Source organism: Lysinibacillus zambalensis (genome assembly GCF_040183165.1).
Lineage (GTDB): Bacteria > Bacillota > Bacilli > Bacillales_A > Planococcaceae > Lysinibacillus > Lysinibacillus zambalensis.
Window position 1 is genome coordinate 1 of record NZ_JBEGDG010000024.1, and the last position, 57,671, is coordinate 57,671.

Consider the following 57,671-nt stretch of genomic DNA (forward strand, 5'->3'; position numbering starts at 1 on the left):
GAATCGGCTTTGTGCTTGCACAAAGCCGATTCCGTGACATCCGCCGGAGGCTTTAACTTCTTTCAGCGGCTATTGGGACACCCACTGAAAAGTATCTTAATCAACATTCATCTCAACATCTAAAGAGGTAGGAGACCATTGCTGAAAGAAGTTAAAGGCTTGTCTTATAAGCTTGTCTTATTCTGCAATCATTTCATCGTATTGCTCAGCTGTCATAAGCTTTTCAACTTCTGATGCATCAGCAGGCTCAACAACGATCATCCATGCTTTTTCATATGGTGATTCATTAACGAATTCTGGGCTATCTTCTAAATCTGCATTTACTTCAACTACTGTACCTGAGATTGGTGCATATAATTCAGAAACTGTTTTTACAGATTCTACGCTACCAAATGGATCATCTGTTTTGATTTCGTCACCAACTTGTGGAAGTTCAACGAAAACGATATCTCCAAGTTCAGATTGTGCGAAATGAGAAATACCGATACGTACTTTTCCATCTTCTACTTTAACCCATTCGTGCTCTTCAGAGTAACGTAAGTCTTTAGGTGTGTTCATGCAAAAACCCCTCCATAAATATGTAATATATTCACTTTCAGTGTGCCATACTTCTTCCATAAAAACAAGAATCAATTATGCCTCGGCATAATTGTGTCTGGGATCGGCTTTTTACTAGCACAAAGAACTCTTTTCCGATTTCCGTGACATCCGCCGGAGGCATTAACTTCTTTCAAAGAAGTTAAAAGCGTTATTTCCAAGTTTGCTCAAAATCTGATTCTTTAAACCCTAACGTAACTTTTTTTCCATCAGTTACGATTGGACGTTTAATTAACATACCATCTGAAGCAAGCAGTTCAAGTTGCTCCTCTTCAGTCATTTCAGCAAGCTTATCTTTCAAGCCAAGCTCACGATATTTCATACCAGAAGTATTAAAAAATTTCTTTAAAGGTAGTCCACTTACTTGCCATAAGTTTGATAGTTCGTCCTTTGTTGGCGGTTGTTCGACAATGTGTACATCTTCATATGAAACTCCATTGTCATTTAGCCATTTTTGTGCTTTTTTACAAGTAGTACATTTCGGATATTGAATAAATTGAATCGTCATTTAAAGGCTCCTCTACTATCATTTTTAGGAACTACATTTTCAGTGTATCCCTCATTTTCTGTAGTATACCATCATAACCGTTACGAACCAAAATGAAACAATTATTAACTTATTCCTTCCATAGCGTGGGGTTGATTTCCGTTCCGGCTGTGCGCTTTCCTGGGGGCGTCCGATGAGTCGCTTCGCTTCGCTGCAGGGTCTCGGGCCATCAGGATGTTGGTCACGAAGGCGTTATCACAGGACGTGATGCTCTTAGCCTTCGTTCCTCTATATCGCTGATCCCCAAGGAGTCGCCCAGCCTCCACTCCAATCAACCAATTCATATAGCGTGTGTTTCTTGCATATTTATCCGATTTATGTAATAAAACCAAGCTTTAGCTACCGGTGTTTTTTCGTGCGAAAGCGAAGTGTTATCGTAGCAGAATCAACAACATATGTACAATCGCCCTTACTATTCTGATTGATTATGATGTGTAGCCTTAGCGTTCTCATTTGCCATTCATAAAATTTATTAAAGTTCTATGATATTGTTGATTGAAGTGAAAGGCTACTCGACTCCCGTGGGAAAGCGAGACAGTCGAGACCCTGAGGCCAACATGATGTTGGTCACGGAGGCATTGTCACAGGACGTGACGCATTTAGCCTTCGTTCCTTTAGCGAAGGAAGCGGCTCGACGCTCGCCCACAGGAAGCTTTGCTCTGCGCGAAAGCGAAGCGGCAGCGACAAAGCGAGTAGCCTGGAACGGAAATTACCCCTCGTTTTGCAGCGCTATACTTTATTTCCAACAAAAAAACCTAGCTATCACATCTCTGTGGATAGCTAGGTTAAACCTGCCATATTAAACTACGAATTTTTCTGCTTCAATTAATTTAACAGAAGCTTCACGTTTCTTCGAGATTAAGTTATATGGGTTATTGCGAGTTAATTTACGTAGTGCAGACAATGTCATGCGTGCAGCGTCGCCATCTGCTGAAGCAAGAATCGTATCTTTTGCTTCTTTTTCAATTTCTGCAAATGCTTCTTGGCAGAAGATTTGAGTGTACAGTAATTTTTGATGAGCTTTTTCAGCACCGTCACGAGCAATCGCTTTTTCTGTACGCAATACAGCAGATTCCATAGCGAATAGTTGGTTTGCGATATTTGCAATCTTCACTAATACTTCTTGCTCTTGATCAAGCTTCGCACCGAAGCGTTGTGCTGCTAAACCTGATGCTAATACAGCAATTTTCTTCGCATTTTTCACAAGATATTTTTCCTGTGCTAACGGCTCTGTGCCTACATCTTCAGGCATTAACATGAGAAGCTCTTGTTGTAAATTTTGAGCAACTTGTAGTAATGGCAATTCACCTTTTATTGCCTTTTTCATAAATGTACCTGGTACAATCATGCGGTTAATTTCATTTGTACCTTCAAAAATACGATTAATACGAGAATCACGATAAATACGCTCTACTTCGTATTCAGCCATAAAGCCGTAACCACCATGTAATTGAACCGCTTCATCCGCAATGTAATCTAAAGTCTCAGAACCAAATACTTTAGCAATAGAACATTCAATAGCATACTCAGCAATTGCACTAGCAATCACTTTTCCTTGTTTTTGCTCATCTGGGCTTAGCTGACTTAAGCGGTCCTCAAATAAACCTACTGTACGATAGTTTAATGACTCAGACGCATACAATTGTGATGCCATTGTCCATAATTTTTCTTTTGTTAGATTGAAATCAGACAGCTTCGTTTTAAACTGCTGACGTTGATTTGTATATTGAATAGCAAGCTCTAATGCACGTTTCGAGCCACCGATTGTTCCAACCCCTAATTTATAGCGACCGATATTTAAAATATTAAAGGCAATAACGTGTCCGCGACCTACTTCACCTAAAAGGTTTTCTACAGGTACTTCTGCATCTTCAAGGATTAAAGTACGTGTCGAGGAAGATTTGATTCCCATTTTTTTCTCTTCTGCGCCAACTGAAACGCCATTGAAGGCACGTTCTACGATAAATGCTGAGAATTTATCGCCATCGATTTTTGCATAGACAACAAATACATCTGCAAAGCCTGCATTTGTAATCCATTGTTTTTCACCATTTAAAATATAGTGTGTTCCTGCATCGTTTAACTTCGCAGTCGTTTTTGCACCTAATGCATCAGAACCTGAACCTGGCTCTGTTAATGCGTAAGCAGCGATTAATTCACCTGACGCAAGCTTTGGTAAATACGTCTTCTTTTGATCTTCATTTCCGAATAGGACGATTGGTAAAGAACCAATACCTACGTGGGCACCATGTGTAATAGAGAAGCCGCCAGCAACAGACATTTTTTCTGCGATTAATGCAGAAGAAACTTTGTCTAATCCTAGACCTTCATATTCTTCAGGTACATCCGCGCTTAGTAAGCCAAGCTCACCTGCACTTTTTAGTAGACGAACCGAATGCTCAAATTCATGGTTTTCTAAATTTTCAACGACTGGTAACACTTCATTTGCTACATACTCTTCAGTAGTTTTAGCAATCATTTTATGCTCATCTGTGAAATCTTCTGGTGTAAACACACGATCTAATTCCACATCTTCAATAATAAATCCGCCGCCTTTAATGAAATCCGTTGTTTTTTCTGTCATTCTAAATTCCTCCCTATATATCTATTTTTAATAGTTTTTATCCCCAATATATAGAAAAGCTTGAAGTACTACGTTCGGAGGCAACCGAAAACGCTGCACTCCAAGCTGATCTAGCAAAAATTATAGAAGTTCAAATACTCCCGCAGCACCCATACCGCCACCGATACACATTGTTACGACACCATATTTCTTACCTTGACGCTTCAATTCATGAATGAGCTTTAATGTTAAAATAGCTCCCGTTGCACCAAGTGGGTGACCTAGGGCAATTGCTCCACCATTAACGTTTACTTTGTTTTGGTCAATGCCTAAATGACGTACGACTTGTAAGGATTGTGACGCAAATGCTTCGTTAATTTCCCATAAATCAATGTCATCTATTGATAAGCCTGCGATTTCAAGCGCTTTAGGTACTGCCACGATTGGTCCAATACCCATCACCTCAGGAGGTACGCCACCAACTGCAAAGCCTAAAAACTTCGCCATCGGAGTAAGCCCTTGTTTTTCTGCTTCTTCACGGTCCATCACAAGTACCGCTGCTGCACCATCTGAAGTTTGAGAAGCATTACCTGCTGTAACACTACCTTTAACATGGAAGGCCGGACGAAGCTTCGCTAAACCTTCTACTGATGTACCTGGACGTACACCTTCATCCGTGCTAAACGTGAATTTTTTCACCTGTAGTTTGTTGTTGTCATCTACATAATGTTGCTCCACTTCAATTGGTACGATTTCATCATTGAATTTACCTTCTTTAATCGCCTTTTCCGCAAGCTCATGTGAACGAACAGCAAAAGCATCCTGATCTTCTCTACTAACATTGTATTGACGTGCCACTTCCTCAGCTGTATGCCCCATCCCCATATAATATTGTGGAGCAGTCTCAGCTAATGTTGGATTTAAGCGAGGTGTATTACCTACCATTGGCACCATACTCATAGACTCGACGCCACCAGCAAGAATTGCCTTAGAATGTCCTAGCATAATACGCTCTGCTGCAAAAGCAATTGCTTGTAAACCCGACGAACAGAATCTATTAATTGTTAGCGCTGGCGTTGTATCTGGTAGTCCAGCAAGCGCTCCAATACTACGGGCTACGTTCATGCCCTGCTCGGCTTCCGGCATTGCACATCCTAAAATTAAATCGTCAATCGGACCTTCATAGCCCGCTCTTTTTAATGTTTCTTTGACAACAACCGCTCCAAAATCATCTGGTCTAACTGTTGCTAAAGAACCCTTCTTCGCTTTTCCAATCGGAGTTCGTGCTCCTGCTACAATAACGGCTTCACGCATCGTATTAATCCCCCTTTGTTTCATGTGCAAGTATAGTGAATTCAGTCTTAAAGTTAGTTACGCAGTGGTTTTCCCTTTAAAAGCATGTGCTGCATTCTTTGTTGAGATAACGGATCTGCCACTAAGTTTAGGAATGCCTCACGCTCAAGGTTTAATAGGTATTGTTCATCTACTAATGTGCCATATGGAACTTTACCACCAGCAATGACATACGCTAATTTTTTAGCGATTTTTAAATCGTGTTCACTAATATAGCCTGACTCAAACATTCCTTGAGCACCGATTAGTAGCGTACCGTATCCTGATGCACCGACTACAGGAACTTTCGTAGGCACAGGTGGTAAATAGCCTGCCTCATAAAGCGCTAGTGCAGCTTGTTTTGCATCATATAGTTGGTGATCTGGGTTAACAGAAATTCCGTCAGCAAAGTTTAAGAAGTTATTTTCACGTGCTTCTTCACCAGAAGTCGAAACTTTTGCCATCGCAATCGATTCAAATACTTTATTAGCAATATGTTGATAGTCTACTTCAACGCCATTCGGTAACCCTTTTAGGAATTTTTGGTAAAGCGCCTTATTACCGCCTCCACCAGGGATTAATCCTACGCCAACTTCGACTAGGCCCATATACGTTTCCATTGTTGCTTGAATATGTGCAGCTGGTAAGCAAACCTCTGCTCCGCCACCTAGCGTCATAGCAAAAGGCGCTGCTACAACAGGCTTGCGAGAGTATTTAATCTTTTGCATCGCATCTTGGAATGCTTTAATAACGAAATCTAGTTCAAAAATATTATCATCCTGTGCTTCTACTAAAATCATTCCTAGATTTGCACCAACACAGAAGTTTTTTCCTTGGTTACCGATGACTAAGCCTTTATAGTTCGCTTCTACTTCATCGATTGCAAAGTTAATCATTTGGATAATGTCTAAGCCAATTGCATTTGATTGGGAATGAAATTCAAGTAATGCAATTCCATCACCTATATCTATTAAACTAGCACCTGTATTTGATTTAATAACGCCGTGCTTTTTCTTATAGCGTTTTAAGTTAATTTCCTTCTCATTCACTGGCACTTTTACGTATTCAGAGCCATTATAATAGGCTAGGTCACCGTCCAAGTCGGAATAGAAAGTTTCAAAGCCGCTTGCTAACATATCTTTGACGAATGCCGGTACCTCACGACCTTCTTCCTCCATTTTAGCTACGGACTCTTTGACGCCAATTGCATCCCATATTTCAAATGGTCCTTGCTGCCAGCCGAAGCCCCATTTCATAGCATTGTCAATGGCAACAATATCATCAGCAATTTCACCGTGTAGCTGTGCAGAGTAAATGAGCGTCGGAGCGAAGATACCCCATAATAATTCTCCGGTACGATCCTTAGCATAAGTTAATGCTTTCACTTTATTTGCTAATCCACGAGTTTGTTTTGCCATTTCGATAGAAGGAGTTTTTAACTTTTTAACTGGGCTATACTCTAAAGTGTTTGGATCAATTTCAAGTATTTCTTTGCCTTGCTTTAAGAAGAACCCTTGACCTGATTTTGCTCCGAGCCAGCCGTTTGTGACCATTTTCTGTAGGAAATCTGGTACTGCAAAAACTTGCTGCTCTTCACCAGTTGTTTGATCATAAACGTTTTTCGCTACATGGATAAATGTATCTAAACCAACAACATCCAACGTTCGGAAAGTTGCTGATTTTGGACGACCGATTAATGGACCTGTTACAGAATCCACCTCACCAACTGAATAGCTACCCTTCATCATTTCTTGTAAAGTAATTAGTAAACCATACGTTCCGATACGATTTGCAATGAAGTTCGGTGTATCCTTAGCAAGTACGACACCTTTCCCAAGCACATCTTCGCCAAATGTTTTCATAAAGCTGACAACTTCTGGCGCTGTTGTGTTTGCTGGAATGACTTCAAGTAATTTTAAATAGCGTGGCGGATTGAAGAAGTGAGTTCCTAGGAAATGCTTTTTAAAATCTTCTGAACGCCCTTCCGCCATTGCATCGATACTTATGCCAGATGTGTTTGAACTAATAATTGTGCCTGGCTTACGTACAGCATCAACTTTTTCATATAGGCTTTGTTTAATCGCTAAATTTTCAACGACAACTTCAATAACCCAATCTACATCTTTTAATTTCTCTAAATCGTCCTCAAAGTTACCAACCGTTAGTAGTGATAAATTTTTCTTAGAAGTAAGTGGTGCTGGCTTTTGCTTTAATAACTTTTGCAGAGCTCCGTTGGCGATACGATTTCTCACAGCAGGATGCTCTAAGGAAAGACCCTTCGCTTCTTCCTCTTTTGTTAGTTCCTTCGGCGCAATGTCTAATAATAATGTTGGAATACCGATGTTTGCTAAATGTGCTGCAATTCCAGAGCCCATTACCCCAGAACCTAGAACAGCTGCTTTTTTAATGTTGTAAGTCACAAGCAATTCCCCCTTATTCTCCCATTGAATGAATAGCCATTCATTTTTTGACCAAAAAAATATCAAAGTTTGCCTTCGTGTATTTTTGTCCAGAATTTGAATCAGTCTAGCTCTATTCAAATTTAATCTGTGACATACAACTAAGGCTTATCTTCGTTCAACTACCATTTTAGTTTTTGTGGTTATTTTTTCCGTTGAATGAAGATAAAACTACTTTTTCTGTTTTCAGTGTAGAATATTTTGTTTCATTTAGCAATCTTTTTTCACCAATTATTTTTGCAATATACAACTTTTTTCGTTTTTTACGAGCGAAAACAAGACAATAAGCAGATAGCGATTATTCCAAACAGAAAACTTTCAGGTTGCGTTAAAAATGTGTAGAATGGTAAGCGAGGAGAGTGAAATAACAAATGAAAACAATTACAACTGCTGACCAATTTAATGAACTGATCTCTGGTGACCAAAAAGTGCTAGTAAAATTTTACGCTGGATGGTGCCCAGATTGCACACGCATGAATATGTTCATCGATCCAATTATCGAAGAGTACAACCAATTTGACTGGTATGAACTTAACCGTGATGAACTTCCAGAAATTGCGGACAAATATGATGTAATGGGTATTCCAAGCCTACTAATTTTCCAAAACGGTGAAAAATTAGCACACTTACATAGTGCTAATGCTAAAACACCTCAGCAAGTTACTGAGTTTTTATCTGCACAACAATAATTTAGATAGGCTATATTAGCAAATTTGATGTAGAAGAGCTACGTATTTGTGGCGAAAGCGAAGCGTCAGCCACAAGTTACTGAGTTTTTATCTGCACAGAAATAATTAACTAGGCTAAAATAGCAAAGTTAATATAGAAGAACTTCTGAGCTGTGGCGAAAGCGAAGTATCAGCCGCAAGTTACAGAATTCTATCTTCGATGAAAGAGCTGCATTTCTTTTTGAAATGCAGCTCTTTTTTAGAAAGGAGATTATGATGCGCCAACAATTGTCGCTACTTGGAAAATCACAATATGATGCAGCCATTTCACCCAACTATCGTAATTCCGCTTGTGGACCTACAACGGTACATGTAATCTTAAACTACTTGGAAGATCAAGCTCCTTCGGTAAATGAGCTCTATAAACTTCTCGGTGGCACGAAAATCGGGTTATTTAAGTGGCGTCTAATTCGCAATCTTCGTCGGCTCCGTCCGACATGGGATATTCGTGATTGTACTTTAAAGGAGGCTATGCAGGAAATCGATGCAGGGAGACCTGTCGTCATACGCTTTGACCGCTATTTTAGCCTGAATTGGTGCGATAAAAAGGCTGCCTTCGCGTATCATTGGGTACCTCTGATTGGCTATGAAATACAAAATGATGAGCTGTTGTTAATGTTCCATGATAATGGTGGTGCAAATCGTGAAAGTAAAATTCGAACGGCTCCTTTTAAAGATAATGAGAAAGTATTGAGCTTCGTCAAAATCACACCGAACTAAATGACAGCGTGCCTACAATGTTAGACACGCTCTTTTTCACTTATTTACTCTTCAAGAATACCTTTTAGAACTTGTGCAAAAAGCATGATCATGTAGATCTTGTTTATAGCTATAAAAAAGCAGAGCATATTTCTATACTCTGCGTGAATACCTTGAAGTTTATTAGTTAATTATGCCTCGGCATAATTGCGTCCGGAATCGGCTTTGTGCATAGTCCTGCAGATGTTTTTTGTGCGAAAGCGCAGTGCTAACGTAGCGTCAGCAACACGAGGGCCGACACGATGTCGGTCATTTCGGTAATGCCACAGGACGTGGCGTTTTTACCGATGCAGGTCAGTGGATGCGATGATTTTAGGCTAACATCCTCTGGAACTCCTTTTCGATTTCCGTGACATCCGCTGAAAGAAGTTAAATAAGTGAATACAACGAGCGTGCCTGCTTTGCGATTAATGTGTAACCACTTTGTTCTATTTCTTTGAACGTTTGGGGCTCGTAGTTCGGTAATACTAAGCTCGCTAAATCTGCCTCGATTGGCACGTTCGTTTGAATCGTTGCAAGCTCATGTGACAATTTTAGCATCTCTAAATTCTCTTTAATTTTCGTACGTTGACCAGGCTTTAATTCATCTAATGATGTAAGAACATTTTCAATAGAACCATATGTTTGAATTAACGTAAGTGCCTGCTTAGGTCCAATTCCCTTAACGCCTGGGTAACCGTCACTCGTATCCCCCATAAAAGCTTTGACCTGTGCAAATTGAATAGGTTCAATGCCATATTCCTCTTGAAAGCGTGTATGTGTATAAACGTCATATTCTGTGTAGCCTTTTTTGGTAAAAGCAATTTCTGTTGACGGTCTTAAAAGCTGCAGTAAATCCTTGTCTCCACTAATTACCGTAATGTCAGCCTCATCCTGAAATTTTGTAATCATTGAGCCAATTAAATCATCTGCCTCCATCCCTTTCACACCGAAGTTTTGCCAGCCGATTTGTTGAGATAAATTTTTCGCCATATCAAATTGCGGTAGCATTTCCTCTGGTGGTGATGGTCGATTAGCCTTATAGCCATCAAATAATTCATTGCGGAATGTGTGTGCACCCATATCCCAACAAACAGCAAGGTGTGTCGGCTTCATAATAGATTGTGCCATTAATACATGACGCACAAATCCTTGGGCGCCATTCGAAGGTGTCCCATCCGCAAGGCGAATATAATGCCCCATCGCTGCAGACGCAAAAAATGAACGGAATAATAGCGCCATGCCATCAACAATTAGTAGTTTTGGTTTTGTTGTCATGATAAATAATCCTCTCTATAACAATACAATGATTGTAGTAATTCATTAGTAAGCATTGTTCTATTATAGCAAACTATTATCAAACTTCATTGTAAATATATACAAGCCATCATTCTACGTCTCATTTTCGAACTATCTAATTAGGGCGTTGCCTCTTTTTGAAATTCGGTTGCGGTAATCCAGTCGAATACCTGTTAACCATTGCAAAAATGCTGTTACGCCCATCTTTACGGTTTCTGGACGTAGGTCCCCCTCTTTTGGATCCGCATAAACAAAGTCAATATGGCGGACTCCTTCATTTTCTCCAATGAGCTTTAGGATATCGAATAATTCATAGGCCGTTAATCCACCTGGTGTTGCTGCAGGTACATCTGGGGCGAATGTAATATCGAGCACATCCAAATCGACAGATACATAAATGCGATCTACCTCATACATAAGCTGACGGAGCATTTCGCGAATGGTTAATTGAATGCCATCACGACGCATTTGCTTTAACGTAATCATATGAATTCCTTGTTCTTTCGCATAGTGAATCATTTCTGGTGAATTAAAAAAGCCGTGTAGCCCGACATTATAAATATGTTTTCCCTCTACAATCCCTGTTGCAATAAGCCTCTGCATTGGAGAATCCATAGCTAAACCAATTTCCTCCTGATTCCGGGCATCCAAATGCGTATCAATTTGAATAATCCCTATGCGATCCTTTGGAAAAGCATTCTTTATTCCTCTTAAGGAGCAAGCTGTAATCGCATGATCTCCACCTATAAGACAGGTGAAACTTTTAGAATATGCGGTGCTTAAGCTTTCTGCAGCAGCTTCAATAGCTGACTCTGAAAGCATTCGATCCGTCTCGTGGATAGCCACATCGCCTACATCAACGACTGCCAACGAGCGCAAATCTACTTGCTCATCTAAATTATAAGATTGAAAGCTTGGCCAAGCCTTTCGGAACGCTGTTGGATATAGTGCTTTTTCGGATGGTTTACTACTATACGATAATAAAGCTCCGTACAAAATTATATCTACATCACTTGGAACCGGATTTTCTTTTTGTTTAACCCATTGATGCATAGCTGAACCATTTTCTTGCTTATACTGCCATTCTGGTTGAATAAACATGTTTTCGACCACCTTCATGCATTTTTCTATATATTAGCGTGGGATTGATTTCCGTTCTGACTGGGCGCTTTGTTGCTGCCGCTTGGGCCAACAGATGTTTTTTGCACGAAAGCGAAGCGGCAGCAGCACCGATGTTGGTCACGAAGGCGTTATCACAGGATGTGATGCTTTTAGCCTTCGTTCCTCTATCGCTGATCCCCGAGGAGTCGCCCAGCCTCCACTCCAATCAATTTATCCACATGACATATGTTCTAACAAAATGTCATCCCCATCTTTCAGGTGATGAGCAAAATTAAAGTCAATTGCCCTGTATTATTTTTCGTCCTCTTTAAAAATACCTAGAGAATTACCTTTAACATTAATAGTACCATTAGTACATATAATTTCGTCAAAGTTCAGGATTTTTCCTCTTAATTTTGAAAAATCCCCCACAATCCATTTACCCCTAGAACATAAAAAGGAGCAAACTAGGAAATTTTCTAGTTTGCTCCTTTTCCTATACAGTGGGGGTTTTCACCTCACCGATTATTAGTCTTCACCGATAGGGCTTTTGCGGGATAAAGATTGGCAAAGCTCTGCGACCTCGTGCATCGTATAGCTTTGAAAGTTATATTGTTGACGCAATTCCTGATAGTACTGTAAAAGTTCCTCAAGCATTGCTAAATTTTTTTCTATGTTCTTGCCAAAATTATGAGGGTGCCACCATAAATGATAAAAAGCTTGAGACATTGCAGCTGCATGCATTCCCTCTTTAATACGCTTAACCTTGAAGCCTTCAAATAATCGTAATGGGCTACAATAAGGTCTTAAAAATGCACTTGAACGAATGTTAATAAAGGAATCCTTTTGCATTTCTTCTAGTGTTACTAGATGATTTCCTGTTACATTCACATAGCTATCCAGCCATTTTTTTGCACCTAATAGTCGACCTTTTTTTGTGAATTTTTGAGGATCGTATAACGGATGTTTTTCATTTCCGCGATAGCATATAAACCCTACTTCCTGACATGCTGGGAAATATGCTTCATTCACTTGATTTCGTGGAAAAACAATCGATTTCATCGGTGTGATATATTCTTCAGAAATCATTGCAGTTGCGTGTAAATCTGCACGAAAATCTGCTTCAGTTTGTCCACTTTCTAAACAGTAAAAATGTGAAAATGTATGACTTCCTATTTCTTGATGTGGTGTATGTTTAATTTTCTCAATTAAGGATTTGCCGAAATGTAAGAGGTCATCCTGCTCATCTTCTCCTACTTTTGCAAATTGTGTATGTGCTGCATAATGCCTGTTTTTATATTTTACAGGGATCCCTCTTAAGTAGTGAGCCATTTCTGCTTTTGTTTCTGCAAACAATAGACCAACCGTAGCCCAAGTCGCATGAATGCCATATTGTTCAAACAACTCTAGTATTTTAGGCAGTGCCTCACGCACACCATATAAATTTTTATTGTATTGTCCGTACTTAAATACATCGTGGACACCCCAATTTAGCTCAAAATCCAATGATATAACAAGTCCTCCACGATTCACTTCAATTACTACTTCCTCCATTTTTGCACGCCCAATAACAGTGCACGTATTTTTGATTGAGTAATGTAGCCAGAGTATACATCGACGACTTGTCCACCGAAGCCTTGCTTAAATGCACGAACATTTTGGTCATCCGTTAGCTTCCCCATATCATATAAACTAAAGCCCTGCTCCTTTAAATGCAATAAATTGTGCCAGAGTAAGAAACGATTTGCATAACGAACTGGTCTTTTTAAATGATCTGGTACCGATTGAGAATGACAAGTCGCTACATAATAGGACATTGCTTTTTTACCGTAAACAATATCGAGTCTATAGCAAAGTGTTTGTCCACAAATACTTCGAATCTCAGACAACCATAACGCTCCTTTATCTTTTAAGAGCGTAATAGCTTCCATTTGAGCCTTACTTATAAGCTCGAGTTTTTTCCTTTTCGCAAAATTATTATAAAACTGTTGAAAGGCTCGTAAATTTTCATCTGATGGTTCTTTATAAATAAAAACTTGATAGGACTCTTTTTGTGCACGACGAAGTATTTTTCGATTACTTTCGGAAAGAGCAAGATACAATGATAACTCACTATCTGTCAGGTGAATATGAACCGTTTCACTTTTAACAAGCTTACGGCTCGGTACAAGTGAATTTGTATAGCCAACGACCTTCATTGATTTTCTAACATTGGCTGGCTTTTCTACAAAATAAAAATGCTGCATTGCGATATTCCATCGCTTACTTTTAATGGACAGAATGAACATCGCCCCCACTCTCTGTGTATTTTTCTACATGATTTCGCTCATAACGAGCACATTTAAAATGTTTCATTCGAGAAATACGTTTATAGCCTAGCTGCAATAATCGTTTACGCTTTCGCCAGTGCCAAAAGCTTGCAGTAACCCAAAGTGTTTGTGCAGGTTTCATTTTTTGGAAAAAGGCTGTGATAATATCGATATTTTTATAAACATCATAGGTTAAAAAACATGTCTGCTTCGGCAATGCTTCAACAATTTGCAATTCATCTACACGCCAGTTCACCGCATGTAACGCAAACGCAGGCTTATTCGTTGCTGCAAAAGAATCTTTATAAATAGTGTATCCCTTATAAAATAAAGAAATAATTTCCTCATCATCGAGTTGCATCGCCTCCTGAATCGACAACTCCTCAAACAAATCACCTACAGGTCGATTCGGTGTCACACTATCTGATGGGGATAATTCATACAAATCCACTTGCTTATAACGAATAAATTTTTCTACGAATAGTTGTCCATATTCTAGCCAATCTTTCACTTTTCCATACTTTACTAAGTAACGTAATTGACCTAGAGTATTGCGTTTCCACTCAACAATACGATGATTGCCTTTTAATAATTCCTTTAGCCGTTCCTTCAGCGTAAAATGACCCGCCAATAGCTTTGCTCGTTTCGTTTCACTGCTTACGAGCATACGCCTTGTAAAATCAATATTAGAGCGCCAATCGAACTTATACGACTCATAGCCAATACTCATATCGAACAAGCGATAATCTTCAGAATAGATTCGCTTGATCGTTTCTTGATTCACTAATCTACCTGGCCCAAATATATTAAATGTCGGCTCATGCGCTAGTGCATAAGTGACATAACGTCCTCGACAGCAAATTCCATAGGTAAAAGCAATCCATTGGTCTTCAAAAACAAGTGCGTCTACCTTAGCTTGCAACGCTTCCCCTTGAAGAAGGGTTAACTGTTCGAAGAAATCCTTTTTCTTGCCCTTCGTAAAATCACTTGTGTCTATTTTTTTTGCCCATCGTCGATTAAATAATTTAAACATTTGCCAAAGCTCGTCCTGTGAAGGTATTTTCCTCGTTAATGAGCCTAATTTCCGTAGCTTCCGTTCTCTTCTATCCACACCATGCATTTTTCTACGTTGATTGAAATAGCTATGAAAATCTATATCGCGAAAGGCGAGATACGGTGTTACTACACGAAAAATACTCGGGCGTAACTGCCTTTCAACAAAATATTGCTCGATAACCTTTGTAGAGTCTTTGCTTTCCAATAAACCATGAAACGAAAATAGTAGATGTTTATACTTTTCAATGAGCTGATCAAATACAAAGGTCGTAGCAGGAAACAGCCATTCTTTTTCCGCTATAACACCGGAGTAATTTGCAATATTTTCTCCAGCAAAGGCATAAATTCGTACTCCCCATCGAAGTCGAATCGTAAAGGGGAAAAAGGCAATGATCGCACCATTTTCTTCAACAGCATAGAGTTCAACGCGCTCTCTACGCCCAACAATTTGCCACCAGTTATAAAACCAAGCAAATTCTATAAATGGATTATCATTGCCCTCCGCTTCTAAAATCCCATCCCAAATATCCTTGTACCACATAAGCTCATCATCTGTTCGAATGCGAATTAATTGCAAATTAATCACCTTTCTTAACGGACTTTGATACAGCTTGTTCGTAGACGAATAGGGTCTTCTGATACATTGGTAGAAACGTAAAATCCCTTAAAAATCTACGCTCACTTGCGTCCCCCATTTTTTGACGACTGTTCTTATCCATCAACAGTTGTTTAAGCCTGTTCTTTAATAGGTCTTTATCATCTCGGTTAATTAAAAATCCATTTTCATTATCAGAAACTAACTCATTGACGCCACCTACATTCGTGGCAATAATCGGAAGCCCTGCTCGCATCGCTTCAATAATTGAAATCGGTAAGCCCTCCCAATCTGATAGCAAAACAAATAAATGACTTTCCTCAAGTAAAGAGGCGACATCTAATTGATTGCCCAAAAATGAGACACGATCCGTTAAACCTTTAGTAGCAATAAATTGTTCTAAATTAGGACGTAATGAGCCATCACCTATTAATTGAAGGTGCCAAGGTATATCAGAAAGCTCCGCTAAAGCCTCTAGCAATAAATCCTGTCTTTTTGGCACTTCAAAACGAGCAACCATCACAATTAATGGGTGCTCCTGCTTCTCTCTATTAGGCGCTACTTGCTTCTCTATTTGGTCAATGCCATTATGAATCGTCAGCATTTTTTGAGCAGGAGCAATTTTTTTCGTTAATGCTAACTTGCGATCGTATTCTGATACCGTAATAATCTTAGCTGTTAACGGCTGAACTGATTTTTCCATTCGACGATACACCATCTTTTTTTTATGTGGTACGCCTTCGGTAAAACTCCAGCTATGGGCTGTAAAAACAGTAGGAATACGTAAAAGCCTACCTACTACACGTCCAATCGCTCCTGCCTTTGATGAATGGGCTGCAATAATATCTGGCTTTATTTTTTTAAATTCGGTTCTTAATTGCCAAAAGGTTTGTAAATCCTTTTTTAAGTGAATCTCCCGCTGCATAGCTGGAATACTAATAACATCAATTTTTTCTTCTTGAAAGCGCCACAATGATGGATCATAATGGCCTGTTACAATAGTTACCTCGTGAGCATCTTGCTTCAATTTTATGGCAAGAGCCTCCACATGCTTTTGTGCTCCACCGATCTTATCCATCCGTGTAATAAGCTGAACGATCTTCAGTACCAAACACTCCTTAATATTTAATAAGCACCTGTTCTCGCTAAAACTACGAAAAGTGTTTTGATAATAATTTTTATATCCATCCAAAATGAATATTTAACAACGTATTCTAGGTCATATGAAATTTTTTGTCCGTGAGAAATATTTGAGCGGCCGTTAATTTGAGCAAGCCCTGTTAAACCAGGCTTCACTTCTAAACGTCGTGCCTGTAAATTGTTATAAGCATTTGTAATGGTTGGAACTTCTGGCCGTGGTCCAACAATACTCATATCTCCTTTTAAGACATTAATGAGCTGAGGAATTTCATCAATACTTAACTTCCGAAGAACAGCCCCAACTTTTGTGATTCGCGCATCCTGTTCAGTTTTAAAATAAAAATCATCCGGAATTCCGTCAGCACACAATCTTGGCATTTTTACTGGAACTGCCTGTATGGTCATTGTCCGCAGTTTCCAAATAACAAAGCGCTGATGTTCCTGTCCAGTACGGATTTGTTTTAAAAAAACAGGGCGACCTGTACTAATGAGTAGAATGAGGAAAACTACTAACATAAGAGGAATTGTTATGAAAAGTAATAGGAGTGCCCCCACAATATCAAAAATTCTTTTTCCGTTTTTACTATAAAATGTTTTAGTCTGAGCTAACTGCCCGTGCAATACATCATCCTTTGCATTTTTTTAGCACTTAACTTTATATATTCATTTGGGACATTTATAGAACTACTTTTGACAAAGCATTTTCATAATAAAATAGTAAAAAGGGGTCATCACCATGACGTAGGTTGATTTCCGTTCCGACTGGGCCCTTTCCCCGGGGCGCCCTGTCTTCACTTCAATCAGCTTACAGTTTATGCATACATTTCCCTAACTTTGGGGATGCATCAAAAAAGGAGTTTTCCAAAATTATTTTGAAAAACTCCTAAATTATTATATATTCTGCCTTGAATGGATATGTTCAAATGTTACCCTTGTATAATTTGCACATCACATGCAATTTGAACATTGCCTTTTAATGCCTTACTAATCATACATGTTTGTTCTGCCTTCTCAGCTAATCGATTAATTCTCTTTTGTTCTCGCTCCGTTAAATTTTGTACAACAATTTTTGGCTTATGAACGATTCGCTCATAAGTAAAAACACCATTCGTGACATCTACATAACCTTCAGCTTGCATAGACAAATCCAACAGATCAACTTTCGCATTTTCAAGTAATGCAGCCAGTGTAATTAAATAGCACGTCGCTGCCGCTCCAAGCAGCATTTCATCAGGATTTGTCCCAACCCCTGGTCCATTCATTTCTCGAGGAATAGAAATTTTCGTATGGAGATTGTCCGCAACAATCGTACCTGTTCCATTTCTCCCCTCCGACCATTTTAAATTCATATTAAATAAATGTTGAACCATAATAAAATCCTCCTTTTGGTTATATGGATATGATTAGAGCAGTTACCGAGCAGTTCCACACGCTCGGATCAGTTTTCTTGATTACCCGACCAATTCTATTACCAACCGAATCAGTTTGCAAGGTTGCCCCAAGCGGCTCATCGTACACCCCCAGGAAGCTTTGCTTTGTGCGAAAGCGTAGCGGCAGCAACAACAAATGTTTTATCTGCGCGAAAGCGAAGCGGCAGCGGCAAATGTTTTAACTGTGCGAAAGCGAAGCGTCAGCAACAAAGCGCCCAGCCGGAGCGGAAATCAATCTCTCACTATGGCGATAAACGCTTTTCTTAGAATTATTAAGTGAAATAATATATCATCAAATATTTAAGAAAAACAGAGAAGCTGATTTTATGGTAGAATAGAAAAAACAATTCTTTAGGAGATTTAAAAAATGATTTTAACAAAGCAACAAGCAATACAAGCACTTAAAAAGAACAAATTTATCGGTTTTACTACTAAAACAGGAAATATTATTATGAAAAAAATGAATAAAACCGATTATAATATTTTCGTGTTTGAAGAAGGTAAAGATAAACCAGTGCGTTATGTAGGCTCTATTATGAACATAATGGCTACAATGAGCGACAAAGCTTCTAACAAGGATTTTGTCATTATGGAACAGCTTGCACCTCAAAATAACGAAGAGGCTACGACTGTGGAGACAGAGGAAGTTAATGAAGTAGCTACGTCTGTAGAAAAAGAAGAAGTTCAAGAAGCTACTAAGCCTGTAGAAAAAAATAAAGTCAAAGAAGCAAAAAAAGAAAAGAAAGAAAAAGTAGAAAAAACAGCTGAGATTAATGAAGAAAAACGTGCCATTTCAGGTTACGAAGGCTTATATGAAGTTACAGCGAGCGGTCGAATCATTAATGTGCGTGTAAATCGTCCATTAGCTCGATGCAATGATGAATATGGTTTCCATATTGTTCGACTAACAAAAGAAGGTACTGCTTCAAGTCACAATGTGTTTGAACTTTGGAAACAAGCATACCCTGAACTTGAGCAAACTAATTTTAAAGGTGCTCTAAAAGCGAAATATGGTACAGGCTGCAAGCTATCTGATAAACCAGGCATACACTTTTAATCATAAAAAATCCCTAGCGTCGTTGCATTGACGCTAGGGGTTTTTTTAGATTAATAAAGGCAAGATTGCTAATTGCCATAGATGGTCAATATTTTGCCCTTGTGATTGAAGATATTTTAACCAATTGTTTTCTTGGCGGTATACCTTTTTCTTATTAAATAATTGAATTATTTTTATCCTCTCTATCCTTTGAAAGCCTAATTGCGCTAGCTCTCTACGTCTTTTTCTTTCATACCAATAAACGGATGTACAGACGGCGATTCCTTCCTTCTGCACATTGGCAACTACATCGGACAGCTGATGATTTTTTTCTTTAATGTAGGAAACATTTGATGGAAGCTTAAGTGTAAATCCTGTAGCTTCTTCACGAAATAGCTGATCATGTCTTACATAAGCTATTTCATTCGCGCTATTTCTAAAGATCCGATAGCCTTTATGATAGTTTGATACGTAATTAGCACGCCCCTCCCATGCCATCACATCCTGAATAAACGCTTCATTAAAACTGGATGTAGTTTTACATTGTCCATTCTTAGCAACATAAATATCAAACATATGAACAGCTATTATGCGATTAATTCCCTTTTTGAAAGAACGGAACCAATCCTTTAGTCTGGCATTTTTTAAAAAATAGCACAGCTCCCCTAATCGATTTCGTTTAAATTTTACAAGCTGGTGATTATTTTTTAATTGACCTTGCAATCTGTCTCGTAAGACCATCATCAACCGTAAAATACGCTCTCTTTTGCCGTTTGTACTCATTACAAACTTTCTTGAAAAATCAACATCCGTATACCACTCAAACTTGTAGGGCTCATAACCGCTACCTAAATCATAAAAACGATAGTTCTTAGCGTGTGCTTTGAGCATATTTTCTCTCTCGATTATACGACCAGGTCCGAACATATTAAAATCAGGTTCATGTCCCATAGCTTGGCAAAAATTTCGATCTCTACAGCAAATATCGATAGTAAAGCCAATCCAATATCCCCCAAACTGGAGACTATCTACTTCTACTCGAAACGCGTTACTTTTCTCCTTTGCCAATCGCTCAAAAAAGAGTCGTGTTTTAGCTTCTGTAAACCCACTTGTATCGAGTTTCTTCCGCCACCTTCTCGCAAACAAATTAAACATGCCAGCTAGACCTTCAGGATGTACCTCTTGAAAAGATACTTGACCAAGCGCCTTTAACTTTTTTTCACGCCGTTGAATCGATTTAAATTTTTTTCTATGCTTATGAAGAAAATCCTCTAGCTTTATAGATTGAAAATCAATATAAGACGTGACCGTACGAAAAATAGAATGAGGTACTTGATGCTCTATTGCATATTTTTCTAATATTTGAGATGTATGTTCACTTTCTAACAAGCCATTTAACGCTATAATAAACCGTCCATCTTTCTGAGAAAGCTCCCTTAGTAAGTATTTTATTGCGGGTTCCTTCCATTGCTTCTCTGCAATGACGTCCATATACGATGCAAACCCTTGTCCTAAAAAAATATAATACTGTATACCACCTAATCGTTGACAACGAACAAACGGGAAAAAGGCTATCGCCATACCTTTATGCTCGACTATGTAAATCTCTACGTTGTCATGAACACCTAACGTCGTCCACCATGTCGAAACCCATTCAAATTCAATGAATGGATTATTATTTTTTTCACGTTCAAGTATTTGTGACCAAGTACTTTTATAGAACTCTAACTCTTCTATCGTTGTTACGAGTCTATAAGATAGCACGTGCATAATCTCTCCCTTCTATTTTTTACAGCTCATCTCCATAAAGTGGGGATCTCCATTCCTACGTGTGTCGCTCAGGCTCTACACCATAACTTATAGCTGACAAGCATTTTGATAAATATCATCCCTATTTTTGGGTATGAACCAATTTAACACTTATTTGAATCTATATTCGGATATATTAACTTATAGAACCCTTTATTCAATAATCAATTGAATGGAGATCAAATGAAAAAACCTAAATTCAGTAAAATACTGAACTTAGGCATTATGACAATGTTAAACTTTTAACAAAGTCAATTGTTCTTTATTACCTTCTTTCGCCATATGCGTTGTTGCAATATAGCTTAATGTCATACCAGGGCCCAATGTTGCACCTGGTCCCGGATAGGTCTCTCCCATTATAGAGGCTGAGCAATTTCCTGATGCATATAACCCTTCAATTGCCGTACCATCTGCCTTTAAAACTCGCGCATGCTCATCTACCACTAAGCCACCTTTAGTCCCAATATCTCCTGGATATAAGGCAAGTGCATAAAATGGAGCATTAGTAAGCTCTGCTAGGTTCGGATTCTTCAAAGTAGGATCTCCATAATAATTATCATAAGCACTATCTCCTCGAAGGAAATCTTCATCTCGACCATTACGAGCGAAGGTATTGAAACGCTCTACAGTTTCCACTAAATTCTCTGCTGGAACATTCATTTGCTCTGCAAGCTCTTCGATTGTTTGTGCACTTTTCACTATACCATTATCAAACCAACTTTTCGGGAAAGCTTGGCCTGGGAATAAGCCTGTGAAAATATAACGGCTCTTTGCAGTTGCATCGATGACAATCCAAGAAGGTATAGCCTGGTTTGTATTTTGATGATGACTATGCATATTATCTACAAATTCATGATAAGGTGCCGCTTCATTCAAATATCGTTTCCCAACACCATCCACAACGATCATATTAGGCACTCCGCGGTCTGCAACAAGGAAGAAAGGTTGCCCTTGTGGATCAATAACGGAAGGGGCTCCCCATACTTTATCCATTAAATCTAGCGTCGCCCCTATTTTCACACTTGGCTCGATAATATCTCCCGTTTGTCCCTCTGGCGTAGAAGTCCATTTTGAGTTTGTTGGTGCCGGCAAATATTTTTCGCGATATGCTTGATTATGAGAAAATCCACCTGAAGAAAGGACTACTCCACTCTTCGCCTCGATCCGCATCTCCTGCCCATTTCGTACAACTACAATACCAGTCACTCGATTATTTTCCACGATAAAATCTTTAAATGCAGTCGAGATCCACAGTTCTCCATTCGCTTCTGCAAGTGACATTCGTAATCGAGCAATAAGCGCCTCCCCTAATGCAACAGGCAGACTTCCTGTTACTTTCGATTTCACTAGTCGTAAGCCTAGCTTTAACGCAGTTGTTTTCCCTTCTGTCGTGCGTCTAATCATATTTACCTTATGAAATTCAGAGCTATTCATCGTAAAGCCTTTAGTGGACAATGAAGAACGACGCATCGTATCTGCTAATGTCCCCATTTTCTTCAAATCAAAAATAAGTGGCTCTATTGACCGTCCCTGTGAGAAGCCACCTGGTTTTTCAGGATAGTAATCCGAATAACCTTTTGCATATTGGAAACGCATATGCCGAGTATGATTATCGAAATACCTTAACATTTCCGGTCCTCGTTTAATATAAGCTTCCTTTAAAGCCTCTGGTACACGATCACCTATCGTTGAATCTAAGTATAAACGCGCTAGTTTATGTGTATCAGGAACACCTTCACCCTTAATCACATGATTATTTGGAATCCATAGTGCTCCACCAGACAAGGCAGATGCCCCACCATAACGCTCTGTCTTTTCAATGACTAATGATTTCATCCCCTGTAGCTTTCCTGTCAGACCTGCTGTTAGCCCCGCTGCACCTGAACCTACTACTACCACATCATAACTCGCATCCCATTTCATACTTCCATTCCTCACCTTCATTAGTAGTTACTAAATCAATGAACCTGGTATTACTACTAAAAAGTATAAAATTTAAACAATATTCAGTCAATTTAATATCACCAACATGTCAAAGACGCAAAATTCGATAATAAAACACCTAAAAAGAGATTTATCGAGAAAATGATCTTTTAATTTTTAGTAATGAATACAAAGAATCTTTTCCTAAAAACTGTCTATTATCATATTCGTTTCTATTTAGCATATATTTTATCAATTATGCCTCGGCAAAATTGCGTCCGGAATCGGCTTTGTGCTTAGGCCTGTACGAGGGCCGACACGAGGTCGGTCATTTCGGTAGTGCCACAGGACGTGGCGTTTTTACCGATGCAGGTCAGTTAGCCGTTATCGCATGGATGCGATGATTTTAGGCTAACATCCTATGCGACCTCCTTTCTGATTCCGTGACTTCTGCCGGAGGCTTTAGGCCAATATGATGTTGGTCACTCGGTCGTGTGTTGCTGTCGCTTCGCTTTCGCACAGATAAATTGCCACAGGATGTGGCGTTCTTAGACTGAGTTCCTCTCTTTCAGTGGGTGTCAAATAGGCTTTCGGTACAAAAGATATTTGCTGAAAGAAGTTAAAACAACTTAAAGTATATATAGGGTGGAGGAATTTTGCAGTTGAGTGCAATGATACTTGGTGGTTTTCTATTTTTTAGTGCTAGCATTGGAGGAGCCCTAGCTTGGGTATTCTCAAGGCTATTTCAACATACAACTCATGGATTATCATTATTATGTGGCGGATTTTTAGTGGGCTTACTTGTAGTAGACGTCATTCCTTCTTCTTTTCAATTATATAATTCACTAGGCCTTTTACTTGGAATTTTGATGGGCTATTTAATATTTGAAATACTGAATAGTTTATTTCACACTTCCCATACACAAAATCCCTCTGTATCACTACTTGCCATCGCAATCATTATCCATACGATTCCGATGAGCCTTACTGTCGGACAGTTACTAGGGAAATCCGCATTAAGTATTGCAATAACAGCTTCCATTATTCTACATCATCTACCAGAAGGCTTTGCACTTTCAACAGCATTACTATCACAGGGAGAAAGGCTATGGAGACTCTTTATTTATTTTGTAGCATTTTCGATTTTCTTCAGTATTTTTATACAGATCGGCCAATATTGGCAGTTATCCGATAATGCACAAGGCGTACTAATGGGTGTATCGATTGGGTTAATCGCAACCGCCAGTATTTCAGAATTTATTTTGCATCATATAAGATCAGTATCACGAACATCCTTTATAGCATATATTTTATTAGGTTATTTATTAAGTCACGTATTTCATATGCTAGTCGAATAAAAAAGCAATCCACCAAATTTGTGGATTGCTTTTTATTAATTACTCAGCATCATCAAATAACGCTAATGTTAGTGTGAAAATTTTAGAGAACTCGGCACGTGTAAGATTACCTTTTGGATTAAATTGACCGTTCACTCCATCAATTATACCTAATTGCTTTAATAATCCGATAGATTCAACAGTTTCTTGACGCATTTTACCTTTGTCTGTAAATGGGTTATTTTTGCTAACCTTACTTACATCATAGTCCGTTCCTTCAATATATCTTGCTGTTACAAATGCCATTTCCTCACGTGTAGCAGGTTTATTTGGCTCAAAATTAGCACCATCAAAAATATCAAGTAAGCCATATGCTTCTAAAATCGCTACTTCTTTGGCACCTGCAAATTTCTCCAAATCCTTATATGAAGCAGGACCTTCATATTCTTCCTTCACATCTAATCCAGAAGCACGGAAAATCATAGAAGCTAATTGTCCGCGTGTTACTTTTCCGTTTGGATTAAATGTTGTAGCGGATGTACCATTAATAATGTCAAATTGATAAAGTACTTGGATATAGCTCTCAGCCCAGTGACCTATAGAATCTGTGAAGTAACCGCCTGGTTTTAAATCAATCGTTTCATCTCGGAATATTTCTTTAATAAACTCATTTAATTCTTCCTTATCTAAAGGTATCCATTTTCCTTTAATCAAAACTTCTCCTTTAAATGAATTCCCAGATGGAGTAAATTTTACTTGCATAGCGTTACCGTACAACTCTTTAAATTCTTTTTGTTCCTGTGGAGTCATTTCAGAATCTATTGCCCACTTTGCTGTAATACTATTTTTTGTTGTTACAATACCACGATGATCAATAGCTAATTCGGAAATTAACAGTTGTTTATAAAGGTCCTGGTAAGTCAATGATTGCCATGGAATAACTACAGCAACTTCTTGTTTTGGATGGATAATGCTAGCAACATCTAAATTTTCTCGTACATGTTCTTGTGCATTAGCTTGTAATCCAAAACCTCCTGTAAAACATGCAATACTAAGTGCACCAGCTATAAGTGTCTTTTTCATTATTATTCTTGCCCCTTTCAATTCATAAATTTAGTGTACTAAAACAACTGTTAGTAAATCTATAAAATTATGTAAGTTATTCAAAATTATAAGAAAGTCCTATTTTTATTAACGTAAAAATTTACTAAATCCCTATGTAAATCTAGATAACATATTGCATATTTCTACAATGCATTACGAAGTTTTTCCAGTAAATCCAACGAATTGTATCATTATTTCTTATTTTGAATAAACACCCTATTATAAATATGCTTTATTCCTCTTTTTAATTTATGTAGAAAAAATAGTAAACTCGTTTATCCTATAATAGGTATAAAGTATAGTAACGAATAATAAATATGAGGATATTCCTATTAGGGTAAAACTATATTGATTGTAGAGGGTAAGTAATAGCGAATCATTTGAAATAAAATCTCTTTGCAAAAAAATAAAACTACTCTAAGCTAATGAACACCGCCATTATTTTGGCGGTGTCTTTAAAACTAATTAGCTCGACGTTGCTGAATTGTAATATACAGACCTAATAACCGGTCAGTTGTCATTACACCATTTTTAAAATCTTTTAGATGCGAATCTTGAATAATACCTTCTTTGGTTGCTTGCGCTATATAATTTTCTGTTTCTGTGCGCATTGTTGGTGATACAGGATTCCATACTTGTGACACTTTGTTGTCCTCCTTCTTGTCTTCTACAAGTAATTGCACTGTTATTTTGCTACTGCTAGGAACGATTACCTGTCCTTCTAACTTATAACCTGTAGGCATCTTCCAAGTCGATTTAACTTCAAAATGTGGTCGGTCAATAAATTTTACCTAGATTGTAGTTCTATTTTATTCTATATATTAAAATATTTGATAAATAAAAGATTTCGATCTAAAGAAAGGAGTTTCAATACTTGGTAAATACCCTTGTAAATATATTAGTCCTTATTACTCTTATCAGTATCATTATGGTAGTTGTTTTTCTTCTTCTTGCCGTTTTCCATTTCATCAAATTGGATAGAATTAAAGCTCTAAAAATGCTCAAATTCACCGCGATTCCCATCATCTTTATGATTTTATGTATGTTAGCCTATTGGGATATTTCACCTGAATATGAAGCACATAAAGCAAATATAGCTAATACGTCAGAAAAAGAGCCTGTAGCTAAAGTAGAAACAACAGAAGATGTAACTTGGCAGGATAAAGTAAAGGAAATTGCTTCTCTTAATAGTCCTCCTACTGAAAAGTTCGATTCAATTGTAGCCTACGCTAAAAAGTATCCGTCTACAAAAGCTGAAATCAAAGAATTCGAGGATTACATTATTGCCGAATATAAAAACAAAACATATTTGGCAGACGTACAAAATGATGAATATATGCTAGGAAATATTTTTAAGGCAACTGTAGTGAATAAATATTATGGAGAAGAAGAAACACCTATTAACGATTTTGTTTTTGGGTTTTATCAAAATTCTAATTATACTTTTAAGGGACTCGAATCGACTAATAGTAATGCAATAAAATATAATGAACGCCAAATGGATCATGCGCTAGCAGCTATTGAAAATTAAACGTCACTCTATGGCGTTTTTTTATTGTTATACTCTCGGAAAAATGAATATAGCTTAGAATTCTTTATATCATTGGCTATCATTTGATTTTTCAAAATTGAAAGGAGTAGTATGGAATTGTAATAAGGAAAAAAATAACAAAGGAGGAATTTAGGATGGATTATCAAAATATTACGGTTGCAGGTAGCGGTGTTCTAGGTAGTCAAATTGCTTATCAATCAGCTTTTAAAGGATTTAATGTAACAGTATATGATATTAATGATGAAGCATTAAAAAATGCACAAGATCGTATTACAAAATTAAAACCGTTATACCAAAAAGATATAGGAGCAACTCAAGAAGAAGTAGATGCTGCTTATACACGCTTATCATTTAAAAGTGATTTATCGGAAGCCGTTGCAAATGCTGATCTTGTCATTGAGGCAATCCCAGAAGTTGTTAAAATTAAAACAGAATTTTACACAAATCTTGGTAAAGTTGCCCCTGCTAAAACAATTTTCGCAACAAACTCTTCAACTTTATTGCCAAGCCAATTTGCAGAAGCAACTGGTCGCCCAGAGAAATTTTTAGCGCTTCACTTTGCAAATACAATTTGGAAAAACAACACAGCCGAAATTATGAAACACCCTGGCACTGATATGAACGTATTCGATGAAGTCGTAAAATTTGCGCTTGCAATCGGCATGGTTCCACTACCGTTATATAAAGAACAACCAGGCTATATTTTAAATTCATTACTAGTTCCCTTTTTAGATGCTGCTGAATCATTATTAGTAAAAGAAATAGCAGACCCTGAAACAATCGACAAAACATGGATGATTGCAACAGGAGCACCACTAGGTCCATTCGCGATCCTTGACATTATCGGTATTAATACTTCCCTCAACATTGTAGAAGCGAAAGCCGCTGCTACTAATGATGAAAACTTGAATAAATTAGCCAACCTTTTAAAAACAAAGTATATCGAAAAAGGAAAACTAGGCCAGGCATCAGGCGAAGGCTTCTATAAATATCCAAACCCAAGCTTCGAAAAGCCTGATTTCCTAAAAGGCTAATCCATTAATAAAACGATGTACATAGTATCTTTGCTATGTGCATCGTTTTTTATTCTTTCAAAGTATCAACATTAGGTAACAATACGAACTGATTAGGTTGACTGGGGAAGTGAATGTGTAAACATTGCTTAATTTTAGGTGTGAAATTCTCTATAACTGTTAGAGCCTCTTCGTTATGTTGGTTTTCTAAATTCGTCATAAATATTCCCCCCCTTTACTGAGTGTATTATTGAGTTTATTTAAAGCCTTCCTGTGAAGGTTTGATACATTCTGCGGGGAAGTTTGTAATGTTTGAGCGATTTCTTTAATAGAAAGATCTTTTACATAAATCATCTCTAAAATTTGAAGCTGTTTAACCGTTAGTTTTTGTAAAGACTTTAAAAGCTTTTCATCCTCAATTTTGTCTAATAGCCCTTTCCCAACAATATTATCAAAGTCTTTTTCGTTGCTTGCATTTTCTATTAGCTCTTTTACAGTCGTGCCACCATCTTTTGATAAATCCTTATCTAATATTAATAAAGAACGTTTTTGTAGCTTTCTCCTTTTTTTATCAAAATCTAAGCTATAGAAATAAATTAAATTACTGACGTATTTGGTCTTTCTTACATTTATATAGTGAGATTGAAAAGATTCATCAACGAGTTGCTTATTAATATTAGTTGGGTATAAAATTGCTTTTTGTACCAAATAAAGATTTTTAGAATCCGACAAAAAGCTTTTAATAATTGGATTGTTAGCCTGCTTATTATTTCTATAGAAGAATTCCTCTATTTTTTGAGTATCTTTCTCCATTTAATTATCCCTCCTAAATATCCGCCCTCCTTCTAGTGAATGCAAGTATCTATATTATAAACCACAACGAGAGAGAACGTTCTCAAAAAGAGAATCGGGTAGTTGGGGTGACTAACCCCGCCCCCTCTCACTACCATACGACCTTACCTTATACGGAGGTTCAACAATTAACGCGTTTCGACTCCTCAGTGAATAGCCAATCTTCTTATAACAAATACTACTATCCTCTCGATATTTTTCATGAGATTCACCACTAACTTTATCGAGTAGATCCATCTAGGGCTATTCTCTCCGAATTTTTCTGTCCTTCCCTTCATTCTAAAAGTAAACGGTACTATAACCTCTGGGACTTCTATTGGTTCACCCAAGTTTTTCAAATATCTAAAATAGCTATTATTTTTTGCTGATAACCAATAATTTCTTCTTCTTTATGATCAGTGAACTAATTAAGTAATGGTATAGCTCTGATTCCAAATTGCTTAAATTCCTTCAATACACGCTCGTCATTAATATCCCTATTGATATAAGTTATATTATTTTCTCTAAACCATTCCTTTAACCTAACACAATATTGACATCCATCACTTGAATATACTGTTATAGTACTTCATCTTAAAACCCCCTTTTTCTATAAAGAGGACCAACACAATAGAAATGAAACCTCACAAAATTATATTTTTTAACTGTAAGGTTGTTTTTCTTGAGGAAGGATTCTCTTTACATATTACAGTTTAAATTTTGGTGATATAACCTAATGGTAAGGCGAAAACCTGTAACACCTTCCTCGGATCGAATCCGAATATCACCTACTAATTTGGAGTAAGAAAGAGGGTGATTAACTTATGACATCGGAAAATATTCCAATGTGGATAAGCTTAATGGGAAATTTTGGGTTTCCCATTGCCATAACAGTCTATCTGTTCATTCGATTCGAAAGGAAATTAGATAAATTAGAAGCTGTCATCATGGAGTTATCTGAAGTTATAAAATCTTTTAATTACAAAAAAGGAGGATGATCAATATGGAAATGGAAAAACTAATGGCTTGTTACTGTAAAGCGAGAGAAATTCAATCATTTTATACAAATTGTTTAACAAATGACAGTCTGTCTCCAAAAGAACGCGACTTACTAATAAATCTTATACAAAATGCCAGTATTTCTACTAATTTATTGAGGGAATATTGTCAGATTCATGCTAATGAAATATGATCAATTAACAAAATAAACCCACCAAATAAATTAGGTTTAGAACTACCTAAATTTTAATGGAATCAACAGTATGTGCGTAGCCTTTATAGAAGGTAGCTTATTGTTAAAAAATTTACAAAAGAATCCAAGTTGTTGCTACTATAAGAGATGCCCTGCCGAGTTTAGCTACGATAGTAAAAAATAGGTAAAGAATGATTTATTCTATGCGACAAAAACTGTAAATAAATAACATTTGTGGTATAGTTGTAATAGAGTCAAACCTTAACATTAATTATGTTAAGGTTTGATTTTGTACAAGCTAAATTCATGTAAATGTGTATTCAACTTTTATATTCTTTACATACAGGGGGGCGGTGCTATTTGCAAAGAAAAAATTTTACGTATTTATCAATAACTTTCTTGTTTTTAACACTTCTTATTGGATTAGCTCCACAATACATTCTGGAAATTAGCTTAACAATTCCATTTATTTCAGTAATTTTAGGATTACTATTTGCTTTTTTAGGAATAAAAGGACCCACTCGTATGATTTTAGTTGTCCTAAATTCGTTTATATTAGTAGTGTTTATCTGGATTTATCTAATGGCTTTTTATGGATTTAATGAACCTTAAAGGAACCAAAATTTATTTTTAGAAATCACAATTATTAATATTAGTGAGGGGAATTTTATGATAGCCTATATGAGAATTGCCGTACTATATTTTCTTATTATGTTCCTTAGCATTTTTATTGCTACACAGATGAACAGTATATTAACTGGTGTGTTAATTCTTGCTTTTTTGTATTGGTTTTTTATTGGCCTTCCATATTTATTACAAGAAAAGGTGACGTTTTTCGAGATATGTTGGAGTTGGTTAACAACAGGTGGAAGAATAGGTCCTAAAAAATAAAATTTTCAGTACAAAATAAAGAAACACTCTAACATTTTCGAGATATTTTTTATTTTCTCTTCATTTCTCTCTAGTCTTCCCATTACATTAAAATAACTAAAAATCAACCTTATCTCTACGGTCTCCAGATACAAGAATATATTTGGTTTCAACCTTTTACTATCGGATGTTACTTGTTAGTACTATGTTTGTGCTTACAAGGTAATATGCATAAATTTACTTTTTATTCTTAATAATCGTAAAGCGTATCCTCTTAGTTACACACTAAACGTCTCGCAGCAGGCATTCAAAGCATATATTTAGGCACCTTTTATTTTCGGAAAATTGCGACAATAGTTTATATCAATTAACTTTAAGTGAAAAAATTATAGCACAGTTTAATTTTTCAGTTGTATTTCACTTTACTTAGTATGAGGCACATTTGTTGCTTCAAATACTTTTAAAAGGGAGAGAATACAATGACTGAAAAACAAGTTACATCAGAAGTTAAAGAGTTGGATAAAAATGAGGTTGATATTTTAGTTGATAAGGCATTTGCAAATAAAAGTGTGCAGACCCTTATCAACAAATCACTAAATCATTATCCTTCTATTAAAGCTACATCTACTGATCTTCGAGCTTTAATAACACAATCATTAGGCGGAGAGTTTACTAAAGGGACTATTCCTGTTCAAGTTCTTACTTTAGTTATGGAAGAACTTCAGACAGTAATTACTTTTACTGTCGAAAACGCAGAACTTAAAGCTATTTCGCATTTTTATGGTCATTCAAGTGTTATCGAAGTTACACAAGCTGCTGGAGAAAATTTATTCCCAATAGTAACTATTAAGATTAATGGGGAGTATTTCGAGTATGAATGGCACACAAACCCATTATACGATGTTAATGAATTACGTTCTTCTACGCAAAATAATGAACTTAATCCAATGTGGTCAAAGTGTTCTATCTGTACTACTGTCTGTGACACTATCCAAGGTACGGGTTGTACCATAGCTAGTACAGCAGCTTGTATCATGGCTTGTGTCCCAATCGGTACTTTAGCGTGTCCATTTATTTGTGCAGGAGTTTTTGCATTAGTGTGCTACAGCGAAAATAAAGTCACATGTGGACCAGGTTGTAAATCATTAGGTTTTTGTTAAATAGAAATATCTAGTTATAAAAGTTTATTTCCCCCTCTAGTAATGTTATGATTGGAACAGGAGGGGAGATTCTTGTTAGCCTATAAGAGAATAATTATAATACATTTACTTATTATGTTTTCTAGCATTTTTATTAGTTTTCAGATAAAAAGTGTATTGATGGGATTACTAATACTTTTGTTGGTTTATTCTTCTCTATTTTGGCTGTTTATTGGATTACCTTATACATTTCGAACAAAGTTGAAGTTTTTTGAGATGTATTGGAATCAATTAACAAAGGGTGGAAGAATCGGCCCTAGAAACTAAATATTTGCCCACCAATTTAACTGAATATTCAAACTTAACAATACTATCTACCCCTAAAATGTTAGACCTTTACTAACATTTTAGGGGTATTTTTTTGAGCTTCAAATTAAGCGAATTTCACTTTTTTATTTATTATCATCGTCCTTTCATCACTTTATTATGTAAAAGGAGATGAGAATAATGAATAGCGAAATCATTTTAAGACCAGTGAAAATTGTTAAGTTGTTTAAAGTTCTAAATGCAGTTCCTGATAACTTAGATAAGATTCGAGCAAGGGAATTGTGGGAAGAAACAGATCAAGGTTCAGGATCTGTTGTTGCTGTATTAGATAGCGGCGTTCAGGTTGACCACCCGAGTTTAAAGGACAATATAATTGATGGCTATAATTTCACAGATGATGATGAAGGTAATCCTATCATTTATCAAGACTATCTCGGGCATGGTACACATGTATCTGGCATTATTGCAGCCGTTGATAACGGTAGAGGAATCACAGGTGTAGCACCCAAAAGTAAACTTCTTATATTAAAAGTCATTAATCATAAAGGACGAGGTAGCTTTGAGAACTTGATTAAGGCAATTATGTATGCCGTTGATTGGACTGGACCAAATGGGGAAAAAGTAAACATCATGAATATGTCGTTAGGTAGCCCTGAACCAAATGAAGAATTGTATAAAGCCATAAAATATGCCAGTTCGAAAGGTATCCTATTAGTAGCCGCTGCCGGTAATGAAGGCGATGGAGAAAGCGATACTATCGAAATATCATACCCTGGATTTTATAAAGAAGTCATACAAGTCGGCTCCATATCTGAAACAGAAACACCCTCAAAATTTTCTAATACGAATGTAAACTTAGATTTTGTTGGGCCTGGTGAAAATATATTATCTACACATTTGAACAGTGATTATGTAGAGTTGACTGGAACGTCTATGGCATCGCCTTTTGTTGCTGGTGCCGCTGCCCTTATTATAAAGATGATAAATCGTTCTGAACCACATTTGATTCCTATGTATGTGTATGATTACTTATTGTCGCATGCTCTTCCATTGGATAACTTCTCAATCAATCAGGTTGGAAATGGTTTTATTCAATTGAAATAGCCCTATTCCAATCCAGCTTAAGCATGTAATTAAAACCATGAATTATAGAATCTTTATCAGATTTTTATTTCATGCATACTATACATTAATAAGAGGAACGATTGGAGACAATTATGATTAGCAACAACAAAATTGCATCGACCAATATTGTACTGTCCATTTTACTTGTTCTAGGTATTACCTATCATTATTTTTACAATCAATCACCCATTCAAATTGAACGCTTAGGTCATTTAGGATTTTGGTTAGCTATCCTTTTATCAATAATTAATATTGGACTAGGTTTAAAGCTAATGAAAAATAAAACGGGTATCGCTAGTAGCTTTGTCACTTTAATAATTGCTGTGATTATTTTAATCATTGCCTTATTTTCACTATTCCATTGGGGATTGTAAAAATCAAAATTAAATGCTCTTATTAGTTAGCAGATTTAAATAAAAAACTGCCTAGCCAATGGGAGTTTTTTTAATGTATATTGATTATTTTTTTCTTTTCTGTATCAATTTTTGTATAATAGAAGTTAAGTGGTTTTTAAATTCAAAATATTCAGTATAATGATGATGCTTTTTTCTAGAAAACAAAGAAAAGAAAGGACTAGGATAAGAAGATGGATAAGGATATTCTAATTCCAATTGCAATAGGTTTTTTTGCTAATGTAGTAGTATTCGGGATAAGTATGTTAGTCGTTAAAAATAAAAGAAAAGCTGCTAAAATAACACTTATTTTTTTGGGAATCAATGTTCTTATGTCGTTTCTTATAGGTAGCTGGGGTGGATTGGGTTTATTAGTAATAAGTTTTGGAATGTTAATAGTGTCTATTTGCTTGTATTTATATATTTACATTGAACGATCTTTTAAAAAAAGCGTTTAGAAAAGCCTTTGAAGGGTTAATTCCTTCAAAGGCTTTTTCCTTAATACTTACAGAACAATGCTTGTGGTCCGAAGATTATACGAATTCCCGCTGCTGCTGCAGTAGTATGCCCTGAAACGCAAGACACCAACTCTTTATCGCAGCAATTGTCCCCATACCCAAAGACGCTATAACATCTGTCATGTGCTACACAGCAAGTATCTGTTGTATTAATCGGTTTACCTCCACCATGATCTGAACCATAACCACAGTTACCACCACAATGCTGATATCCTCCTGGTAAGCAACCATTAGAGTTCCACCATGCTAGTAAATTTTGATTTTTCTCATGCGACCTTTCTTCCTTCTCATTCATGCAATTCCCCTCGTTTTCTGACTTAATATGAGATACGTATTTGTATCTCTATAATATAAAGTGAGCACTATCGCAAAAAAACAACCTTTTTTCAAAACCTTTATTTTAATTCCAGTTCATTAATAATCAACAACGAATATACCCATTTTTTTTAATTTTAGACATAGAAAAAACCCTCTAATCGTTTTAATTAGAAGGGCCGTTTTATGGAATTTTGGCAAGTAAAAAAGGACATTTATCCTTCCCGTAATCTATAGCAGGGCATTTCAAATAGCAAATTTAAAAGATAGTAGGGGCTTTTTAAAGAAACAAAACCATATAATCCTCATCAAAATATTGCTGATCTATTTTTAATGCCTTCTTCTCCGTTCCAAAAACCTCAAACCCTAAAGAGGAATACAGTCTTTTTGCCGATGCATTCGTTGACACAACCGTTAGATTAAGCTGCTCAACTTCCTCTAACTCTTTTGCCTTGCCAATTACTTCAAGCATTAATTGCTTGCCAATGCCAAGTCCACGCTTTTCGGGAGAAACATAAACGGCATAGATACCTGCTTTATGCTTTAGCTTAAGCATACTTTCCTGAACTAACGTCGCTACGCCCACTAATTCTTCTTGATCAAATACCCCTATCGTATAAGAACTCTGTGATTTTAATCTGCTGGCAATCAGCTCGATTGGAGAATCCTTTTCCTCCTCAAAGCTAGAACCAAATGCCTCTGGATTATGTTGTAATCCCTCTAATCGTAATTTCAGATAGTCCTTAGCATCTGTAGCTGTTAAACGTCTACTATTCATCCATTCCCCTCCTCCAATATTTCTTATTTTTATGACAATTATAAATAATGTTTCATGTACTTTCATTATAAAGTTTCCTAAAATAGGAATAACAGCATAAAGGAGATTCCAAATATGAAATCGAACAATATGGCACATCATTTTCAAACATTACAAGAGCAGCGAACTTACTACCTACCTTGTATTCAGTCACTCTCGCAGGAGCAACTATGGCATCGTGAGAAAGAAGATAAATGGTCGATTGGCGAACATTTCTATCACCTTTACCTCATCCTAAAAATGTTGAAAACAGCAACAAAATTTTCACTACTACTTACCCCTTTCGCGAAAATGCGAAGAAACAAGCCATTCGCCACTGAAATACATGATATTTACGACGAATTTAAAAACAAAAAAGGACGAGGCATGAGAGCTCCGGGAATATTAGTGCCTCCCTCTAAAATACGTTTTACGCTGAGCAGTGATGAGATAGAACAATTACTAGTAAATGAAACGAGTGCAATGCAAAAATTATTGAAAAATATGGAGGAGGATATTGCTGGGCATATTGTCTTTCCTGATCCCATTGCCCACTACCCTAATCTTATTCAATCGATCCAGCTACTTGCTATCCACGAAAAGCATCATTTTAGAATGATGGCGGAGCAATATAAGAGGTTAATTACGTCTGGTGAAGTTTTAAGGTTTTGAAATAAAAAAACTATTAATATAGTCTTAGTCTCTTACTTTTTATTGTCGCTTGTTCAAAAGAAGAAACTACTAATATTTTATGGGATTACTTTTTTTGATAGATATTTGGAGTGGAATAGGTTTATTTGTCATAGCTTTAGGAATGTTAATAGTTATTATATGTTTGTATTTAAATATTTACATTGAACGTTTAATAAAAAAAGAGTTTAGAAAAGCCTTTGAGGGTTAATTCCTTCAAAGGCATCTTATTACTTGTAATCCGAAGTATACGTGAATTCCTGCCGCTGTAGTATCAGTATCCCTCCATATTATAATCATTCTTCAATTTACAAGGATATTTCCAACACATTGAGCGGTCTCCTTATTTGTAACAATATTATCTCTAAAGGTAATTAACTTTTCCAGTTGGAATTCTTCCCTATTTTATACTGGACACTCATTTGGCCTTGCAGAATTCGAGACACACATTCGGCATTTCCACAAGCACGAAGTACTAGCTATCGCACAGCCAAGACACCAAACACAAGATAGCGGGTTATTGCAGCTCCCACAAGCACTTAAGCACGAAAAACCACCAATACATGACTCCCAACCACCACAACCAATACAATCGGCCATGCATCGCTTCCACTTACCCCCAGCACCCAATGGAACAATGACAGGTGTGCCTTCATTAAAAATAACTGTACCTTCATCGCCATTAAACCTAATAAGAGCATTTTCGCCAAACACCAGTACTCCAGCAATTTCATCTTTTTCTGTAATTTCTAAAGATAAAGCTTGAATAAAACTATTTGTAGATTTTTTTGATTCCTCATCATATGAGTACTGTTCTATTTTCAACACTTTCTGAGTACCTGATGCTAGTTCATATCCTCCCTCTTTAAGGAAGTCTAATATAATATGATAATCCTTAGAGTTTTTGAACCTTTTGAACTCCTGCTCAACAACTTCCTTCTTTTTTTCAATTTTATTAAGCTGATACAACCAAACACCATTCACTTCTGTATATTGTAGCTCAATCAATTCACCGTTCTGTAAAACAGCTTGATTGTATTGAATCCCTAATAATCCATTATCGGACTCATTAAATGATAAGTCTACTTCAACAGCATTAAGGTCATTTGAAAAGCTTTTAAGCTCGTCAGGTAACTTCAAGTTTAGACCGAGTTTTCCGTTTAAACGTTCATCGATCCGTTTTATAACTTCAAACTTTTGAGAAATAGATAATTTAACAATGTTCCCCATAAAAAAACCACCTTATTATTTATTAAAGTTTTTTCAACTCATATAATAAAGTGGAGTAAAGCAAATTTTAGTAAACCTATTCTTTACTATTATAAAAAAATGCTTGAAAAATTTGAGCAATCATAAATATATTAAAGCTCACAAATAATGCAAAGATTACAGAATCTTCAAATGCACCGAGATCATTATTCGCAAAAATAGCGATACTTAAATGAATAATTAAGTAAAGATAAGATAAGCTTAATGATGTTTTTAATCTTTCGATAATAAAACTATCTAATAGTACTTCTTTTTTTAAAAAACTTTTCTTTTTAGTAGTAGTTAAAGTTTCTTTTATTAAAAAAGAGAAAGCAACTAGAACCGCTATTGAAAAGATTACCCCATTAAAAGTTTCTCCACTGGTAACATTATTATAGGCCACAAAAGTAAAAACTAATACAAGCAATAAGCTAAACAAAAGTTTCAAGAATTTCGGAACCCTTACTAATCCCACTAAGAAACACTCCCTTCATCAATGTAAAAAACTTCTTTTATATCTTTTTCAAGTGCAATGCTAATTGCATAGGCAACAACAATTGAAGGTGCATAGCTTTTGTTTTCTATTGAAACTATAGTTTGGCGATGGACAAATGCTTTGTCTGCTAATTCTTGTTGTGTCATATCCACTAATAATCTAAATTTTTTAACATTATTATAAACGATTGGTTTATTCAATTTAATCACCTCATAAAATGTATATGATAATATACATACCGTAAATGTATACTATCATATACATGAAGTCCAGTAAATCACAAAGGTAAATATCAAAAAATGAAAATAACAATTGAATTTTTAAGCATTCTTTATGTTAATGCACCTAAAAGTCAAAAGCAGCCTGAGCCACTTCCTTATGCTGTTGAAAAAATTAAGAGTATAATCCAAGCATAGAAGTTGTAGCTTTCAATAAAATTAAGAGTGGCAATCTTGATTTTCAGCTATACATAAACTTTTATTGAGAAAAAAGTCTTTATATATTCCTATTTTTACAAAGGTGATGACGGTAAAGTGTGGCAATATGCTGTAACTCCTGATGCTGACCAATTAAGTGGACCTGTGAGTGGCTGATTTACGTGAAAGAACTTTTGGTACTTGGACCATTATGAAAAGAGGATAGAAATATGATTATTCTTGGAAATGTTATTGATGATCAAGGAAGATGTACACACTATTCTAATAAGCAAGATACTATTTCGATTAAATTCAAATGTTGTGGCGAATATTATCCTTGCTATAAATGCCATGAGGAACATTCAAATCATAAAATCCAGCCATGGGATAAAGAGGATTTTGATGAAAAGGCAATGTTTTGTGGTGTCTGCAAAAAGGAATTAACGATTCATGACTATATGAATAGCACAAACTGCAAACATTGTCATACCCTTTTTAATCCAAATTGCAGTAAGCATTTTCATATATACTTTGGGACGGATCTTAATTCTACATGTAGTTTATAAATATATATGTATTTTAGCAAAGCCTTTTGAAGAGTTAGTTTCTTCAAGGCTTTTTCTTTTATCTTTGAGGAAGAATGCCCGTAACCATCAATCGTGGCTATGGGCTGTTTACTATTTTCTGGATTTAGAGAGATAGCATGCTGAAGTTCATTCGAAAACTGCATAAAAAAAGAACCGAAAAGATTCGATTCGACTTTTATTCAAACATCCCTATACTGAGCTCCCTACAAAATGATTCTATAGTGTCACGCTCTTCTTTTAGCAATGCTTCGTACTCAATCAGATATTGTGCTGAAAGATCTTCTAGCTCCTTATAACTGACGTCTCTTGTCAGGACGATTCCATTAATCTCATGAGCCAATTCGTTTGCTGCCACAATATCCGTAAACGCAAAGGCCTGTTCTTCATCATCTGTGAATGATTGAAGGTCTATTTCGCCCTGGTAATAGAGATCATTTACTTGCACTACGTAATATCTAATTGAATTCATTATACACCTCCCCAATTCATGATGTTAACTTCTTTCAGCGGGTGTTTGGACACCCGCTGAAAGAAGTTAAAGCCTCCGGCGGATGTCACGGAATCAGAATGGCGTTCTTAGAGGATGTTAGTCTAAGATCATCGCATCCATACGATAACGGCTAACTGACCTGCATCGGTAAAAACGCCACGTCCTGTGGCATTACCGAAATGACCGACATCGTGTCGGCCCTCGTGCAGACCTAAGCACAAAGCCGATTCCGGACGCAATTATGCCGAGGCATAATTGAATTATTTCCTATTTACAAAAAATCCATCCCCTGTTAAGTAGTAGACGTGAAGCATAGCCGGTACCACCAATTAACGTATTAAAAAGATATCTAAAGGAGCATTCGTAAAAATTTTTCAAAATTCACGCCTGCTTCGCGCGGAATTTGCTCTTTTGACGTCGCTTCAATGGAAGCGGCTAAAAATGTCTCAGCAAGCTTCATCGATTTAACTAAATCCTGCCCACGCATCATGCCACCCATAATGACCGATGCAAACAAATCACCTGTGCCTGAATAGCTCTCGCCGTTATATTCTCGGATGCTAGAAAATGAACGTTCTGCATCGACATACATATTGCCTACATAGCGCTTGTTCGCATCTGCTGGCGGCGGATTCAAACCGGTAATAATGACGTTCGCACCTGTTGTCTGCTGTAGCTGCTGGCCCGCTTCCTCTAACGCCTGAAGATAATCTGAATCAGCTTGATAATTTTGTAACTTCTCGTATGACAATCCAGTAAGCAAGCAACATTCTGTAACATTTGGCGTAATAATGTCTGCACACTTCGCTAGCGCTTTCATACGATCAAGCAACTCGCCTGTATACATTTTATACACCTCGCCCAAATCGCCCATGACCGGATCGACAAGCAGCTTCGTTTCACTCGAGTGGAACACATTTAAAAATCGAAAAATGTTATCGATTTGCTCCTTCCCTGTCACGAAGCCTGTGTGTATGCCATCAAAGGTCGCACCAAGCTTGCTCCACTCATCCACAAAATAATCCATCTTTGACGTTAAATCCTCGCAGTAAAAACTCGGATACCCTGTTTGCGCCGTTAAAATCGCAGTTGGTAGTGGCACCGCCTGAACACCCATCACTGACAGCACAGGAATCGCGGCCGTTAACGAGCACTTCCCAAAGGATGACATATCTTGAATTACAGCAACTTTTTTCACCATACTCCCCACCTAACTAATCCTGCTTTTACTCTCTTCATCGTATCACAATTAGAAAGATGCGAAAATGTGCATATTTATAAAAAATCAAACTGACCTTTAATATTTTTATCAAATTGGCACTTTTACGATAGTCAGCCCTTTGCTAAATTAAAATTATCAAAAAATTCATCACAGTGAGGACATGCAAATGCAAACAATACAAAGTCGATCCTATACAAAACCACGCACGAAAACATTTGATTTGGTGATTACATCCATTTTGGCAGCACTTGTTTTCGTCGCCACAATGTTTATTAATATTAAGTTACCATTTGGGCAAGGTGGCCTTATTCACTTAGGGACATCCATGCTATTAATCACTTCTATTTTATTCGGTCCTAAAAAAGGAGCACTTGCCGGAGCAATCGGAATGGGCTTATTCGATATTGTAGGTGGTTGGTTAATTTGGGCACCAACTACAATTATCTCCCGCGCATTACAAGGCGCCATCGTTGGGAAAATCGCTTGGTCTAAAGGACATAGAGGCGACGATATCCGACTAAACATTTTAGCAGCAGTTGTTGCTATGCCCGTCATGATTGGGGTTTACTATATCGGGCAAGCGATTATGTTCAAAAGCTGGGTTGCCCCGATGGCATCCATTCCAGGAGACATCATCCAAAACGTTGTCGGATTAATCATTGCAATCCCAGTATGTATTGTGATGAAAAAAACACCGTACTTCAAAAAGAATTTTTAACTTCTTTCAGCGGAGGTCAACCCCCACGCTGAAATATAGGAACTCAGTCTAAGAACGCTACGTCCTGTGGCATTACCGAAATGACCATCATCGTGTCAGCCCTTACGCAGGCCTTAGCACAAAGCCAATTCCGGACACAATTAAACTTGATTACTACAACATAAACACGTCATCTTGCCGTTTTGCTGACAGCATAGATGGCGTGTTTTTTGATTGTCGCTACTATAGAGGCAATCAAGCAGGATTTTTTTCATACTATATCTTAAAATTATATTTCATGAAAAATTATAGTTATTTTCCCTCAGGTACAAGGCGAACACCACACTTTACAACATTTCATCACATTGTATTGTATGCGAAAGGGTATAATTGCTTCCAATTGATAAAACTTACAAATCAGTTTAATCTATAATCAAAGGGGTGGTTTTGAAATGAATGGAGATGCTATCGTTTGGATCGTTTTATTACTATCTATTGTAATTTGTGATTATTTAGCAGCCTATTTATACAAAAATAAGAAAATCCCTATTTGGGCCTCTGCCATTGGCATGGCGCTTTTAATTCCGGTAATAGTCGGTAGCTTTGTGTTTTTAGGGATTAGTTATAATAATTCAGTTGAACTTGAACCAGGTGATACAGGAGAAGGAATTGCTTTTGCTGGAGGATTTATGGTGTTGATCCTTGCATTCAATGCAATCATTATGTTCGTTATAGGAGTTATTTTAAATATTTATACGTTTGCAAAAAATAAACAAAACACATAACTGCTTGTACTTGGAATCTATCGACCCAAGTAACGCCAGATGCCTGTGAACAATCACATAATCGTTGATCACACATACAATGTGGGTATTTGTCCACACCGTTATATTTATAACAACAATCATGTGTTTTACAGCAGTTATCTAATGCATTAATACCTTTTACAGAACTCTCACACGCTGGATAGCCACCGCAATTACCTCCACAGTAAATATAACCACCTGCAAGACAACCATCGACGACCCCTTCCGTATTGATTTGTTCTAGCAATTGACCCGGATAATAATTTTCATCATAATTATATTCCTCTTTGAAGCTAGACTCTTGTTCTTTATTTGCAGCAAATACTTCTTCAGTTACACTGTTTTCAATAATGGAAACTATTGTGTCATTAGCCTCTCTAAAGATAATTTGATGAATGACTGTTGAATCTCCTTCAGTTGTTTCATTAACTAGGTACCCAGTGATGAAATCTGAAGTATCTTCCACATTCCCATTAAAGTAACGAGTAATATATCGAATACCCATTTTCTCATTGATTTTTAAATCAATCGCCTTGGCCGTAACTACATCTTGTTTCGGGCTAAGTGTATCGAACTTCAATCCATCAAGAACTTCGATTGAATCGACGTCAAAATCGAACGGATTATAACGTTTCATTTCCGTAAGTAAATTATGGAATTTCTTTTGTCCAAAAATACTTTCTAAAAGCTCCTTTATATCTGCATGTTTTGCGTGCTTCTGCCATTGGCATGGCGGTATTATTTTCGGTAATAGTCGTAGCTTTGTGTTTAGGAGTTGATAACATAGGACAAGGAATTGCTTATGTAGAAGGATTTATGATGTGGATCCTAGCATTAAATGCAATCATTATGGAATAAACAATAAATTTTTAACACCATGAGTTTTTAAAGCACATGATTTTTTACGTTCGTCTAGCAAAAAAACAGATAATCGCTTGTGCTTGATGGTTCTCGATTTAGAAAGCGACTCAACATCTGAAGTGTTACCCACTTTCACAAAAACATTTCGAACGGACCTTTTAACCCCTTTTCTTAATGAGTAATTTTGGTTTTCAATAATGGAGGCTCTTTTTCATACTATAAGGTGGAGGTGAAAAAATGCCAAGAGTAAAATATATAGATTCTGACATTGGCTTAGTGGCAAGGATGATGAGAGCGGAAGCGGAAGGTGAAGGAAATCAAGGAATGCTATATGTTGGCAATGTCATTGTGAATCGTCTTGTAGCAGAATGTCCAGACTTCAAAGATTTAAGAACCATTAATGATGTTATTTATCAGGTACAAGGAGGAAATTTTTCTTTTGAAGCGGTTCAAAAAGGCAATTTATTTTACCAAAGAGCACGAGCTAATGAAAAAAGATTGGCCAAACTGACGCTGGATTATTGGAGAGAACATCCAGCAAAATTCGCACTTTGGTATTTCAATCCATACGCACCATGCCCTCCAACATGGTACGGTCAACCTTTTACTGGTCAATTTAAAAATCATTGCTTCTATGAACCAGCACCGGATACATGTGAGAGTGTTTATCGGGGATAGGTAGCTATTTTAATATTTTTTTCATCAAAAAAAGTAATCCCACGGAAAAAGGCTACACCCTTTCCGTGGGATTTTGTGTGGTCTGGCTCTACCTATTCTTCAAAATAATCATTTGCTTCATTTCTCCATTGAATACTTATTTTAATTGCTATTTCCAAAGTGAACCATTGCCGTATTTTTTTGTGTAAAAATACATTGAATGCTGTCTAGCAACGGTACTCTACTGTAATTATGAAAATTCACAGAAAGGTAAAGTTAATTTTTTGAATTTTATCAATTTTTGTTCATTTTATAACAAAAGTTGATTTTAAAACTTTTATAGACTGGTGTAACAGGGTTCTATACAGGACTTTATAATTACCTCAATAACAAATTAAATGAAAAATTAAAATTTTTACCACTCTTCTTTTCTTTCTTATATAGATTATCTGTGATTTCAAACTCCAAGCAGAGTCTATCTTTCCGATTTTTATCAAGTTTTGCTCAATTTAGAACAAAACTTGATTTTGAAACTTTTATAGCTAATGATATGTTATTAACATACCCGGGGAAAGGTAAAAGAAGGAGGAAATACCTTGCTTATCTGTGTGAAGAAATATGATGGAGCAGGTATATACATTGGTTCCACGACAAAATATATAAACAATGTATCAAATAAGTATATTAAGAGTAGAAATAAATAGAGAGTGGTATGCAATATGAAAAACAAAAAAAAAATTTGGATTATTGGTACAACAATACTCATAATTGCCTTACTTATAACTTATGATAAGGTTTACGAGAGCAAACACAATCTTGTGGAGATGCTGAAAATTCAAGATACAGTCTATGTCGTAACCGGGGAACCAGTTGAAGAATCCCAAGTAGTAAGGAAATTGGGGGAGATTAACAAAAAAATAAATAGATATCAAATTCCGGATAATAATTTTGAGTCTAATTCTTTAAATGAGGGTACTCCTATATATGAAAGAAAAAATGGAGATAAGTTTCCAAAATCTGTACTGTATAAACGAGAGGGTGGATTTTATATTGCTACTGAAGCAGTAAACCGTAGTAATAAAGGAAATTGATTGAGCAACAACCTATTTTTTAGAAATAAATTGGAAAAGTAGCTGACTTTCTTTGAAGGTTAGCCTCTGAAATACTTGTACCATATTTGTCCCAAGTCAATCGAAAAAAAAGTATGATTCATGAAATATTAAATGGGTTTAAATTGAATGTAGAAGTCTAGTTTTTACTAGGCTTCTTTTCCTTCTTATAAGGGTCATCTGTGATTTCAAACTACAAGCTGACTGTATTTTTCTGATTTTGAAACTTTTATAAACACTGATCATTGTATATAACTATAAAACCTTTCGATGAAAAGACTTCAAAGGAATCAGATAGCCCAATATATCAATTTAATTAGTATAGGAGCTGAATTCATGAGTGAAAGAAAAAAAGGTTACTTTGAAATACTTATTGCAATGATAATTTTATTTACATTAGTCTTCATCCTAGATATTAGTACACAGAGCATATTTATCATTTTAGGAGTAATTTCCCTTTTTAATATATTTATATTTGAATTAATTCTATTAATAAAAAGAATCAACTCCTGATTTTAGGTTCTACATGTTGTACAAAATCAAGCAATCGGGTGAATCAAGTCTTTATACGCTTGTGGTGTGACAGACGTGATGCTGATGAAGCTACAGTTTATTCTACATTCACATAATCAATCTTCGTCGCAAGTGCAATAACTTGCTTCATCTCTTCTTTAATATTTGCCTCTGCCTTCACTTACTAATATAATCCCCATTCTGCAATAATTCAAACTCCATTCCCTTCCCATCCGCCACATTTCAAAAATTCAATTTCAGAAGTAGAAAATTAGATTTCTGAGTTTTATCAATTTTTGTTCATTTATCAACAAAACTTGATTTTAAAGTATTTTTAGCTAGTGATATGCTATTATCATACCGAGTAAAAATAAGAAAGGGCGAAACAGTATAATTTAAAAACTATAACTTTGCATACAGTACCATTTTAGATAACGTTTATATTTAAAGGAATCCATTCTTTGATATCCTTTTTTAATCGTTTAAAAGAAGGTGAAAACTTTGAGTTATATATTAATCAATATATTAATTTTATTACTTATCATTTTACTTGCTGAATCATTAATGTATTTCATTACAATAAAAAATACAAAATTAAAAAGCATTTTAACTTATATAGTAATGGCAGTAATAGCGTTTATCACCAGTCTATATATACCTAATGATTATAAGGGATGGACAAAAACATTATCTTTAGCATTTTTAATTTTAGCATTTGTTATAAATGCGCTTATAAGTACGTACAAAAACGCTCGTATAACCATGTACATTTTTGCTCACCAATGTATATTACAACTTTACTTGGAGTGGCGAGCATGATAGCCTTTTTCGGCTAGCCAGCCCTTGTAGTAGCTGGGTTTTGGCTGCCGATTCATGCGAGTAGAGGTCTCCAAGTCAAGTTGTAATTATTCATACACATGAATAGAGAAGTACATTTTGAGCGAAAGTGTACATGTTTAGACAAGCAAAAATGTACATCTCGATGCGGACATTTATATTTGTATCTTTATTTAAAAAATCACCAATATTGATTAAACTAATCATAAAGTTGTAGCACATTTTCTAGCTGCTTTTACTGCGCTAAGTATGACGGTTATTTTACACTAAACATAAACACAAAGTGAGGGAAAACGGGAATAAAAGTGACGAAACTATGTTTGCAACTTATTTTTCCGAGGTGTGCCTATGTATAAGAAAAAGTATGTGGCTATTAGTTTGGTAATTGCACTCATTTTAGGAGTACCATTTAAGTGGATTCAGTATAAAGGATCAGAAGTCGTATCGATTGTTCAAATAATAGACCTAGGGATTAATAATTTATTTTTTGATTTTTCACTATTGGGCTTAAGTACTTTAATCATTTATTTAGTGTTAACTAAACTACTAAAAATTAGAGAATAATTTTAAGCCAAAGAGGCACTTTATCTCCATAGTGGATAAAATATTTGAAATAAGGTGATTCAAGTTGACTATTGATTTAGTTTTATCATCATTAAATAAACGATTGGAAAAAGAAAAGAACCTAACCATACAAAGAGAAAATGGAGAAATCCTAAATGTTACATGTAATTGGAACAGTCCGGTAACTGACCAACAATTAACGGAATTTTCTTCAAAAACAAATCATATTCTCCCAAATGACTTTTGTTCATTTTTAAAAATATGTAATGGTGGAAAATTATATACAGATGGCGTAGATTACTTTGAATTGTTCAATTTAAAAGGGATCCATAATTATTTAAATGAATACGATATAAATATAAATTACAAAAGTGCGTATGATAAAAGTTGGTATATGATTGGATATTATAAAGGATATGGTGATTATTTGTTCATTGATTCAGAAAAAGTTGCTAATGGAGATAACGACTATCTAATATATGTTCAAGTTGGGGATATTCAAAGATTATCAATGAATTTTGAAACATGGCTTGACCGATTCATCGTCGCACAAGGTGCTAGATATTGGATATGGTAAATAGTTTTATTTATTGTATTAACAGTCGATATTAACTCTTATTTTAAAATGGGTGAATCTATTTTCTACTGTTTGCTTAAGTATTGCTGTATTCAGGTTTGGCTTAATACCTTTTATAAAAAGAAAATAAACTCTTAGAAAATTAGTAATTGATTACAAAAGCTCAATAGTATATAGCCATACCTATTGAGCTTTTTAAATTTGTCTCATAATTCTCAAGTTTTATAACAAAACAATATTCAAAAGGGAATTTAAATTAACGCTTTACCGAATGCTTTTACAACATCTTCCCCATCTAAGTTTGAGATTGGTTTATCCATTGCATCGCTTATCAACTTCAGTAACGATCTTGCTCTTTTGATAAAATATTCTTCGAAATTATCATTTTTGAAATCTTCAACACTAATTAAATGTGTTTCAAGATAATTATTAAGATTTTTTTCAGTTACTCGATTATCCATTATAATTTTTTGAGAATATTTACTTGGTGCAGAACCACCAATCCCTCGATTTGTTTTAGCAAATAATGGGGTTTTATTCACAACTGAATTCCATTTTCGTTTTTCTAACTTGTTATCCTCACAGTATTTACGAGGGAATATATGATGTATATCGGTACTTTCATCTATAAATGTAGTAAAGTCCATTGAACTACCTGTAATAAAGTCCAAACAACCTTTTTTTAGTATTAGTGCATTTACTCCTTTATAAGCAGCACTTAACCGAGATTGTAAAGAAAGTAATCTGGTAGGTTGGAAGTATGCTCGTTGTACAGTATCTGGTTCTTTCCCTCCATCAATCCATTCCATCATTCCAGAAACATCCGTAGCAAATCTAGTTTCATTTGCCCCTCCATACATCTCACCAATTACACCACACCAATACCAACTAGATATTTTTTGTTTCACTGTGCTATCCTGTGCTTTATTTTTAAGTATCGTGAACATAACCGATAATGGGATTAATTGAGTACTGTATGGTAAATCACGTGCAGTAAAAATCCGTTGTTCTTTCAAAAAATTAGCCGCTTGAATAAAGCCTTCCGTTAAATCCTCTGAATACTTTTGATATTTGTCCAAGGTTAGTTTTAAAACATCACGTTTTTTACAACTTATTGCTTCCCCACCATTTTTACGAACATAATAACGATCTAAAAGTGTTATCGCAGTTAAAAAATCTGATGAAGATACTACTTTTAGTAGTGCTTGATCTTGATTTGCATACGATAAAGCAGACAAATCAATCATATTTTTCATTCGTTCTTCCCAATCTTTTCGAAGTTCAAAATTATCTGCAGCAAAAGTAGCTGTTACCAATTCAAAAACAGTTAACGAGACTCCACCGGTATTTACATTTTCAAAAACTTGGCAAACTGCATCTTTAGGTGTATTTTTTCCTAAAGTAATAACTGGCACTTTATACGTTTGAATTGGTACTAGCACTTCTTTGTTAAATTCTATATAATCTTGAAAGATTAAACCGTCGTAATTATAGAATTTTTGATACTCACTCATCCACATCATGCATTCCACAGAATCATAGACAATATTTAATGGAAACATTTTATTAGCAAATTCTTTCTCTCGCGTACTTACATCTAGATCTATATCTCGCCCAAAATTTGTTCGGATAATTTTATCTTCTGGAACAGAAATTACTGCATCTACACGGTCCGTTGTACTATTTAAGCTTTTTTCAATATCTAAATAATAATAACGTTGGATTTCTTTATTTTTTTCAGTACGCGTTTGTACCGGTTTTCTTGAATATAAAGAATTAAAAATTGACGTCATCCTTTGCTGTCCATCCAAGACTAAAATTTCTGGACTATCCGCTGCATTAGCACCTGTAAATGGGCGATATTTAAAACGAATTTCTCCATTTTCACTAAACTCCAAAAACATCAATGCTCCAACAGGATATGCATTTGAAATACTTGCAATTAATGCTTTTATACGATGATCATCCCAAACCCATCCACGCTGGAAATCTGGTAGTTGAATTTGTCCATTCTCTATATTTTTTAAAATATCTACAATTGCTGTATCATTTGACTTAAATGTGCTACTCATTTGAATCTCCTTTTTCATCTTATTATATCTTTCTTAAAAATAACTTGATTTCCCAATTGAATTGATTGAGTTTTATAACCAGCGTCAACCCAAGAGTGCGCTTGTGTATGAGAACCAATATTATTACTCCACCAAGCAGAGTATTTATATGCTGAGTCTGGAAGTTTAAAGCCTAAAATCATTTCAATATTTCCAAAAGAAAGTGCAATACACTCTGAACCATTTGATTTTAAGAATTGTTGTAGTTGCAAATACTTTTCCCCACGCATTATATCCCTCCTCGGGTATTAAATCACACAAACTCTAATTGTGGACGCCTCTCTTACACTAATGGTAAATGCTTCACGTAAACATTTACTATCCCATGGCTGACTTCAAGACCAATAAAACACTCAGGAAGATTTCTTTCTTCCAATAAGCTGTTTAATCTCTTATTCTGCTTCTCATCGACACACCTTAAAAATGGAATTAAATTATATTTTTTCCTTATAGCTTTATTATACATAATATTAAGTCCACATCTTATACAATTATCGCAAAATAAAATAAGATTTTTAAAATAAATACATAGGCATGAGTAACTTGCAAATACCTACTTATGAGCAATTTATGTATCCTTTTTTAGACTATCTAAAAGATGAAAATGAGCATATATTAAAAGAATTATATGAATTTTCACCTCCATATTTCAATTTATCAGAAGAACGAGTAGAAGAACTTCTCCCTAGTGGAAATCAAACAGTTGTCGTCAATCGAATAGGTTGGGCACGTACATACCTTAATAATGCTGGTCTCATTAGTAGTCCAAAACGAGCTGTATTTAAAATTACACAAGAAGGCTTAAAGCTTCTTCAAGATTCGTCTGTTAAAGAAATCAATCAAAAAGTATTAGAACGTTACCCTCAATTTTTAGAATTTAAAAATCGTACAAAACCTTCCACAGATTCTGATGTAAAAGCAATGATTTCTGAGGATTCCAGAACCCCCTTAGAAATTATGAATGAAAATTATTAAATCTTAAAGCAATCATTGCAAACCGAATTACTAGAAAAAATTATGGAGTGCTCCCCTCAATTCTTTGAGCAATTAATTGTTAACTTAATCGTAGCAATGGGGTACGGGGGATCGATTTCAGATGCCGGAAAGCAGTAGGAAAATCTGGGGATGGTGGAATCGATGGCATTGTGAAAGAAGACATCCTCGGATTAGATAAAATCTACTTACAGGGAAAACGTTGGACAAATCCAGTTTCAAGACCTGATATCCAAGCATTTGTTGGAAGTTTTGGTAGGCTTTAAAGCTAACAAAGGAATTTTCATCACTACATCTCGTTTTAAAAAGAAGCAATTGCATATTCCGAGAGTATTGATAAATCATTAATTTTAATTGATGGGATGAAACTTACTGAGTTAATGTTTTTATACAATGTAGGTGTATCGAATGTACAAACCTTTAAAATAAAGCGTATGGATTCAGACTTTTTTGAGGAAGGTTAACAATAAGAAAATGCAGCGAGCTTCATTCGAAGATTGCTGCATTTTTTAAGTATATCAATATTTACTATAAGATATAAACTTGTTCTGCAATATCAGTTTTTTTATGCCTTTTAAGTCTTTTTGCAGCTTTTTTTGACCTACAACTCGATCACGTTTCTTAAAAAGAAAAAATATTATAATTCAGCTTTAGCTTCCTTTATAGAAGCCTCAAAATAAAGTTCATCAACAATACTTGCGAGTTCATAGATGGTCTCACTATCCCTATTAATAAAGATACTTGTATAAATATTTACTATTGGATTTATACTAATAATTATAAAAATACTAATAAATGCTATTGTAATTATTAATGGTTTTAAACTATCATTTGTTAAAAGACTTAATGCAAAAATAATGATTGTTACAACCATAGCTAAATATGGGTTTAAGTCATACTTTTTATATTTTTTCTCACTTTTCTCTTTTAAAATAATTGATAAATCTCTAAATTGCTCGGAAAGAATAACCCCCTTTTCCTGTAAGTAATACTCTATGTAATCTTTTAATTTCTCTTTATAATTTAACCAACTTATTTCAAGTAAATTGTCAACTTTTTTATTAATTTTCAACAGCATAATCAAAAAGATTATTTCAAGTAGAAAAAACCACTTACTTAATTCAAAAATTAAAAAGAAACTTACCAATGCACTAAACAATAGAACAAAAAAACTTATAGTTACTGGTATGCCAACTACCTCATAACCTCTTTTAAGTATCTTTTTCCTATATTTTTTATAGTCCTGTATAAAATTATCAATCATTTACGGCTTCCTTTCAATTAGTGTGCTTCAATTAGATAGGCTTTCATCATAAACAACTACAACAATTTCCGCCAACTGAGTATGGCTGTAAATATTGGAGTACATGAAGTCCCTCTTCACAAACTTCGACGCTTCTTCATGGGGTACCTATGTTAATAATTGAACTGTATTAGGTAAATATACACATGCACTTTTGCTTACTAATCGATCTCTGTGTAATTTAAATCACTACTGCTAATACCCCAATTAACATTGATTACAGTGGTAATCTGCTTCTTAGGAATAAATCTCCTATGTGGGTTGGAATAAACCTCCACTATGGGATCATTACTAAAACATTCTTTTACTAATACAAGATGATAATCTTCTTGTTTTTCAGCTGCAATAGCCCATTCTTTATCTGTAAACAATACGCCACCATTATCTCCCGATAAACCTTTTACTTCAAATACACGGTCAGAATTTTCAACCTCAAAATCATACCCACATCCTAAATCACGAGTATCCACTAAAATATCATGGGGATAATATTTAGCAAACCAATCTATAAAAATTGCTTCAGCTTTTTTTCCCGTTATACCACGTGTTGTATAAGTAGATGTTTGTTTAGGTACATTTTCAGATAATAAAAGCACTGCCCTTGATGACGCTTCATCTAATAAATCCAATACAACAGCTCTTAGTGCTTCTTCACTCAAATGATCAAATGCATTAACAATTTTCAAGTTACTTTTACTTAACTCTACTTGATGCCAACCTGCCCGATGTCCAAATAACGGATCAAAATCATCTCGCCGATTCTTTACACTGTTTCTCTTATACCCAAGTTTTCTACCTATTTCTTCATGTGCCTGATTAATTTTAGAATATCCAAGATTCGCATAGGCTACCCTATCAAACTTAGCTAAATAAAATGCTGTAATTAATAATTTTTCCCTTTTATCCATCCGATATACCTCTTTAAATTTCAATTAGTATTCCACCATATTATTATAAGTTAAATATTTTATAGTTTGGAAATTTAATATTATAAAACGAGATATAATAAGACCTATTGTGAAAAATTATATAAAACCTTCGAAATTATAGTAGCAAATCTTTAGATAGTAGCATTACTGATCTCTTTTTTCCTGAGAAAAAATTTTTATATTACTTCGAAATAAGGTTTGATTAAAAAATGTTGCAAATATAGATGTTTTATTATAATATTTCATTATTGTGCAAAAAATAATATGTTTTTCTTCTTATCAAGAGAGATGGAGGGACTGGCCCTATGAAATCTCGGCAGCGGAACTTTGTGAGTAAGTTACTGTGCCAAATCCAGCAAGCAAAGGCTTGATAGATAAGAGGAGTGTTTTATAGATATAAGACCTCTTCTTGTTTTCAAGAAGAGGTCTTTTTTTAGAGGAAAATGGACAAAGACGTATCCATTTTTAATTTTTGGAGGTAGAACAATGAAGAAAGAAAATCCATGGGCACTAATCCCATTTGTTGTTTTTTTAGTTTTATTTATTGGTTCAGGGGTTATTACAGGTGATTTTTATGCTTTCCCTGTCATTGTAGCCATTGCCATTTCGGGCGCTGTGGCTCTGGCAATGAATCGAAAAGAATCGTTTTCAAATAAGGTTGATATTTTTTGTAAAGGCGCTGGAAATTTAAATGTCATGCTGATGGTTGTTATTTTTCTATTGGCTGGAGCCTTTTCAGAGGTAGCAAAAGGCATGGGGGCAGTGGATTCCACTGTTAACTTCGCTTTGTCGGTCATTCCCCAAAACCTGCTTGTCGTAGGCTTGTTCATCATAGCCTGCTTTATCTCCCTATCAATGGGTACATCAGTAGGAACAATTGTTGCACTGGCACCAATTGGAGTTGGAATCAGCGAGCATATCGACTTTTCCATGGCTTTAGTAATGGCAGCGATTGTTGGAGGATCGATGTTTGGCGATAATTTATCCTTTATTTCAGATACAACCATTACTGCGGTTCGTTCACAAGGCGCACAAATGAAGGATAAATTTAAGGTGAACTTTTGGATTGTGTTGCCAGCAGCTGTTGCAACAAGCATTTTTTTAGGAGTTATCACAATGGGCGAAACCGCGGCACAAGTAGAGCATTTAAGCTATAGTTGGGTAAAAATTGTTCCCTATGTATTGGTTATTATTTTTGCGCTAATTGGAATGAATGTCTTCCTTGTTCTTGCATTTGGAATTGTTCTGGCCGGGGCTGTTGGCTTAGCGGATGGTAGCTATCAGTTAATGGACCTTTTCCAAAAGATTGGCGAAGGAATGTCAGGCATGTATGAAATGGCATTTCTTGCAATCTTAATAGCTGGAATGGTGGAGATTATTAAGCTTAACGGAGGAATTGACTTCCTACTTCACCTTGCCACACGAAGAATTAAATCAAAAAAAGGTGCCGAATTTGGGATTGCCGGCCTTGTGGGCCTAACTAATTTATCTACGGCCAATAATACAATTGCTATTTTAATTGCTGGCCCGCTTGCAAAAAATATTGCTGACCAGTATGGGATTGAGCCGAGAAAGTCCGCAAGTATATTAGATATTTTCTCCTGTACGGCCCAAGGTCTTCTGCCATATGGAGCCCAATTCCTGGCAGCTGCGAGCGTAGCTGGAATATCGCCAGTGAGCATGTTGCAGTACTCTTTCTACCCAATTTTAATAGGAATTTGCGGAGTCATTGCTATTCTTATTGGATACCCGAAACAAAAGAAAGCTTGAGGAATGGTGTAGCATTAAAAAATATTGATTTTATATTGAAATAATCCAATCGTTTTGACAAAAGATTCATCAAAACGATTGGATTTTTTATTTAAGGTTATTCTTTTTCTCTTTATATGATTACTTTTTCAAGTTTTCAGATTGGAGCTCTAACAATCTTTCTCTAAGTGCATCATCACTAGCATAAATATATAATCCCTCAATTCCCCGTTTCATCAGCACATTCAAGGAATATAGAATAATCTTCTCTTTTGCCTGTTTAACATCTTCTATTCCTTCTATTCCTGCAAATGCACCTACATCTTTGTAATTCTCAGGTTTTATAACTAAGATTGCTTATCGTATGTTATAGATGGTCCTAAGATTACACCCACATAGTTTAAATCGAAGCCCTGAATTGTATAAATGGAGCCTGCTTCTTCTATAGTGGAGTCCTTTTCTGCCCAGGTGTATTTCCCATCTGTTATGTTCCATGGAATTTTGTAATTGCCCTTATCTTCCGTTATATAATAAATACCGCCGTCTTTCTTATGTAAATAATCAAATGTTGAAGCAACTCGACTTAAACCATCATTATTCTTTTCAAAAATCGCTTTATGCATTTTTTGTAAAGAATCGAATATCGTCAACTCATATTCTTTATCGTTAGGAATAGGAGAAATCTTTTTATTTTTAAAATGATCAATCCATTCAATTACCTCTTCGTTTGCTCTCATACGGAATTGATTTTTGAGTTCGTATTTTTCATAATCACTTTGATGCAATAAAGCTTCCAATGTAGCTTCCTTCCAAAAGCTTTTAAGTTTCAATACTTGGCTTTCATCATAAACAACTACAACGTTTTTCGCCAACTTCTTAATCTCTTCAAGCTGATTATTGTCTGTAAAATTATTATATGTGTCTGGCCTAGTTAATAATAAATGTCCTTCATCCACTAAAATAATGTCAGCCTTTTCGCCTGATTTTTTTAGACGATTAATTAAAGGTGTAGGTCTATCAAAATTTTTAGTTTTTAAAAACTTTAATTTAGAATACTTTTATATGTTTTGAGCATTTCATCATGATTAACAATTTAAAGCGAATGCGATCTGTTTAAGTTTGGCTAAAACAGCAAAGGCAAATGGTATCGACTTCTATCAATACCTAGTGACAATAATGACAGAGTTGCCGAATTTACCAATCCATTAGAAGCTAGAGATTTTAAATAATTTCATGCCTTGGTCAAAAACTATCAAAGTCACATGTGCAAAATGGCCATCTATCTGAAAATATTTTTCAATTAGATGGCCATTCGTCGTACATACGGAAAGGGTGCGTATTATTTATATTTCGGGCTTACGATAAAGAATCTGAATGTAGTGAAAACAGAATTTATAACGATCCCCCAATAACTTGGCCAAATAAAATTCGTTTTTCGTTGCAACGAAAAAGAATCCCTTTGGATTATCAGGTAAATATTTTTTAGTTATTTTTAATTCAATTAAAATTAAAGAGTTTAAATCCTTTTCTTTGCGTACTAGAGCTTCTGTATTAGAATTTAACATGATTAAGTAAATAAATCATATCGAATGTGCGAAAAAATGTGGATTTGTTGAAAAAAGAAAATTAATTACTTCTTATTGGACTAAAACTTTATAAAGAGCATTCAAATACATTATTTTCTTAAATATATCCGGGATGCATAGAAAGGAATAAAAAAATGGCTACTTCTAAATCATATACATTTACTCAACGAAATAATGCAACAAATTTTGCTAGTTATAAAATAGTATTCAAATATTCTTTCACTTGTTCAAAATCTAAATCATTGCCAGGTCGAAATGGGAAAGCATTAATTGGGGAAATGATATCTTCTGCACATTCAGAGCTCTTAACTTTGTAAAAATATTCAAGTAAACTTCCTGGATATAGGATTGAAGCACTTTTACTATTAATAATACCATCTTTGTAAGCATGCATTTTCCAAATATCTTCTTTTTTAAATGAGTTATCTTTAGTTTGAATCTTATACTTTGAATCGAAATGATGTAACGTATATTCATTATTTGTTAGATTTATTATTTTTATTGAGATATCGGGCTTATATGAAATGGTATAAGATTTATTGGGTGGTTTAAATTCATGATTATAATATAGAATTATTTTTTTCTTTTGCTCAAGTAAGAGATACTCAACTTCACTTTTTTTTCCATGTTTCAAAGTAAATGTAACTCTATCTAAGCTAGTTTTTATAAGATTATGCTTTAGGTTATAAGGTGTAGAAATTACTTCTGAAATTAAGGATTCTATTTTCAAATAACACCAAATTTCATATAGTTCAGCTACTGGTTTAGAATAATATTTTTTTGAAAATTGTGTAGACGTTTCAAAATCAATATTTATACTGTTTTGAAGCGAGTTATAGAAATGTAAGACTTCTTGATAACCCAATCTTTTTTCTAGAACTTGCGAAGTATTAGAAAAATAGTTTAATTCATTTACTTGACTTAAAAAGCTAGCCATGAGTCTATTTTCAATTTCCTCAATATAAAATTCTGTTTCTGTTAATCGAATTTTATTATAGGTGTTTGTTCTTTCGTTATCTTTACTTATTTTAATGATCAAGTTTTCTTTAATAGAAAACAAGACATCAAGTATATAGTTTGCAACAAATTTAACGAATTTATTTGGATAATTATCTACTTCTTTGTAACGATTTATATTATTCAGCTTTAGAGGTGAATAACCGTTAAATTTATAATCCATCGCTCCTTCAGCTACCCAATCATAATTTTGCGGGTTTGCAAAGAAATCCTTTGAATTTATAGTTTGTTGAGTTCCTATTGGTACCATTTTTAGTTCTTCTGCAGCTTTAATATAAGGAAATTGTATTACCAAATCTAAACTCTCTAAAAATTCATCCATATGGTTTAATAAAATTATAGACTCAAGATAATCGTTATTTTGAATTTCATAATTTTCTTTAAAAGGAAGCTTATTTACATTACCATAACGTGTTGTAAGTTCTGTTACCCTTTGAGCTATATCAGAGATTAGATATTTATATTCTTTTTCAAAATTTAACTTTGTAGATATTACATTAAAAAATAATTCAGGCAGCTCTTTAGTAGAAAAATCCCAAATTCCTATTTGACCTTGTGTTTTGAATTCAGCAACTACATGATTTTGAAAAACTGCTGCTTGAGAATTAATTCCTTCATAAATTTTCAAATTCCCTTGTATAAATTTGTTTATAAAGATATTTATAGGGAGGGGGTTATTACTTTCATATAAAAGGTAATATGTATGTTCTTCCTTTAAAGAAAAGGAAGAAAAATCCTCCGTTACATAAGATAAGTTCCCATTTTCTCGTGTAGCAATTTCTACAAGAAAATGATCTTTTTGAAAACTATGATTTTTGATTTCATGAAAGTTATTTAGACACTTCAGACTTTGTGCTATCAATAACTTTGCATTAGGGGTTTCAATTGAAACTGCGCATAAATTCTCCATATGACCTCCCCCTTAACTAATAAAAGTAGCTTGCCCACGTAATTCTAAACGGAAGAGTAAGTTATCAAGTCTCTTAAATACTTCAGAGAATGTCGCTTCATCTAGCTTTGCTTTTAATCCATTACACGCC

62 protein-coding genes, 1 pseudogene and 1 riboswitch (1 of these 64 running past the window's edge) are annotated in these 57,671 nt (G+C 35.4%); of the genes and pseudogenes, 26 read left to right on the forward strand and 37 right to left on the reverse strand.

From position 1 onward, the window contains the following. Nucleotides 1–177: 177 nt before the first annotated feature. From gcvH to ABNX05_RS21890, 5 genes are all read right to left on the reverse strand, one after another. Nucleotides 178–558, reverse strand: a complete 381-nt coding sequence (gcvH, locus tag ABNX05_RS21870) for a glycine cleavage system protein GcvH (protein ID WP_079561463.1) — start codon at nt 556–558, stop codon at nt 178–180. A gap of 190 nt (nt 559–748) precedes the next feature. Continuing rightward, nucleotides 749–1,105: an arsenate reductase family protein gene (locus ABNX05_RS21875; RefSeq protein WP_349661639.1), complete on the reverse strand. Its 357-nt coding sequence runs from the start codon at nt 1,103–1,105 to the stop codon at nt 749–751. 838 nt (nt 1,106–1,943) lie between these two features. After that, a complete protein-coding gene (locus ABNX05_RS21880) occupies nt 1,944–3,728 on the reverse strand; it encodes an acyl-CoA dehydrogenase FadE (protein ID WP_349661640.1) in 1,785 nt (594 codons plus the stop codon). A 120-nt stretch (nt 3,729–3,848) separates the two neighbouring features. After that, entirely contained in the window at nt 3,849–5,021 is a 1,173-nt protein-coding gene (locus ABNX05_RS21885; RefSeq protein ID WP_349661641.1) for an acetyl-CoA C-acetyltransferase, read from the reverse strand. A gap of 53 nt (nt 5,022–5,074) precedes the next feature. Beyond that, a complete protein-coding gene (locus ABNX05_RS21890; RefSeq protein WP_349661642.1) occupies nt 5,075–7,459 on the reverse strand; it encodes a 3-hydroxyacyl-CoA dehydrogenase/enoyl-CoA hydratase family protein in 2,385 nt (794 codons plus the stop codon). 410 nt (nt 7,460–7,869) lie between these two features. Here ABNX05_RS21890 and ABNX05_RS21895 point away from each other — a divergent pair, with 410 nt between their 5' ends. Beyond that, entirely contained in the window at nt 7,870–8,187 is a 318-nt protein-coding gene (locus ABNX05_RS21895; RefSeq protein ID WP_349661643.1) for a thioredoxin family protein, read from the forward strand. A gap of 255 nt (nt 8,188–8,442) precedes the next feature. Then, the gene (locus tag ABNX05_RS21900; RefSeq protein WP_349661700.1) at nt 8,443–8,946 is read left to right on the forward strand and encodes a C39 family peptidase; all 504 of its coding nucleotides are present in this window, start codon (nt 8,443–8,445) and stop codon (nt 8,944–8,946) included. Nucleotides 8,947–9,354: 408 nt separating this feature from the next. Here the strand turns inward: ABNX05_RS21900 and ABNX05_RS21905 are convergent, their stop codons facing one another. The 8 genes from ABNX05_RS21905 to ABNX05_RS21940 all read right to left on the reverse strand — a co-directional run bounded on the left by ABNX05_RS21905 (nt 9,355) and on the right by ABNX05_RS21940 (nt 17,834). Further along, nucleotides 9,355–10,242 carry a 5'-3' exonuclease gene (locus tag ABNX05_RS21905; RefSeq protein ID WP_349661644.1) on the reverse strand — a complete coding sequence of 296 codons (888 nt, stop codon included), beginning with the start codon at nt 10,240–10,242 and terminating at the stop codon, nt 9,355–9,357. A gap of 132 nt (nt 10,243–10,374) precedes the next feature. Further along, on the reverse strand, nt 10,375–11,364 hold the full coding sequence (locus ABNX05_RS21910; RefSeq protein WP_349661645.1) for an agmatinase family protein: 990 nt from the start codon (nt 11,362–11,364) through the stop codon (nt 10,375–10,377). A 528-nt stretch (nt 11,365–11,892) separates the two neighbouring features. Continuing rightward, nucleotides 11,893–12,918 (reverse strand): polysaccharide deacetylase family protein, encoded by a 1,026-nt coding sequence (locus tag ABNX05_RS21915; protein ID WP_349661646.1) that lies wholly within the window; start codon nt 12,916–12,918, stop codon nt 11,893–11,895. Next, nucleotides 12,906–13,652: a hypothetical protein gene (locus ABNX05_RS21920; RefSeq protein ID WP_349661647.1), complete on the reverse strand. Its 747-nt coding sequence runs from the start codon at nt 13,650–13,652 to the stop codon at nt 12,906–12,908. The genes ABNX05_RS21915 and ABNX05_RS21920 overlap by 13 nt, the downstream gene beginning before the upstream one ends. Further along, nucleotides 13,633–15,306, reverse strand: coding sequence for a GNAT family N-acetyltransferase (locus ABNX05_RS21925; RefSeq protein WP_349661648.1), 1,674 nt, complete (start codon nt 15,304–15,306; stop codon nt 13,633–13,635). Before ABNX05_RS21925 ends, ABNX05_RS21920 begins: the two co-directional genes overlap by 20 nt. Nucleotide 15,307: 1 nt before the next feature. After that, entirely contained in the window at nt 15,308–16,435 is a 1,128-nt protein-coding gene (locus ABNX05_RS21930; RefSeq protein ID WP_349661649.1) for a glycosyltransferase family 4 protein, read from the reverse strand. A gap of 14 nt (nt 16,436–16,449) precedes the next feature. Beyond that, complete coding sequence (locus ABNX05_RS21935; protein WP_349661650.1) at nt 16,450–17,085, reverse strand: sugar transferase; 636 nt, start codon at nt 17,083–17,085, stop codon at nt 16,450–16,452. Between the two features lie 305 nt (nt 17,086–17,390). After that, nucleotides 17,391–17,834 carry an SACOL1771 family peroxiredoxin gene (locus ABNX05_RS21940; protein WP_349661651.1) on the reverse strand — a complete coding sequence of 148 codons (444 nt, stop codon included), beginning with the start codon at nt 17,832–17,834 and terminating at the stop codon, nt 17,391–17,393. A 427-nt stretch (nt 17,835–18,261) separates the two neighbouring features. Here ABNX05_RS21940 and ABNX05_RS21945 point away from each other — a divergent pair, with 427 nt between their 5' ends. Beyond that, on the forward strand, nt 18,262–18,951 hold the full coding sequence (locus ABNX05_RS21945) for an NUMOD4 domain-containing protein (RefSeq protein ID WP_349661652.1): 690 nt from the start codon (nt 18,262–18,264) through the stop codon (nt 18,949–18,951). 45 nt (nt 18,952–18,996) lie between these two features. Here ABNX05_RS21945 and ABNX05_RS21950 read toward each other — a convergent pair whose 3' ends face one another. Both ABNX05_RS21950 and ABNX05_RS21955 read right to left on the reverse strand, forming a co-directional pair. Beyond that, nucleotides 18,997–20,700, reverse strand: coding sequence for a GNAT family N-acetyltransferase (locus ABNX05_RS21950; protein ID WP_349661653.1), 1,704 nt, complete (start codon nt 20,698–20,700; stop codon nt 18,997–18,999). Between the two features lie 273 nt (nt 20,701–20,973). Then, the gene (locus ABNX05_RS21955) at nt 20,974–22,662 is read right to left on the reverse strand and encodes an FAD-binding protein (RefSeq protein ID WP_349661654.1); all 1,689 of its coding nucleotides are present in this window, start codon (nt 22,660–22,662) and stop codon (nt 20,974–20,976) included. 671 nt (nt 22,663–23,333) lie between these two features. On the opposite strand from ABNX05_RS21955, the gene ABNX05_RS21960 reads away from it, so the two are divergent. After that, complete coding sequence (locus ABNX05_RS21960) at nt 23,334–24,020, forward strand: ZIP family metal transporter (RefSeq protein WP_349661701.1); 687 nt, start codon at nt 23,334–23,336, stop codon at nt 24,018–24,020. Nucleotides 24,021–24,059: 39 nt separating this feature from the next. On the opposite strand, the gene ABNX05_RS21965 is transcribed toward ABNX05_RS21960, so the two are convergent. Both ABNX05_RS21965 and ABNX05_RS21970 read right to left on the reverse strand, forming a co-directional pair. Then, complete coding sequence (locus tag ABNX05_RS21965; RefSeq protein WP_349661655.1) at nt 24,060–25,082, reverse strand: S-layer homology domain-containing protein; 1,023 nt, start codon at nt 25,080–25,082, stop codon at nt 24,060–24,062. Nucleotides 25,083–25,564: 482 nt separating this feature from the next. Next, nucleotides 25,565–25,747, reverse strand: a complete 183-nt coding sequence (locus tag ABNX05_RS21970) for a hypothetical protein (RefSeq protein ID WP_349661656.1) — start codon at nt 25,745–25,747, stop codon at nt 25,565–25,567. A 329-nt stretch (nt 25,748–26,076) separates the two neighbouring features. Between ABNX05_RS21970 and ABNX05_RS21975 the strand changes: the two genes are divergently transcribed. Together ABNX05_RS21975 and ABNX05_RS21980 are read left to right on the forward strand one after the other, a co-directional pair. Continuing rightward, nucleotides 26,077–26,634, forward strand: coding sequence for a hypothetical protein (locus tag ABNX05_RS21975; RefSeq protein ID WP_349661657.1), 558 nt, complete (start codon nt 26,077–26,079; stop codon nt 26,632–26,634). Between the two features lie 155 nt (nt 26,635–26,789). After that, nucleotides 26,790–27,689 carry a 3-hydroxyacyl-CoA dehydrogenase gene (locus ABNX05_RS21980; RefSeq protein WP_349661658.1) on the forward strand — a complete coding sequence of 300 codons (900 nt, stop codon included), beginning with the start codon at nt 26,790–26,792 and terminating at the stop codon, nt 27,687–27,689. A gap of 49 nt (nt 27,690–27,738) precedes the next feature. Here the strand turns inward: ABNX05_RS21980 and ABNX05_RS21985 are convergent, their stop codons facing one another. The 3 genes from ABNX05_RS21985 to ABNX05_RS26445 form a co-directional block, all read right to left on the reverse strand. Beyond that, nucleotides 27,739–27,888, reverse strand: coding sequence for a hypothetical protein (locus tag ABNX05_RS21985; protein WP_349661659.1), 150 nt, complete (start codon nt 27,886–27,888; stop codon nt 27,739–27,741). Continuing rightward, entirely contained in the window at nt 27,885–28,481 is a 597-nt protein-coding gene (locus ABNX05_RS21990) for an RNA polymerase sigma factor (RefSeq protein ID WP_349661660.1), read from the reverse strand. Before ABNX05_RS21990 ends, ABNX05_RS21985 begins: the two co-directional genes overlap by 4 nt. Nucleotides 28,482–28,923: 442 nt before the next feature. Continuing rightward, the gene (locus tag ABNX05_RS26445) at nt 28,924–29,082 is read right to left on the reverse strand and encodes a glutaredoxin family protein (RefSeq protein ID WP_432760165.1); all 159 of its coding nucleotides are present in this window, start codon (nt 29,080–29,082) and stop codon (nt 28,924–28,926) included. A gap of 241 nt (nt 29,083–29,323) precedes the next feature. Between ABNX05_RS26445 and ABNX05_RS21995 the strand changes: the two genes are divergently transcribed. The 7 genes from ABNX05_RS21995 to ABNX05_RS22025 all read left to right on the forward strand — a co-directional run bounded on the left by ABNX05_RS21995 (nt 29,324) and on the right by ABNX05_RS22025 (nt 34,002). After that, on the forward strand, nt 29,324–29,497 hold the full coding sequence (locus ABNX05_RS21995; protein ID WP_432760164.1) for a YvrJ family protein: 174 nt from the start codon (nt 29,324–29,326) through the stop codon (nt 29,495–29,497). Between the two features lie 5 nt (nt 29,498–29,502). Continuing rightward, nucleotides 29,503–29,691: a hypothetical protein gene (locus ABNX05_RS22000; protein WP_349661661.1), complete on the forward strand. Its 189-nt coding sequence runs from the start codon at nt 29,503–29,505 to the stop codon at nt 29,689–29,691. Between the two features lie 360 nt (nt 29,692–30,051). Further along, the gene (locus tag ABNX05_RS22005; protein ID WP_349661662.1) at nt 30,052–30,303 is read left to right on the forward strand and encodes a hypothetical protein; all 252 of its coding nucleotides are present in this window, start codon (nt 30,052–30,054) and stop codon (nt 30,301–30,303) included. Between the two features lie 737 nt (nt 30,304–31,040). Next, complete coding sequence (locus tag ABNX05_RS22010) at nt 31,041–31,721, forward strand: hypothetical protein (RefSeq protein ID WP_349661663.1); 681 nt, start codon at nt 31,041–31,043, stop codon at nt 31,719–31,721. A gap of 486 nt (nt 31,722–32,207) precedes the next feature. Continuing rightward, on the forward strand, nt 32,208–33,131 hold the full coding sequence (locus tag ABNX05_RS22015; RefSeq protein ID WP_349661664.1) for a S8 family peptidase: 924 nt from the start codon (nt 32,208–32,210) through the stop codon (nt 33,129–33,131). Between the two features lie 101 nt (nt 33,132–33,232). Beyond that, nucleotides 33,233–33,526, forward strand: coding sequence for a hypothetical protein (locus ABNX05_RS22020; protein WP_349661665.1), 294 nt, complete (start codon nt 33,233–33,235; stop codon nt 33,524–33,526). Between the two features lie 212 nt (nt 33,527–33,738). Next, nucleotides 33,739–34,002 (forward strand): YesK family protein, encoded by a 264-nt coding sequence (locus ABNX05_RS22025; RefSeq protein ID WP_349661666.1) that lies wholly within the window; start codon nt 33,739–33,741, stop codon nt 34,000–34,002. Between the two features lie 40 nt (nt 34,003–34,042). Here the strand turns inward: ABNX05_RS22025 and ABNX05_RS22030 are convergent, their stop codons facing one another. Both ABNX05_RS22030 and ABNX05_RS22035 read right to left on the reverse strand, forming a co-directional pair. Next, on the reverse strand, nt 34,043–34,357 hold the full coding sequence (locus tag ABNX05_RS22030; protein WP_349661667.1) for a hypothetical protein: 315 nt from the start codon (nt 34,355–34,357) through the stop codon (nt 34,043–34,045). Nucleotides 34,358–34,657: 300 nt separating this feature from the next. After that, nucleotides 34,658–35,155 (reverse strand): GNAT family N-acetyltransferase, encoded by a 498-nt coding sequence (locus ABNX05_RS22035; protein WP_349661668.1) that lies wholly within the window; start codon nt 35,153–35,155, stop codon nt 34,658–34,660. A gap of 114 nt (nt 35,156–35,269) precedes the next feature. On the opposite strand from ABNX05_RS22035, the gene ABNX05_RS22040 reads away from it, so the two are divergent. Continuing rightward, nucleotides 35,270–35,845, forward strand: a complete 576-nt coding sequence (locus ABNX05_RS22040) for a DinB family protein (RefSeq protein WP_349661669.1) — start codon at nt 35,270–35,272, stop codon at nt 35,843–35,845. 423 nt (nt 35,846–36,268) lie between these two features. Here ABNX05_RS22040 and ABNX05_RS22045 read toward each other — a convergent pair whose 3' ends face one another. The 3 genes from ABNX05_RS22045 to ABNX05_RS22055 all read right to left on the reverse strand — a co-directional run bounded on the left by ABNX05_RS22045 (nt 36,269) and on the right by ABNX05_RS22055 (nt 37,807). Then, complete coding sequence (locus ABNX05_RS22045) at nt 36,269–37,093, reverse strand: hypothetical protein (protein ID WP_349661670.1); 825 nt, start codon at nt 37,091–37,093, stop codon at nt 36,269–36,271. 76 nt (nt 37,094–37,169) lie between these two features. After that, on the reverse strand, nt 37,170–37,586 hold the full coding sequence (locus ABNX05_RS22050) for a hypothetical protein (protein WP_349661671.1): 417 nt from the start codon (nt 37,584–37,586) through the stop codon (nt 37,170–37,172). Continuing rightward, a complete protein-coding gene (locus tag ABNX05_RS22055) occupies nt 37,586–37,807 on the reverse strand; it encodes a helix-turn-helix transcriptional regulator (protein WP_349661672.1) in 222 nt (73 codons plus the stop codon). Before ABNX05_RS22055 ends, ABNX05_RS22050 begins: the two co-directional genes overlap by 1 nt. Nucleotides 37,808–38,253: 446 nt before the next feature. On the opposite strand from ABNX05_RS22055, the gene ABNX05_RS22060 reads away from it, so the two are divergent. Further along, nucleotides 38,254–38,589, forward strand: coding sequence for a CHY zinc finger protein (locus tag ABNX05_RS22060; protein ID WP_349661673.1), 336 nt, complete (start codon nt 38,254–38,256; stop codon nt 38,587–38,589). Nucleotides 38,590–38,785: 196 nt separating this feature from the next. Here ABNX05_RS22060 and ABNX05_RS22065 read toward each other — a convergent pair whose 3' ends face one another. Beyond that, nucleotides 38,786–39,079: a hypothetical protein gene (locus ABNX05_RS22065; RefSeq protein ID WP_349661674.1), complete on the reverse strand. Its 294-nt coding sequence runs from the start codon at nt 39,077–39,079 to the stop codon at nt 38,786–38,788. A 370-nt stretch (nt 39,080–39,449) separates the two neighbouring features. After that, complete coding sequence (locus ABNX05_RS22070; RefSeq protein ID WP_349661703.1) at nt 39,450–40,301, reverse strand: pyridoxamine kinase; 852 nt, start codon at nt 40,299–40,301, stop codon at nt 39,450–39,452. 187 nt (nt 40,302–40,488) lie between these two features. Here ABNX05_RS22070 and ABNX05_RS22075 point away from each other — a divergent pair, with 187 nt between their 5' ends. After that, nucleotides 40,489–41,040, forward strand: a complete 552-nt coding sequence (locus ABNX05_RS22075; protein WP_349661675.1) for an ECF transporter S component — start codon at nt 40,489–40,491, stop codon at nt 41,038–41,040. Nucleotides 41,041–41,471: 431 nt separating this feature from the next. Continuing rightward, nucleotides 41,472–41,804, forward strand: a complete 333-nt coding sequence (locus tag ABNX05_RS22080; RefSeq protein WP_349661676.1) for a hypothetical protein — start codon at nt 41,472–41,474, stop codon at nt 41,802–41,804. Here the strand turns inward: ABNX05_RS22080 and ABNX05_RS22085 are convergent. Beyond that, nucleotides 41,758–42,462: a hypothetical protein gene (locus ABNX05_RS22085; RefSeq protein ID WP_349661677.1), complete on the reverse strand. Its 705-nt coding sequence runs from the start codon at nt 42,460–42,462 to the stop codon at nt 41,758–41,760. The two genes, ABNX05_RS22080 and ABNX05_RS22085, sit on opposite strands and share 47 nt — an antisense overlap. A gap of 71 nt (nt 42,463–42,533) precedes the next feature. On the opposite strand from ABNX05_RS22085, the gene ABNX05_RS22090 reads away from it, so the two are divergent. From ABNX05_RS22090 to ABNX05_RS22110, 5 genes are all read left to right on the forward strand, one after another. Next, entirely contained in the window at nt 42,534–42,683 is a 150-nt protein-coding gene (locus ABNX05_RS22090) for a hypothetical protein (protein ID WP_349661678.1), read from the forward strand. Between the two features lie 240 nt (nt 42,684–42,923). Beyond that, a complete protein-coding gene (locus tag ABNX05_RS22095) occupies nt 42,924–43,364 on the forward strand; it encodes a cell wall hydrolase (RefSeq protein ID WP_349661679.1) in 441 nt (146 codons plus the stop codon). 698 nt (nt 43,365–44,062) lie between these two features. Beyond that, nucleotides 44,063–44,434, forward strand: coding sequence for a hypothetical protein (locus tag ABNX05_RS22100; protein ID WP_349661680.1), 372 nt, complete (start codon nt 44,063–44,065; stop codon nt 44,432–44,434). 1,734 nt (nt 44,435–46,168) lie between these two features. Further along, entirely contained in the window at nt 46,169–46,366 is a 198-nt protein-coding gene (locus ABNX05_RS22105; protein WP_349661681.1) for a hypothetical protein, read from the forward strand. A 64-nt stretch (nt 46,367–46,430) separates the two neighbouring features. Further along, entirely contained in the window at nt 46,431–46,943 is a 513-nt protein-coding gene (locus ABNX05_RS22110; RefSeq protein WP_349661682.1) for an SMI1/KNR4 family protein, read from the forward strand. 251 nt (nt 46,944–47,194) lie between these two features. On the opposite strand, the gene ABNX05_RS22115 is transcribed toward ABNX05_RS22110, so the two are convergent. Both ABNX05_RS22115 and ABNX05_RS22120 read right to left on the reverse strand, forming a co-directional pair. Next, the gene (locus tag ABNX05_RS22115; RefSeq protein ID WP_349661683.1) at nt 47,195–49,015 is read right to left on the reverse strand and encodes a GmrSD restriction endonuclease domain-containing protein; all 1,821 of its coding nucleotides are present in this window, start codon (nt 49,013–49,015) and stop codon (nt 47,195–47,197) included. Nucleotides 49,016–49,029: 14 nt separating this feature from the next. Continuing rightward, nucleotides 49,030–49,284 carry a DUF7662 domain-containing protein gene (locus tag ABNX05_RS22120; protein WP_349661684.1) on the reverse strand — a complete coding sequence of 85 codons (255 nt, stop codon included), beginning with the start codon at nt 49,282–49,284 and terminating at the stop codon, nt 49,030–49,032. Between the two features lie 304 nt (nt 49,285–49,588). Between ABNX05_RS22120 and ABNX05_RS22125 the strand changes: the two genes are divergently transcribed. Together ABNX05_RS22125 and ABNX05_RS22130 are read left to right on the forward strand one after the other, a co-directional pair. After that, a complete protein-coding gene (locus ABNX05_RS22125; RefSeq protein WP_349661685.1) occupies nt 49,589–50,029 on the forward strand; it encodes a winged helix-turn-helix domain-containing protein in 441 nt (146 codons plus the stop codon). A gap of 170 nt (nt 50,030–50,199) precedes the next feature. Further along, nucleotides 50,200–50,313, forward strand: coding sequence for a restriction endonuclease (locus ABNX05_RS22130; protein ID WP_349661686.1), 114 nt, complete (start codon nt 50,200–50,202; stop codon nt 50,311–50,313). 371 nt (nt 50,314–50,684) lie between these two features. Here the strand turns inward: ABNX05_RS22130 and ABNX05_RS22135 are convergent, their stop codons facing one another. Both ABNX05_RS22135 and ABNX05_RS22140 read right to left on the reverse strand, forming a co-directional pair. Further along, entirely contained in the window at nt 50,685–51,311 is a 627-nt protein-coding gene (locus ABNX05_RS22135) for a hypothetical protein (protein ID WP_349661687.1), read from the reverse strand. Nucleotides 51,312–51,511: 200 nt separating this feature from the next. Beyond that, a complete protein-coding gene (locus ABNX05_RS22140) occupies nt 51,512–52,258 on the reverse strand; it encodes a protein NO VEIN domain-containing protein (RefSeq protein ID WP_349661688.1) in 747 nt (248 codons plus the stop codon). Nucleotides 52,259–52,552: 294 nt separating this feature from the next. Then, nucleotides 52,553–52,660: riboswitch (SAM riboswitch) on the forward strand. Between the two features lie 105 nt (nt 52,661–52,765). Here ABNX05_RS22140 and ABNX05_RS22145 point away from each other — a divergent pair. Then, complete coding sequence (locus tag ABNX05_RS22145) at nt 52,766–54,049, forward strand: Na+/H+ antiporter NhaC family protein (RefSeq protein WP_349661689.1); 1,284 nt, start codon at nt 52,766–52,768, stop codon at nt 54,047–54,049. A 120-nt stretch (nt 54,050–54,169) separates the two neighbouring features. Here ABNX05_RS22145 and ABNX05_RS26450 read toward each other — a convergent pair whose 3' ends face one another. Continuing rightward, on the reverse strand, nt 54,170–54,382 hold the full coding sequence (locus ABNX05_RS26450) for a DNA/RNA helicase domain-containing protein (protein WP_432760166.1): 213 nt from the start codon (nt 54,380–54,382) through the stop codon (nt 54,170–54,172). Then, a complete protein-coding gene (locus ABNX05_RS22150; RefSeq protein WP_432760167.1) occupies nt 54,376–55,029 on the reverse strand; it encodes a DNA/RNA helicase domain-containing protein in 654 nt (217 codons plus the stop codon). The genes ABNX05_RS26450 and ABNX05_RS22150 overlap by 7 nt, the downstream gene beginning before the upstream one ends. Nucleotides 55,030–55,123: 94 nt before the next feature. On the opposite strand from ABNX05_RS22150, the pseudogene ABNX05_RS26455 reads away from it, so the two are divergent. Then, nucleotides 55,124–55,315, forward strand: a pseudogene (locus ABNX05_RS26455) (transposase domain-containing protein); the annotation flags it as partial. 56 nt (nt 55,316–55,371) lie between these two features. On the opposite strand, the gene ABNX05_RS22160 reads toward ABNX05_RS26455, so the two are convergent. From ABNX05_RS22160 to ABNX05_RS22170, 3 genes are all read right to left on the reverse strand, one after another. Continuing rightward, nucleotides 55,372–55,593, reverse strand: a complete 222-nt coding sequence (locus ABNX05_RS22160; RefSeq protein WP_349661691.1) for a hypothetical protein — start codon at nt 55,591–55,593, stop codon at nt 55,372–55,374. Between the two features lie 214 nt (nt 55,594–55,807). After that, nucleotides 55,808–57,541, reverse strand: coding sequence for a DUF2357 domain-containing protein (locus tag ABNX05_RS22165; protein ID WP_349661692.1), 1,734 nt, complete (start codon nt 57,539–57,541; stop codon nt 55,808–55,810). Between the two features lie 12 nt (nt 57,542–57,553). Beyond that, nucleotides 57,554–57,671, reverse strand: the 3' portion of a protein-coding gene (locus tag ABNX05_RS22170; protein ID WP_349661693.1) for a DUF8727 domain-containing protein. Its footprint extends 1,262 nt past the window's final position; only the last 118 of its 1,380 coding nucleotides appear in the window; the start codon falls outside the window, past its right edge; the stop codon is at nt 57,554–57,556.

Coding starts and splice junctions, on each gene's coding strand:
- ABNX05_RS21915 (WP_349661646.1), bottom strand. CDS start 12,918: ATGGAGGAAGTAGTAATTGAAGTGAATCGTGGAGGACTTGTTATATCA.
- ABNX05_RS22160 (WP_349661691.1), bottom strand. CDS start 55,593: ATGTTAAATTCTAATACAGAAGCTCTAGTACGCAAAGAAAAGGATTTA.
- ABNX05_RS21885 (WP_349661641.1), bottom strand. CDS start 5,021: ATGCGTGAAGCCGTTATTGTAGCAGGAGCACGAACTCCGATTGGAAAA.
- ABNX05_RS22125 (WP_349661685.1), top strand. CDS start 49,589: ATGAGTAACTTGCAAATACCTACTTATGAGCAATTTATGTATCCTTTT.
- ABNX05_RS21900 (WP_349661700.1), top strand. CDS start 8,443: ATGCGCCAACAATTGTCGCTACTTGGAAAATCACAATATGATGCAGCC.
- ABNX05_RS22085 (WP_349661677.1), bottom strand. CDS start 42,462: ATGAAACGTTATAATCCGTTCGATTTTGACGTCGATTCAATCGAAGTT.
- ABNX05_RS22010 (WP_349661663.1), top strand. CDS start 31,041: ATGACTGAAAAACAAGTTACATCAGAAGTTAAAGAGTTGGATAAAAAT.
- ABNX05_RS21960 (WP_349661701.1), top strand. CDS start 23,334: ATGATACTTGGTGGTTTTCTATTTTTTAGTGCTAGCATTGGAGGAGCC.
- ABNX05_RS22000 (WP_349661661.1), top strand. CDS start 29,503: ATGGAAATGGAAAAACTAATGGCTTGTTACTGTAAAGCGAGAGAAATT.
- ABNX05_RS21945 (WP_349661652.1), top strand. CDS start 18,262: ATGATTTTAACAAAGCAACAAGCAATACAAGCACTTAAAAAGAACAAA.
- ABNX05_RS22145 (WP_349661689.1), top strand. CDS start 52,766: ATGAAGAAAGAAAATCCATGGGCACTAATCCCATTTGTTGTTTTTTTA.
- gcvH (WP_079561463.1), bottom strand. CDS start 558: ATGAACACACCTAAAGACTTACGTTACTCTGAAGAGCACGAATGGGTT.
- ABNX05_RS21875 (WP_349661639.1), bottom strand. CDS start 1,105: ATGACGATTCAATTTATTCAATATCCGAAATGTACTACTTGTAAAAAA.
- ABNX05_RS22115 (WP_349661683.1), bottom strand. CDS start 49,015: ATGAGTAGCACATTTAAGTCAAATGATACAGCAATTGTAGATATTTTA.
- ABNX05_RS21980 (WP_349661658.1), top strand. CDS start 26,790: ATGGATTATCAAAATATTACGGTTGCAGGTAGCGGTGTTCTAGGTAGT.
- ABNX05_RS22095 (WP_349661679.1), top strand. CDS start 42,924: ATGCCAAGAGTAAAATATATAGATTCTGACATTGGCTTAGTGGCAAGG.
- ABNX05_RS22120 (WP_349661684.1), bottom strand. CDS start 49,284: ATGCGTGGGGAAAAGTATTTGCAACTACAACAATTCTTAAAATCAAAT.
- ABNX05_RS21880 (WP_349661640.1), bottom strand. CDS start 3,728: ATGACAGAAAAAACAACGGATTTCATTAAAGGCGGCGGATTTATTATT.
- ABNX05_RS22045 (WP_349661670.1), bottom strand. CDS start 37,093: ATGGGGAACATTGTTAAATTATCTATTTCTCAAAAGTTTGAAGTTATA.
- ABNX05_RS22015 (WP_349661664.1), top strand. CDS start 32,208: ATGAATAGCGAAATCATTTTAAGACCAGTGAAAATTGTTAAGTTGTTT.
- ABNX05_RS21920 (WP_349661647.1), bottom strand. CDS start 13,652: ATGTTCATTCTGTCCATTAAAAGTAAGCGATGGAATATCGCAATGCAG.
- ABNX05_RS22100 (WP_349661680.1), top strand. CDS start 44,063: ATGAAAAACAAAAAAAAAATTTGGATTATTGGTACAACAATACTCATA.
- ABNX05_RS22025 (WP_349661666.1), top strand. CDS start 33,739: ATGGATAAGGATATTCTAATTCCAATTGCAATAGGTTTTTTTGCTAAT.
- ABNX05_RS22030 (WP_349661667.1), bottom strand. CDS start 34,357: ATGAATGAGAAGGAAGAAAGGTCGCATGAGAAAAATCAAAATTTACTA.
- ABNX05_RS22080 (WP_349661676.1), top strand. CDS start 41,472: ATGAATGGAGATGCTATCGTTTGGATCGTTTTATTACTATCTATTGTA.
- ABNX05_RS21895 (WP_349661643.1), top strand. CDS start 7,870: ATGAAAACAATTACAACTGCTGACCAATTTAATGAACTGATCTCTGGT.
- ABNX05_RS22135 (WP_349661687.1), bottom strand. CDS start 51,311: ATGATTGATAATTTTATACAGGACTATAAAAAATATAGGAAAAAGATA.
- ABNX05_RS22040 (WP_349661669.1), top strand. CDS start 35,270: ATGAAATCGAACAATATGGCACATCATTTTCAAACATTACAAGAGCAG.
- ABNX05_RS21940 (WP_349661651.1), bottom strand. CDS start 17,834: ATGGTTCAACATTTATTTAATATGAATTTAAAATGGTCGGAGGGGAGA.
- ABNX05_RS21950 (WP_349661653.1), bottom strand. CDS start 20,700: ATGCACGTGCTATCTTATAGACTCGTAACAACGATAGAAGAGTTAGAG.
- ABNX05_RS22165 (WP_349661692.1), bottom strand. CDS start 57,541: ATGGAGAATTTATGCGCAGTTTCAATTGAAACCCCTAATGCAAAGTTA.
- ABNX05_RS21905 (WP_349661644.1), bottom strand. CDS start 10,242: ATGACAACAAAACCAAAACTACTAATTGTTGATGGCATGGCGCTATTA.
- ABNX05_RS21990 (WP_349661660.1), bottom strand. CDS start 28,481: ATGGAGAAAGATACTCAAAAAATAGAGGAATTCTTCTATAGAAATAAT.
- ABNX05_RS22070 (WP_349661703.1), bottom strand. CDS start 40,301: ATGGTGAAAAAAGTTGCTGTAATTCAAGATATGTCATCCTTTGGGAAG.
- ABNX05_RS21985 (WP_349661659.1), bottom strand. CDS start 27,888: ATGACGAATTTAGAAAACCAACATAACGAAGAGGCTCTAACAGTTATA.
- ABNX05_RS22075 (WP_349661675.1), top strand. CDS start 40,489: ATGCAAACAATACAAAGTCGATCCTATACAAAACCACGCACGAAAACA.
- ABNX05_RS22060 (WP_349661673.1), top strand. CDS start 38,254: ATGATTATTCTTGGAAATGTTATTGATGATCAAGGAAGATGTACACAC.
- ABNX05_RS22140 (WP_349661688.1), bottom strand. CDS start 52,258: ATGGATAAAAGGGAAAAATTATTAATTACAGCATTTTATTTAGCTAAG.
- ABNX05_RS21910 (WP_349661645.1), bottom strand. CDS start 11,364: ATGTTTATTCAACCAGAATGGCAGTATAAGCAAGAAAATGGTTCAGCT.
- ABNX05_RS21955 (WP_349661654.1), bottom strand. CDS start 22,662: ATGAAATGGGATGCGAGTTATGATGTGGTAGTAGTAGGTTCAGGTGCA.
- ABNX05_RS21965 (WP_349661655.1), bottom strand. CDS start 25,082: ATGAAAAAGACACTTATAGCTGGTGCACTTAGTATTGCATGTTTTACA.
- ABNX05_RS22035 (WP_349661668.1), bottom strand. CDS start 35,155: ATGAATAGTAGACGTTTAACAGCTACAGATGCTAAGGACTATCTGAAA.
- ABNX05_RS21995 (WP_432760164.1), top strand. CDS start 29,324: ATGACATCGGAAAATATTCCAATGTGGATAAGCTTAATGGGAAATTTT.
- ABNX05_RS22065 (WP_349661674.1), bottom strand. CDS start 39,079: ATGAATTCAATTAGATATTACGTAGTGCAAGTAAATGATCTCTATTAC.